55 protein-coding genes and 3 tRNA genes (2 of these 58 running past the window's edge) are annotated in these 57671 nt (G+C 33.6%); 24 read left to right on the forward strand and 34 right to left on the reverse strand.

Annotated features, from left to right (window positions below; all coding sequences use genetic code 11):
- On the reverse strand, positions 1-211 hold the beginning of the coding sequence (locus tag QLQ96_RS06535) for a nuclear transport factor 2 family protein (protein WP_482495672.1). 278 nt of this gene lie to the left of the window's left edge; only the first 211 of its 489 coding nucleotides appear in the window; its start codon is at positions 209-211; its stop codon lies beyond the left edge, outside the window.
- Positions 212-389: 178 nt separating this feature from the next.
- On the opposite strand from QLQ96_RS06535, the gene QLQ96_RS06540 reads away from it, so the two are divergent.
- Positions 390-1061, forward strand: a complete 672-nt coding sequence (locus tag QLQ96_RS06540; RefSeq protein WP_482495673.1) for a hypothetical protein — start codon at positions 390-392, stop codon at positions 1059-1061.
- Positions 1062-1218: 157 nt separating this feature from the next.
- Here QLQ96_RS06540 and QLQ96_RS06545 read toward each other — a convergent pair whose 3' ends face one another.
- On the reverse strand, positions 1219-1533 hold the full coding sequence (locus tag QLQ96_RS06545; RefSeq protein ID WP_482495675.1) for an HPF/RaiA family ribosome-associated protein: 315 nt from the start codon (positions 1531-1533) through the stop codon (positions 1219-1221).
- Between the two features lie 342 nt (positions 1534-1875).
- Here QLQ96_RS06545 and QLQ96_RS06550 point away from each other — a divergent pair, with 342 nt between their 5' ends.
- The gene (locus tag QLQ96_RS06550; RefSeq protein WP_482495677.1) at positions 1876-2106 is read left to right on the forward strand and encodes a hypothetical protein; all 231 of its coding nucleotides are present in this window, start codon (positions 1876-1878) and stop codon (positions 2104-2106) included.
- Between the two features lie 198 nt (positions 2107-2304).
- Entirely contained in the window at positions 2305-3027 is a 723-nt protein-coding gene (locus QLQ96_RS06555) for a PmeII family type II restriction endonuclease (protein WP_482495679.1), read from the forward strand.
- Here QLQ96_RS06555 and dcm read toward each other — a convergent pair.
- Complete coding sequence (gene dcm / locus QLQ96_RS06560; protein ID WP_482495681.1) at positions 3017-4249, reverse strand: DNA (cytosine-5-)-methyltransferase; 1233 nt, start codon at positions 4247-4249, stop codon at positions 3017-3019. The two genes, QLQ96_RS06555 and dcm, sit on opposite strands and share 11 nt — an antisense overlap.
- A gap of 186 nt (positions 4250-4435) precedes the next feature.
- Positions 4436-6907, reverse strand: coding sequence for an AsmA family protein (locus QLQ96_RS06565; protein ID WP_482495683.1), 2472 nt, complete (start codon positions 6905-6907; stop codon positions 4436-4438).
- A 231-nt stretch (positions 6908-7138) separates the two neighbouring features.
- Here QLQ96_RS06565 and trxA point away from each other — a divergent pair, with 231 nt between their 5' ends.
- The 10 genes from trxA to QLQ96_RS06615 all read left to right on the forward strand — a co-directional run bounded on the left by trxA (position 7139) and on the right by QLQ96_RS06615 (position 18368).
- Positions 7139-7456 carry a thioredoxin gene (gene trxA / locus QLQ96_RS06570; RefSeq protein ID WP_008466289.1) on the forward strand — a complete coding sequence of 106 codons (318 nt, stop codon included), beginning with the start codon at positions 7139-7141 and terminating at the stop codon, positions 7454-7456.
- 174 nt (positions 7457-7630) lie between these two features.
- On the forward strand, positions 7631-10219 hold the full coding sequence (locus QLQ96_RS06575) for a M1 family metallopeptidase (protein WP_482495685.1): 2589 nt from the start codon (positions 7631-7633) through the stop codon (positions 10217-10219).
- Positions 10216-11142 carry a DUF58 domain-containing protein gene (locus QLQ96_RS06580; RefSeq protein WP_482495687.1) on the forward strand — a complete coding sequence of 309 codons (927 nt, stop codon included), beginning with the start codon at positions 10216-10218 and terminating at the stop codon, positions 11140-11142. Before QLQ96_RS06575 ends, QLQ96_RS06580 begins: the two co-directional genes overlap by 4 nt.
- 86 nt (positions 11143-11228) lie before the next feature.
- Positions 11229-11302: transfer RNA gene (locus QLQ96_RS06585), tRNA-Asp, on the forward strand.
- Between the two features lie 479 nt (positions 11303-11781).
- A tRNA-Asp gene (locus tag QLQ96_RS06590) sits at positions 11782-11855 on the forward strand.
- 240 nt (positions 11856-12095) lie between these two features.
- On the forward strand, positions 12096-12920 hold the full coding sequence (locus QLQ96_RS06595) for a helix-turn-helix transcriptional regulator (protein WP_482495689.1): 825 nt from the start codon (positions 12096-12098) through the stop codon (positions 12918-12920).
- A 426-nt stretch (positions 12921-13346) separates the two neighbouring features.
- On the forward strand, positions 13347-14639 hold the full coding sequence (locus tag QLQ96_RS06600; protein WP_482495691.1) for a TolC family protein: 1293 nt from the start codon (positions 13347-13349) through the stop codon (positions 14637-14639).
- Positions 14640-14708: 69 nt separating this feature from the next.
- Entirely contained in the window at positions 14709-15761 is a 1053-nt protein-coding gene (locus tag QLQ96_RS06605; protein ID WP_482495693.1) for an HlyD family secretion protein, read from the forward strand.
- Between the two features lies 1 nt (position 15762).
- Positions 15763-17346, forward strand: a complete 1584-nt coding sequence (locus tag QLQ96_RS06610; RefSeq protein WP_482495695.1) for an MFS transporter — start codon at positions 15763-15765, stop codon at positions 17344-17346.
- Between the two features lie 356 nt (positions 17347-17702).
- A complete protein-coding gene (locus QLQ96_RS06615) occupies positions 17703-18368 on the forward strand; it encodes an HAD family hydrolase (protein WP_482495697.1) in 666 nt (221 codons plus the stop codon).
- A 203-nt stretch (positions 18369-18571) separates the two neighbouring features.
- On the opposite strand, the gene QLQ96_RS06620 is transcribed toward QLQ96_RS06615, so the two are convergent.
- The 3 genes from QLQ96_RS06620 to QLQ96_RS06630 form a co-directional block, all read right to left on the reverse strand.
- Positions 18572-19363 carry a hypothetical protein gene (locus QLQ96_RS06620; protein WP_482495699.1) on the reverse strand — a complete coding sequence of 264 codons (792 nt, stop codon included), beginning with the start codon at positions 19361-19363 and terminating at the stop codon, positions 18572-18574.
- A 158-nt stretch (positions 19364-19521) separates the two neighbouring features.
- Positions 19522-19884, reverse strand: coding sequence for a hypothetical protein (locus QLQ96_RS06625; protein ID WP_482495700.1), 363 nt, complete (start codon positions 19882-19884; stop codon positions 19522-19524).
- Between the two features lie 4 nt (positions 19885-19888).
- Positions 19889-20119 carry a helix-turn-helix domain-containing protein gene (locus tag QLQ96_RS06630; protein ID WP_482495702.1) on the reverse strand — a complete coding sequence of 77 codons (231 nt, stop codon included), beginning with the start codon at positions 20117-20119 and terminating at the stop codon, positions 19889-19891.
- An 85-nt stretch (positions 20120-20204) separates the two neighbouring features.
- Between QLQ96_RS06630 and QLQ96_RS06635 the strand changes: the two genes are divergently transcribed.
- Positions 20205-20438 (forward strand): hypothetical protein, encoded by a 234-nt coding sequence (locus QLQ96_RS06635; RefSeq protein ID WP_482495704.1) that lies wholly within the window; start codon positions 20205-20207, stop codon positions 20436-20438.
- 241 nt (positions 20439-20679) lie between these two features.
- Here QLQ96_RS06635 and QLQ96_RS06640 read toward each other — a convergent pair whose 3' ends face one another.
- Together QLQ96_RS06640 and QLQ96_RS06645 are read right to left on the reverse strand one after the other, a co-directional pair.
- A complete protein-coding gene (locus tag QLQ96_RS06640; RefSeq protein WP_482495706.1) occupies positions 20680-21525 on the reverse strand; it encodes a hypothetical protein in 846 nt (281 codons plus the stop codon).
- Positions 21526-21700: 175 nt separating this feature from the next.
- Positions 21701-21785: transfer RNA gene (locus QLQ96_RS06645), tRNA-Leu, on the reverse strand.
- 109 nt (positions 21786-21894) lie between these two features.
- Between QLQ96_RS06645 and QLQ96_RS06650 the strand changes: the two genes are divergently transcribed.
- Both QLQ96_RS06650 and QLQ96_RS06655 read left to right on the forward strand, forming a co-directional pair.
- A complete protein-coding gene (locus tag QLQ96_RS06650; protein ID WP_482495707.1) occupies positions 21895-23283 on the forward strand; it encodes a dipeptidase in 1389 nt (462 codons plus the stop codon).
- 210 nt (positions 23284-23493) lie between these two features.
- Positions 23494-24456, forward strand: coding sequence for a DUF6624 domain-containing protein (locus QLQ96_RS06655; protein ID WP_482495709.1), 963 nt, complete (start codon positions 23494-23496; stop codon positions 24454-24456).
- A 142-nt stretch (positions 24457-24598) separates the two neighbouring features.
- Here QLQ96_RS06655 and QLQ96_RS06660 read toward each other — a convergent pair whose 3' ends face one another.
- Entirely contained in the window at positions 24599-25963 is a 1365-nt protein-coding gene (locus QLQ96_RS06660) for a saccharopine dehydrogenase family protein (RefSeq protein ID WP_482495711.1), read from the reverse strand.
- Between the two features lie 186 nt (positions 25964-26149).
- Between QLQ96_RS06660 and QLQ96_RS06665 the strand changes: the two genes are divergently transcribed.
- Positions 26150-26536, forward strand: a complete 387-nt coding sequence (locus tag QLQ96_RS06665; RefSeq protein ID WP_482495712.1) for a DUF423 domain-containing protein — start codon at positions 26150-26152, stop codon at positions 26534-26536.
- 300 nt (positions 26537-26836) lie between these two features.
- The gene (pckA, locus tag QLQ96_RS06670) at positions 26837-28441 is read left to right on the forward strand and encodes a phosphoenolpyruvate carboxykinase (ATP) (protein ID WP_482495714.1); all 1605 of its coding nucleotides are present in this window, start codon (positions 26837-26839) and stop codon (positions 28439-28441) included.
- Positions 28442-28555: 114 nt separating this feature from the next.
- On the opposite strand, the gene QLQ96_RS06675 is transcribed toward pckA, so the two are convergent.
- Both QLQ96_RS06675 and QLQ96_RS06680 read right to left on the reverse strand, forming a co-directional pair.
- Positions 28556-29623, reverse strand: coding sequence for a phytase (locus QLQ96_RS06675; RefSeq protein ID WP_482495715.1), 1068 nt, complete (start codon positions 29621-29623; stop codon positions 28556-28558).
- Between the two features lie 74 nt (positions 29624-29697).
- Entirely contained in the window at positions 29698-32508 is a 2811-nt protein-coding gene (locus tag QLQ96_RS06680) for a TonB-dependent receptor (RefSeq protein ID WP_482495717.1), read from the reverse strand.
- Positions 32509-32743: 235 nt separating this feature from the next.
- On the opposite strand from QLQ96_RS06680, the gene QLQ96_RS06685 reads away from it, so the two are divergent.
- A complete protein-coding gene (locus QLQ96_RS06685; protein WP_482495719.1) occupies positions 32744-33844 on the forward strand; it encodes a DUF4407 domain-containing protein in 1101 nt (366 codons plus the stop codon).
- A gap of 142 nt (positions 33845-33986) precedes the next feature.
- Here QLQ96_RS06685 and QLQ96_RS06690 read toward each other — a convergent pair whose 3' ends face one another.
- From QLQ96_RS06690 to ruvC, 8 genes are all read right to left on the reverse strand, one after another.
- Positions 33987-34709, reverse strand: coding sequence for a PH domain-containing protein (locus QLQ96_RS06690; RefSeq protein WP_482495721.1), 723 nt, complete (start codon positions 34707-34709; stop codon positions 33987-33989).
- 70 nt (positions 34710-34779) lie between these two features.
- Positions 34780-35151, reverse strand: a complete 372-nt coding sequence (locus QLQ96_RS06695; RefSeq protein ID WP_482495722.1) for an MmcQ/YjbR family DNA-binding protein — start codon at positions 35149-35151, stop codon at positions 34780-34782.
- A gap of 6 nt (positions 35152-35157) precedes the next feature.
- Positions 35158-35508, reverse strand: coding sequence for a DUF4260 domain-containing protein (locus QLQ96_RS06700; RefSeq protein ID WP_482495724.1), 351 nt, complete (start codon positions 35506-35508; stop codon positions 35158-35160).
- Positions 35505-35906, reverse strand: coding sequence for a GNAT family N-acetyltransferase (locus tag QLQ96_RS06705; RefSeq protein WP_482495726.1), 402 nt, complete (start codon positions 35904-35906; stop codon positions 35505-35507). The genes QLQ96_RS06700 and QLQ96_RS06705 overlap by 4 nt, the downstream gene beginning before the upstream one ends.
- A gap of 157 nt (positions 35907-36063) precedes the next feature.
- Positions 36064-36843, reverse strand: coding sequence for a cyclase family protein (locus tag QLQ96_RS06710; RefSeq protein ID WP_482495728.1), 780 nt, complete (start codon positions 36841-36843; stop codon positions 36064-36066).
- A gap of 13 nt (positions 36844-36856) precedes the next feature.
- Positions 36857-37468 (reverse strand): SMI1/KNR4 family protein, encoded by a 612-nt coding sequence (locus QLQ96_RS06715; RefSeq protein WP_482495730.1) that lies wholly within the window; start codon positions 37466-37468, stop codon positions 36857-36859.
- Positions 37469-37484: 16 nt separating this feature from the next.
- Positions 37485-38624 carry a radical SAM family heme chaperone HemW gene (hemW, locus tag QLQ96_RS06720; protein ID WP_482495732.1) on the reverse strand — a complete coding sequence of 380 codons (1140 nt, stop codon included), beginning with the start codon at positions 38622-38624 and terminating at the stop codon, positions 37485-37487.
- 82 nt (positions 38625-38706) lie between these two features.
- Positions 38707-39261, reverse strand: a complete 555-nt coding sequence (gene ruvC / locus QLQ96_RS06725) for a crossover junction endodeoxyribonuclease RuvC (RefSeq protein WP_482495734.1) — start codon at positions 39259-39261, stop codon at positions 38707-38709.
- 99 nt (positions 39262-39360) lie between these two features.
- Here ruvC and QLQ96_RS06730 point away from each other — a divergent pair, with 99 nt between their 5' ends.
- Positions 39361-40305 (forward strand): hypothetical protein, encoded by a 945-nt coding sequence (locus tag QLQ96_RS06730; protein WP_482495736.1) that lies wholly within the window; start codon positions 39361-39363, stop codon positions 40303-40305.
- Positions 40302-41405, forward strand: coding sequence for a glycosyltransferase family 2 protein (locus tag QLQ96_RS06735; RefSeq protein WP_482495738.1), 1104 nt, complete (start codon positions 40302-40304; stop codon positions 41403-41405). The genes QLQ96_RS06730 and QLQ96_RS06735 overlap by 4 nt, the downstream gene beginning before the upstream one ends.
- Positions 41406-41511: 106 nt before the next feature.
- Here QLQ96_RS06735 and QLQ96_RS06740 read toward each other — a convergent pair whose 3' ends face one another.
- Positions 41512-41997, reverse strand: coding sequence for a hypothetical protein (locus QLQ96_RS06740; RefSeq protein ID WP_482495739.1), 486 nt, complete (start codon positions 41995-41997; stop codon positions 41512-41514).
- A 155-nt stretch (positions 41998-42152) separates the two neighbouring features.
- On the opposite strand from QLQ96_RS06740, the gene QLQ96_RS06745 reads away from it, so the two are divergent.
- Both QLQ96_RS06745 and QLQ96_RS06750 read left to right on the forward strand, forming a co-directional pair.
- Positions 42153-42653 (forward strand): DUF456 domain-containing protein, encoded by a 501-nt coding sequence (locus QLQ96_RS06745; RefSeq protein WP_482495740.1) that lies wholly within the window; start codon positions 42153-42155, stop codon positions 42651-42653.
- A gap of 274 nt (positions 42654-42927) precedes the next feature.
- On the forward strand, positions 42928-43530 hold the full coding sequence (locus QLQ96_RS06750) for a DUF937 domain-containing protein (protein ID WP_482495742.1): 603 nt from the start codon (positions 42928-42930) through the stop codon (positions 43528-43530).
- A gap of 62 nt (positions 43531-43592) precedes the next feature.
- Here QLQ96_RS06750 and QLQ96_RS06755 read toward each other — a convergent pair whose 3' ends face one another.
- From QLQ96_RS06755 to QLQ96_RS06770, 4 genes are all read right to left on the reverse strand, one after another.
- Positions 43593-44501, reverse strand: coding sequence for a pseudouridine synthase (locus tag QLQ96_RS06755; protein WP_482495744.1), 909 nt, complete (start codon positions 44499-44501; stop codon positions 43593-43595).
- A 143-nt stretch (positions 44502-44644) separates the two neighbouring features.
- Entirely contained in the window at positions 44645-45601 is a 957-nt protein-coding gene (locus tag QLQ96_RS06760; RefSeq protein WP_482495745.1) for a geranylgeranylglycerol-phosphate geranylgeranyltransferase, read from the reverse strand.
- 222 nt (positions 45602-45823) lie between these two features.
- A complete protein-coding gene (locus QLQ96_RS06765) occupies positions 45824-46762 on the reverse strand; it encodes a mevalonate kinase family protein (protein ID WP_482495747.1) in 939 nt (312 codons plus the stop codon).
- Positions 46763-46847: 85 nt separating this feature from the next.
- Positions 46848-47948 (reverse strand): diphosphomevalonate decarboxylase, encoded by a 1101-nt coding sequence (locus tag QLQ96_RS06770; protein ID WP_482495749.1) that lies wholly within the window; start codon positions 47946-47948, stop codon positions 46848-46850.
- A 165-nt stretch (positions 47949-48113) separates the two neighbouring features.
- On the opposite strand from QLQ96_RS06770, the gene QLQ96_RS06775 reads away from it, so the two are divergent.
- On the forward strand, positions 48114-48590 hold the full coding sequence (locus QLQ96_RS06775; RefSeq protein ID WP_482495751.1) for a TspO/MBR family protein: 477 nt from the start codon (positions 48114-48116) through the stop codon (positions 48588-48590).
- Positions 48591-48631: 41 nt separating this feature from the next.
- Here the strand turns inward: QLQ96_RS06775 and QLQ96_RS06780 are convergent, their stop codons facing one another.
- The 9 genes from QLQ96_RS06780 to QLQ96_RS06820 form a co-directional block, all read right to left on the reverse strand.
- Positions 48632-49351 (reverse strand): hypothetical protein, encoded by a 720-nt coding sequence (locus QLQ96_RS06780; protein WP_482495752.1) that lies wholly within the window; start codon positions 49349-49351, stop codon positions 48632-48634.
- A 9-nt stretch (positions 49352-49360) separates the two neighbouring features.
- Complete coding sequence (locus QLQ96_RS06785; RefSeq protein ID WP_482495754.1) at positions 49361-50077, reverse strand: hypothetical protein; 717 nt, start codon at positions 50075-50077, stop codon at positions 49361-49363.
- 102 nt (positions 50078-50179) lie between these two features.
- The gene (locus QLQ96_RS06790) at positions 50180-50827 is read right to left on the reverse strand and encodes an HAD family hydrolase (protein ID WP_482495755.1); all 648 of its coding nucleotides are present in this window, start codon (positions 50825-50827) and stop codon (positions 50180-50182) included.
- A 6-nt stretch (positions 50828-50833) separates the two neighbouring features.
- On the reverse strand, positions 50834-52042 hold the full coding sequence (locus QLQ96_RS06795) for a BaiN/RdsA family NAD(P)/FAD-dependent oxidoreductase (protein ID WP_482495757.1): 1209 nt from the start codon (positions 52040-52042) through the stop codon (positions 50834-50836).
- Positions 52043-52119: 77 nt separating this feature from the next.
- Positions 52120-52797: a glycerophosphodiester phosphodiesterase gene (locus QLQ96_RS06800; RefSeq protein ID WP_482495758.1), complete on the reverse strand. Its 678-nt coding sequence runs from the start codon at positions 52795-52797 to the stop codon at positions 52120-52122.
- Positions 52798-52992: 195 nt separating this feature from the next.
- Positions 52993-54660 carry an alpha-amylase family glycosyl hydrolase gene (locus tag QLQ96_RS06805; RefSeq protein WP_482495760.1) on the reverse strand — a complete coding sequence of 556 codons (1668 nt, stop codon included), beginning with the start codon at positions 54658-54660 and terminating at the stop codon, positions 52993-52995.
- A 220-nt stretch (positions 54661-54880) separates the two neighbouring features.
- Complete coding sequence (locus QLQ96_RS06810) at positions 54881-56743, reverse strand: glycoside hydrolase family 13 protein (RefSeq protein ID WP_482495762.1); 1863 nt, start codon at positions 56741-56743, stop codon at positions 54881-54883.
- Positions 56744-56773: 30 nt separating this feature from the next.
- Entirely contained in the window at positions 56774-57487 is a 714-nt protein-coding gene (locus QLQ96_RS06815; RefSeq protein WP_482495764.1) for a carboxylesterase family protein, read from the reverse strand.
- 111 nt (positions 57488-57598) lie between these two features.
- On the reverse strand, positions 57599-57671 hold the end of the coding sequence (locus QLQ96_RS06820) for a glycoside hydrolase family 97 protein (RefSeq protein WP_482495766.1). Its footprint extends 2042 nt past the window's final position; only the last 73 of its 2115 coding nucleotides appear in the window; the start codon falls outside the window, past its right edge; the stop codon is at positions 57599-57601.

Here is a 57671-nt window from a genome sequence, read left to right on the forward strand (position 1 = left end):
CCCAAACTGCGAATTCTTTTTTAGTCCAATTTTCTGTAGCATCAGTTCCGATATAAATCGCATCAGAATTTAATACACTAAAATAAGCGTCAAATTTTACCTCAGCAGCAGCTTTATGCCAAGCATCTAAAGTTTGATTGATTTTGTTTTTGTCTGTTTGTGCATTCGCAAAAGAAGCAACGAATAAAAGAAGTAAAAGTGTTTTTTTCATGAGTATTATTATTTGACTTTAAAGGTATAATTTTTTTTGAACCATATAAGTTATTTAAGGAAATGGAAGTTTTCAAAATAATTAAAGATTTTGCGTTTAATTATCATTAACATTACTCATGTCATTTAATCTCTCAAAAAACCACTATATTTGATTCTCAATAAAAATACCCCCAGTCATGAAGGCAAAATTACTTATAAGTTCATTCGCTGTAACTTCTCTATTGTTCGTTTCCTGTAAAAAGGAATTAGAACCGCAAGCAAGTACAGCAACTTCCGAATTAGTAAGGTTAGGACTTGCAAAAGATACAACTAAAGCTGCTGTTGCCGCTGCGCCAGTAGCACAAAATGCTGCAACAAACCCAAATACAGTTTTAAGCGATACAAAAGGAATTAATCCTGCGCACGGACAACCGGGTCACCGTTGCGATATTGCGGTTGGCGCGCCTTTAAATTCGGCACCTCAACAGCAAGGTCAAGTTACGGCACAAGCAGGGCAAACTGTAAAGATGAGCCAGCCTCAGGTAGTGACTACGACAACAACCCAACAACCAGTTAAAGTGGCTAAAGGAATGAACCCGCCACACGGACAGCCAGGTCATAGATGTGATATTCCAGTTGGAGCGCCATTAAATTCGCCTGCTGCAAAAACAACTGCTGCGACTACAAATACAGCACAAACCGGAACGGTTACACAGAACTTTACGGTAACTCCTCCGCCATCAAATGCAGTTCCAGCATTGTTGAGTACAGAAAGTAACGAAACTGCGGTTGCTGACGGTATGAATCCGCCACACGGAAAACCAGGTCACCGTTGCGATATTGCAGTTGGAGCTCCGTTGCCAAAATAGTTTATAAACCATATAAATGATATAAGTTCATTTTAGAATTAATCTCAAAAATAAAAAGCCGCAAAGTATAACTACTTTGCGGCTTCGCTTTTTTAGGAGTAACATTAAGTAAAGATCTTAAATTTAATTATATCACTTATATGGTTAAAAAAATATATTAATGTTCTTTTATTTTTTCGAAAGTGCTGGTCAACGATTTTTTGACTTTGGCTAATGCTCCGCTGAAAGCTTTTTCAAGAGTATCGGCATGTTCTGTTACGGTTATGGGTTGTAATTTTACGGGACGAACTTCGATTACACATTTCTTATCATGCAAGCTGAATTTTTCGCCGTTTTCATCTCCAAAATGGATTTCTACACGGGTAATTTTATCTTCAAAACGTGTTAAAGTTTTTTCTATTTCTCCAGAAAAATAACTTTCTAATCTTGCGCTTCCTTCAATGTTTTTGTCTGTATTGATTTGTACTTTCATAACGGATAAAATTTAATGATTCATTCTCAAACTTATCCATTTTAAAGATAAAAGACAAGTGAGTTAAGGAAATATTATGAAATTTTAAAAGAATTATTTTTTCAATTTTGTAATTTCGATTTAGAGAAAATATACTTACAGTATTTAATTTTATAAATAAAGAAAAAACTTACAATTTGTTTTTGTTTTTTATATATTTGGAGTTCTAAACTTTCAGACTATGAAAAAATCAAAACTTCTGCCCGTGAGGTATGCTGGCGGTATTGGAAACAACCGCAACGCTCTGAAAGGCGTAGAGCAGCTAACCCAAGCGGGTTTTATATTCTCTAAACTTTCAGACTTATGAGTACAAACACTTTTTCCAAAGAAACCGAATTGAGGTTAACTGAATTCTTCAACAATTCAATTGATTCCAAAAGTATGGCGAAAACCATTAGACAGGTAAATTATACCCTTGCGCTAAATGTCCTAAAAAATGAAACCATACAACCCGAAAACATCAATCTCGAAGATAGTTTCTATTGGCTGAATAAATTAGCAGAGATTTTGGATCCTTATTTGGAGGTTGAGTAGAAATTAGAAATGAGAAAGCCACTTGGATGAGTGGCTTTTTTGAAATTAATTTGAATATTATCTGAGGTGTTGAATTAATAATAAACCTTCTTTTTATTTTAAGAGAGTATTTATAAATCGAAAATAATACCAATAAATAAGTTCGTTTAATTTAGATTATTAAAATTGTTTATTTTAGCAATCTAAAAATATTAAAAAATGCAAGAAATAACCGAACAAGAATTATTGATTAAAATTGTTAAATATTTCGAGAATAATATTTTTGAAAATCATATTAATGCATCTTTAAAGATACATTCAAAGCTAAAAAATTATAACATAAATCCAATAGTTGTAAAGTATTTATCAAAAGTTTTAGAAAATAATTATACTCCTGAAGGTGTTGCCAAGGCATTATATTATCCTAGAGTTTTAGGGACTTCAATAAATACTTCATTTGGGACAAACATTCAAAAAATGTTTATTAAGCTTAATCTAGCAGATGGATCTGCAATCAAAGGAATTGACATCGAGTTTTTTGATAAGATTGATGGGAGAAAAAAATGGTGTCAATTAAAATCTGGACCAAATACTATAAATTCAGAAGATGTGAATCCTTTAATTGCAAAGTTTACTAACACTATAAGACTAGCAAGAACTAATGATGCTTTAATAGGTAGTAATAATAATGATTTTATTGTTGGTGTCTTATATGGAGAGCAGCTACAATTAAGTATGCATTATAAAAAAATAGATGAAATACATCCAGTTATTATTGGTCGAGAATTTTGGCAAAGAATAACTGGTTTTCCAAATTTTTATGATGGTTTAGTAATTTCTTTACATGAAATTATAAATCATTTAGATACTAAAGAATTTATAACTAAAGGATGTGAAGATCTAGCGAATGATATAAGAAAATCTAATTTGTTTAATTTTTAAATTTGTAATATCTATTCAAAAAATCTATTATAGAATACCCAACTTCTTTACCTAAGTTAACAGGAACTGCATTTCCAATTTGTTTGTACTGTTGAGCAAGGGAACCTTCAAATTTCCAATCATCTGGAAATGTTTGAATTCTAGCATATTCTCGAACAGTAAAAGGTCTCGTTTCTTCTGGATGGCATCTTTCTGTTTGTTTTTGTGCAGGACTACAAGTTAAGGTGAGACAAGGCTCATCCCAACCAATTCTTCTAGCAATTCCTGTTTTTCCTCCGCCAAGATAAAAACTTCCACCCATAAAATCTTTTTGGATATCTAAAGGTAGATCTCTCCAATATCCTTTTTGTGGAACAAGTTTTAAGACGTCAATTTTAGATTGAGGATATTTTGAACCTCCTGAATGAGGAACATCACAATCAAACAAATCACTTTTTTTAAGAGCGTCTTCTAGGTTGTATATTTTTTTATATGGCTTTGGATATTCATATTTTAGATCAATGTCTTTTCTGATTCCAACTAAAATCAATCTTTCTCTTTTCTGAGGAACATTGAAATTAATTGCTTTTAAGACTTGTACAGGTACAACATTATAACCAATTTCATCTAAAATAGAAATCATTCCTTGTAATGTTTTTCCATTATCATGACTTAACAATCCGCGTACGTTTTCTCCAATGCAAATTGGAGGATTGACTTCTTTTACAGCTCTTGCAAATTCATAAAATAATGTTCCTCGAGCATCCGCTAAGCCTAATTTTTTTCCTGCGTAACTAAATGCTTGACATGGAAAACCACCAGTTACAACATCAACTTTATTATGAAATTCTAAAAAACTATAATCTCTTATGTCTCCTTCTAAAACATTCCATTTTGGTCTATTAGTTCTTAATGTTTCACAAGCCCATTTATCAACTTCATTTAAAGCTACACATTTTAAACCTGCTTTTTCCATTCCTACTGCAAGTCCACCTGCACCAGCAAAGAGCTCAAGTACAGTGTAATCATTATTTGGTTTTACGTAGTTTGAAACAGATTCTTGTATGTCATCATCTATAAAACTTGAAAATAAATCGTTGATTTCAGATCGTTTGTACATTCTATAATTGCTCATAGGCTCACGTACAGCATTCAATCTTCCTTCATTATCCCAACGTCTTAAAGTCTCTTTACTCTTTCCTAATAATTCTGATGCTTCAGACAATGAAATATATTCATTCATAACCAAGTTGTTTAACGTTATACAATGGTTACAAAAATAAATGAAAAAAATCCATATTCAAGAATGTTTATTGTTATAAATTGGAACAAAAAGCTTTTGATTTTTTAAGTGGCTAAATATCATTTAAATATGAAGAAACTGATTACATATATTTTTTAGTTTTTTCAAAATATCTATTTAATGAAATCAACCTTTCTCCTTCTTTCCCCACTTAACCTTCATCTTCCCTTCATTATCATAAGCAATCAAATGCAGGACAATACCGCGTTCTCGAACGGCTTTTCGTTCTTCTTTGGTGGCGAGTTTGGCGTCGTTTTTAGAATTTCTTAGCGGAACTGTAAGTGCGAGATTGGTACCTCGGCCGAAAGAATAAATGCCTTCTGCATCCATGTTAAGAACGCTTGAACTTATTGTTAGTTTGTGGACATCGATTTGTTCGCCGCGAAGATTAAGCGAACCCGATAAATCGCTGAAAGTAATATTCTCTACATCACGAAGCGGAAAAGCAAATTTACCGACTTTCATAATAGGTTCGAAGTTGAGTAATGCGCCTTGGTTGACATTAAAATCAAGTTTTCCTTTCATCGAATTCACAATCAAATCGCCTTTGCTGCTCATTAAACCTGTAACGTTGGCATTGCTGGTTAATCGGCCGCGAATGTTTTTCGGACTAAAAGATTTGATTCCGAAGTTGTTGAAAGATCTTAAAAAGCTCGCAATATCAACTTTGTTTACCTGAGCGTTTGAAGTAAAAACATAATGGTTTCCGCTTGGCTGAACAGAACCGCTAAAATTGATGCTTCCGCCAGAAGTCTGTACGGTTCCGTTTTTGAGCAGAATTTTAGAATTCAGCATTTGCAGTGTTGCTTTTGTATGGGTTGCAGTAAGCGCGCCGTAAGTGATTTTGTCGGCTTTTAGATTAATGATCGCTGTACATTTTTCGGTAACAGATTTTAGCTGATTAGTAAAATTGACATTCTGCTTCGCTGCTTTTTTTGTTACTGTTTTTTGCTGTGGAGAATTTTTTAAAACGCCTAAAAACTGTTTCACATCAATATTAGGACAATAAATATTCCAGTTTACGACCATTTTTTCGGGGGCGTTGTAGTACAGATTTAGGAAATTATCAATTTTTCCGTCAATGCGGATAATGTTGTTTTTGTGTTTGTAAGCAATTTTTTTGATGTAAAGCGCTTCTTGTGTAAAAGACAATTGAACGGCTGTATTTTCGGCACGAATATTTTTTGGAATATAATCGAAAGTTGCGTTGTCAATATCAACTTCGCCAGTAAAACGCGGTTTATTGATGTACAAATCGACAATATCAAACTGAAATTTCAAATTAGCTTTGGCATGGCCGCTTTCAAAATGAAGGGTTTTTTCATTCATCATTCCGTTCAATTTCGAAATATCAAAATCAGAATTTACAATTCCTGTCGCAATTGGTTTTTCTAGATCATTAATAACAGCTTGAGCAATATTTAAAGGAATGTTTTCATATTCGGCTTTAAAATTGGTCAAAATAATAGCAGAATTTGGATCACTGGATTCCTTTTGTGGTTTAAAAGTGTTGGTAAAAATTCCTTTGAAAGAACAATTGGTAAACAAACCATCCGGAATACTCAGTTCGTTGTTTCTTACATCTGCCTGAACCACAATTTTAGGATCGCCTTCTACATTTAAATCGCCTTTGATATCGCAGTTTACTTTTATCGGTTTTTTGATGCCAAATTTATTCAGCTTCGAACTGATATTTCCAGACAATAAATTAGATGCATTTTGCCATAAAATATCAGTCCCGATATTGATTCCGAAAAGCGAATTGTTTTTTCCGATATTAAAGAAAGCGACAATATCAAAAGCATCAGAACCAATTTTGAGGTTTTGGGTGTTAATGTCAATTTTTTGTTTGGCTTCAGAATATGAAATATCAAATTTACCTTCTAGCACTTTTTCTTTGGCGAAACTTCCGTGAACGGTATTAAAAGCAAGGCTGTTAATTTTCGTTTTCAAAAACAAATTAGTGCTCCAGTTGCCATCATCATAATCGACTTTTGACTCTAAACTGGCCACATCAAAATCAAATAATTTATGTCCTAAATGATTGTCGATAATCACATGAACTTTGCTTAAGCTTACTTGATCGATTGTAGTTTCAGGTTTCTCTTTATCGGTTTTAGGTTTTTTCTTTTTAGGCTTGAAAATGTTGGAATTGGAATAACCATCTGCGGCTTTGTAAATGTAAATATCAGCGTCGTTGATTAAGATTTTATGAATATTTATTTCGTGATGCAATAAACTCCAAATATTTAAGCGCGCTTCAATCTCTTTGGCTCTCAGTAAAGTATGTTTGTGGCTTTCCCATTTATTGTCTTTTATTTCGACGTCATTCAGAGCTAGAGTAAAGTAGGGGAAACCCGTTAGAAACTTATAATGAAAATCGTTAATATGGAATTTACCATTTATATTTTCGTTGATTTTGGTATTGACTTTTGCAATTATTTCAGTTTTATGTTGGTTGAAATATATGGACAAACCTCCGCAGGCAAGTAAAAGAATGGCAACTAAGCCAAGAATAAAATATCCGAAACGTTTGGCGTATTTTTTAAAGGAATCAGATTGCAGAAAGGATTTTGTTTTATGTAAAGTTTCTTTCATGTTAAACATGTTTTTGGACTTACTAAGATACTAAAAAAATGCTAAAACTTTTATTGGTTTGATTTTCAGATAAATAAATTGTAAATTTAACCCTATACAGTGTATAATTATTGACAATACATTTATAATGAAAACTAATTTAGTAATGGTGTTTGATTTATTTTAAATTTTTAAATTTGTACTGTAGTTTGAAAGTTAAATATTCAGACATAATTTTAATCTTAATATATTATGGCATTAGCAATAACAGATGCTACTTTTGATGAAGTAGTTTTAAAATCAGATAAACCAGTAATGGTAGATTTTTGGGCAGCATGGTGTGGTCCTTGTAGAATGGTTGGTCCAATCATTGACCAATTAAGCGAAGAGTATGCTGGTAAAGTAGTTGTTGGTAAAGTAGATGTAGATGCTAACCAAGAATTTGCTGCAAAATATGGTGTGCGTAACATACCAACTGTTTTGGTGTTTCAAAATGGTGAAGTAGTAGGAAAACAAGTAGGAGTAGCTCCGAAACAAGCCTACGCAGATAGTTTAGATGCTTTATTGTAATCTTAGATTGCAATTTATATAAAGAAGGTTTGACGAAAGTCAAGCCTTTTTTATTTGTGTTCGCCACGACCCGAGCGATAGCGAACCGGCGAAGCAATTCACGAATTTGCTTTAAATAATTCGTGAATTCGTGGCGGAATTTTTATTTTTAGCAAATCTTATATTCCTTTAAAAATGAAAATTTTCTACCCCTTACTTGCTTTTTTTACGATGATTACGATTGGATTTTCGCAATCCAAAACAAAAGGAAATCTTATTGTAGAAAATGGTGTTTCAGAGCAACTGGCTCAATTTAGAAAGCATCAGATTTCAGGCCTCAGATATGAACTTCTATTTGAAATTCCGTATAAGAAAAGTGAAGATATTGTTTCTGAGGTAAATGTTAACTTGTCTTTATCAGATTTGAGTGAGCCATTATATTTAGATTTTAAAGAAAAAACTCAAAACATAAAAACAATTGAAGCCAACGGGAAAAACATTGTAATAGTTCATGAAAAAGGACACATTTTAATTCCTGTGGAGAATTTGATTTTAGGAAAAAATAAAATCAAAATTTCGTTTATCGCTGGAAATTTATCTTTAAACAGAAATGATGATTTTCTATACACTTTATTAGTTCCAGATCGTGCCAGCACTTTGTTTCCGTGTTTTGATCAGCCGGATTTAAAAGCAACTTATAGACTGGCGCTTCAGGTTCCTGTTGAATGGACCGTTCTTTCTGCTGCCCGAATTTTTGGACTATATGAAATAGTGATTGATAATGTTTCTTATATGAGTTATGGCTTTGATGAATCGGATAAAATGAGTACTTATTTGTTTTCTTTCGTAGCTGGAAAATTTAAAACTACTAAACAGGAATTGGGATTTAGTGAAATGAATTTTTTGTATCGCGAGAATGATGAGAAAAAAATACAAAACAGTACCGATACTATTTTTAAATTGCACAAACAATCTGTAGATTTCCTTAGAGAATATACTAATTATAATTTTCCTTTTCAAAAATTAGATATCGCCGCAATTCCAGCTTTTCAATATGGCGGAATGGAACATGTTGGTGCAATTCAATACAGAGAATCGACTTTGTTTTTGGATAACAGTGCAACCGACAGCGAAAAATTAAACCGAGCAAAATTGATCGCGCACGAAACCTCACACATGTGGTTTGGCGATTTAGTCACAATGAAATGGTTTGATGATGTTTGGATGAAAGAGGTTTTTGCGAACTTCATGGCAGATAAAATTATGAATCCGATTTTTCCGAAAGTCAATCATAATCTGCAATTTTTTACGGCGCATTATCCTAGCGCTTACGCGGAAGACCGATCTTTGGGGACACATCCGATACGACAGCATTTGGCAAATTTGAAAGATGCTGGTTCGCTTTATGGGGCTATGATTTACAACAAAGCACCAATTATGATGCGTCAGTTAGAAGCTTCGATGGGGAAGGAAGCCTTTCAAAAAGGAATTCAAAAATACATTGAAAAATATGCCAATGATAATGCCGATTGGAATAATTTGGTAGAAATCCTCGATGCCGAAACGCCTTTGGATATGAAGAAATGGAGCGAAGTTTGGGTGAATAAATCGGGAAGAGCGATTTTTTCAGATAAAATCGAATATGACGCTCAAAACAAAATCAAAAAGTTTGAAATAACACAGCAAGCGGAAGATAAATCGAATAATGTTTGGCCTCAGATTTTTCAAATTGGTTTAGTTTATGCCAATGAAGTAAAAGTATTGACGGCAAATATTACAGATAAAAATTTGGTTTTAAAAGAGGCTATCGGACTTGAAAAACCGCTCACAATTATTTACAATTACAATGGTTTTGGATACGGAGTTTTTCCGCTTGACGGGAATAATTTAAATGATATCGCAAGTTTAAAAGATGAGGTGGCGAGAGCTTCGGCGTACAGTAATCTTTATGAAAATACTTTAATTGGAAATATTGCTCCAGAAAAAGCTTATGAATGCTTTTTAAAGGGAATTCAAACCGAAGAAAATGAATTGGTTTTGCGAATTGTTTCTAATAATCTGAACACGATTTATTGGAGATTTTTCACCGAAAAACAGCAAAATAAAGTTCAAAAACAGCTTGTAGGGATTCTGTACGAACGTTTGCAAGCTAATTTGTCTTCGAATATTAAAAAGACTCTGTTTGGTTTATTCAGTTCGGTTGCTTATTCTGAGTCGGGAAAAGCGAGTTTATATAAAGTTTGGAATAGAGAAATTTCGATTTCTGGTTTAAAATTAAACGAAGACGATTATACCAATATGGCAATGAATCTGGCTATTTTCAAACATCAAAAAGCAGATGAAATTTTAGAAAAGACTAGAAATTCAATTTCAAATCCAGACAAAAAGAAACGTTTTGAATATCTTCTGCCATCGCTATCAAAAGACGAATCGGTTCGAAATGCTTTTATAGAATCTTTAAAAGACGATGCCAATCGTGAGAAAGAATCTTGGGTTTCGGTTGGTTTGGCCAATGTAAATCATCCGCTTCATCAGGAAAGTGCTCAGAAATATATTAGATTTTCACTAGATTTGGTAGACGAAATCCAGCGCACGGGAGATATTTTCTTTCCAAAAGATTGGTTGGATAATACCGTTGGAAAATATTCGTCGAAATATGCTTTTGATGAAGTACAGCGATTCTTAAAAGAAAACCCTAATTTTAGTCCGATCTTGAAACGTAAGTTGTTTCAGGCGACAGATTTGCTTTATAAAGCACAAAATATTAAAAAAGAAACCGAATGAAAATTGAATCGGAAATAGAGAAAGTCTCGAGTTTTCAGCATCTAGAAATGCTGGCAAATCAGGTTGTGGAAGGTTTTATATCTGGAATGCACAAGAGTCCGTTTCATGGATTTTCAGCCGAATTTGCTGAACATAAAGTCTATAACCCAGGCGAAAGCACGAAACATATCGATTGGAAATTGTTTGCCAAAACTGATCGTTTGTACACGAAACGTTTTGAGGAAGAAACCAATTTACGCTGTCATTTGATTGTAGATAATTCGTCGTCAATGCATTATCCTGAGTTGAAATCGAATCAGCCTTTTTATGAAAAGAAGATTGGTTTTGCAGTTTTGGCTTCGGCCGTTTTGATGAATATTTTAAAGAAACAGCGCGATGCGGTTGGTTTAAGCGTTTTCTCCGATCATTACGAATATTACGCACCAGAAAAAGGAAGCGACCGCCATCACAGAATGCTGTTGAATAAATTGGAACAATTATTAGAACAGCCAAAAGCAAAGAAAACAACGGATACAATTACGTATCTGCATCAAATCGCAGAGAAAATGCACCGCCGTTCGATGATTATTTTGTTTACGGATATGTTTCAAACCGAAGATGATGAGAAATTATTCAACGCTTTACAACATTTGAAACACAATAAACACAAAGTAGTTTTGTTTCATGTGGTTGACAATCAAACCGAAATGAAGTTTGATTTTGATAACACGCCAAGAAAGTTCATTGATTTAGAATCGGGAGAAGAGGTTTCTATTTTCGCAGACAATGTAAAAGAAGAATATGAAAAAAGGGTAGAAGCGTACTTTAAAAACTTGGCTTTGACTTGTGCGAAAAACCAAATTAAGTACGTTCCGGTAAATGTTGGCGATAATTTTGAAAAAATATTGACTACTTATTTGGTTGAAAAACAAAACTTTGGATAATATTTTAAACTTTTTTTTAATTTTTTTTATAAAAACGCTTGCAGAAATGAAATTCTGTACTATCTTTGCAACCGCAATAACGCAGAGGTTTGGTAGTTCAGTTGGTTAGAATACATGCCTGTCACGCATGGGGTCGCGGGTTCGAGTCCCGTCCAGACCGCAATATTGGGGAAAGCCTTTCGTAACAGAAAGGCTTTTTTGCCCAAATACGGTATCTAAGATTAGTTGTGTTGTTTTGCTACGACTTTGTAACTCGTAGCTGGTTTAGTAGTTAGACCAATGAAAAGCTTTCCACTTTTGTGGATGGCTTTTTTGATTTAAGACTATTTGGTTTTGCAATTATTTAACCGCAAAGCACGCGAAGATTTACGCAAAGTCCGCAAAGTTTTTTTAAGCTTTGCGGACTTTTTTGTTTTAATTCATTTGAAAACATTGATTATTTAATTAATTTTTCTTTGCGAACTTTGCCTAGATATTAGCGCCCTTTGTGGTTAAACAAAAGAAAATTCCTGCTTTTTGGATAAAACATGGATTTTTAAAATATTGGATTTTAGGTTATTAAAAAATTATTAAATTTTTATTCTTAAAAACACTTGTAGAAACAAAATTCTGTTGTATTTTTGCACCACAATAACGCAGGGTTTGGTAGTTCAGTTGGTTAGAATACATGCCTGTCACGCATGGGGTCGCGGGTTCGAGTCCCGTCCAGACCGCCTAAGTTTGTAAAATGCCTCTCATTATGAGAGGCATTTTTTTTATGTAAACTTTGTGGGATTTAACCGCAAAGTTCGCAAAGGTTTTTTTAGCGAGATTTATAAAAGTTCGCAAAGCTTTATCATATAGCTTTGCGAACTTTGCGTTTATAAGCGTGATCTTGGAAAAAATCCTTGCGTGCTTTGCGGTTAATCTTTTAAGTCAAGTTTTGGAATTTATTTCTTTCCTATCTTTATATTATGGAACAATCAACATTCAAAGTAGACAAATATTATCTCAATAAAGTAGATGCCGATAAAAAAAGCATCTATTGTCATCATGATATAATGGGCGAATTGTTGGTTCCAACACACAAACACAACAAAGCGCAAATGTTATACGCGGAGGGTGATGTAGTTTTTGTAACAACTGAAACGAAATCCTATTTTTTGCCTGCGAGACATTTTATCTGGATTCCCGCTGGATTAGAGCATAGCATCGAACCGAAGTCGGAACATGTGATGATGCGAAATTTGTATTTTCCAGTTGAAAAAGATGAAGATGAATTCTACAAAAGCGAGGGCATTTATCCGGTGAATAATTTATTGCTCCAAATGATGATGTTTACCAATCAATGGAATGGGGATTTGAAAAAAAATACCCCGAATTTCGTGATTGCAAAAGCTATAAAAGCGATTCTTCCTCAAATATGTACTAATAATTTGCCTTTAGAACTTCCTCAGCCTAAAGATAAACGATTGGGGAAAATTCTTCGACATATCGAAAATAATTTGGGAGAAACGATTCTTTTTGCTGATGTGGCGCATGAATTTGGTTTTAGCGAACGCTCTTTGTATCGCTTGTTTCAAAAAGATCTCAAAATGTCTTTTATTCAATATTATACCATTCGAAGAATCCTTAAAGCGATCGAACTTTTGTTAGAAAGAAAGCTTTCGGTGAAAGAGGTAGCTCTGGAAGTTGGTTATAATAGTGTTCCGACTTTTAGCAACACTTTTTTCAATATTTTAGGTCAACGTCCTTCGGATTATCTTAATGGAAAAGAAATTCTAGAGCGAGGTAAATAGTTGTTGTTTCACGCAGATTTAAAGGGATTTAAGGAGATGTTGCAGATTTTCTTTTATTCTGGCTAAAAATTTTATCTCGCAGATTCCGCAGATTTTGGAGATTTTTTTAAATACTTTATAATCTGCACAATCTGCGGAATCTGCGAGAGCAAAAAATAAAAATCTGCGTCCTCTGCTAAAATCCCTTTAAATCTTCGTGAAATAATTTCAATTTTTAACCATTTGTTTTTCAGTATTTTAATATAACGTTTTCGGAAAATGGAATTTTAACATTTGTCCGAAATGAATATGTTATTGACTTTTTAGAATCATCCGCCAAGGAAAAAATGAAGGAACTTTGCAGCATAAAATATTCAAATATTCATGTTCCTTACAAAAACAAACTCTAAAGAAGATTGTTTTCCCAGAAGCTTATTGATTTTACTAATGGTGTTAGTATTCAATAGTTTACAAGCTCAGGAAGTTCATACGGTTTCTTTACAAGAAGCGATGAAACTGGCGAAGGAAAACAACAAAAAAGTCCTTAAATCTCAACTGGAGATTACGCTCGCTGAGCAAAACATCAAAGAAAGAAAAGAACTTAGATTACCAGATGTACAACTTAACGGAATGTACTCTAGAATTACCAACATTACAGAATTTAAAGGTGATGGTTTCTTAAATGGAAAAGAAGTTACGAAAGCAATTCCTGAAATCTACGAGGTAAATTCAACTTTTAAAATGCCAATTTACGTTGGAAACAAGATTAATAACGCGATTAAAATTGCGAATCAGGAAAGCGAAATTGCAAAAATAAAATCGGAAAAAACAGAAAATGATATTGAGCTGCAAGTTGTGGCCAATTATCTGGCGATTTACAAAATGATGGAACTTCAAAAAATATTTGAAGAAAATATCAAAGAAGAAAAAAACCGATTAAAAGAAGTGCAATCGCTTCAGAAACACGGAACGATAACCAAAAATGAGGTGATACGCGCCGAATTACAGCTCTCAGATCGTGAGTTGAATGCGCTTACAAACTCCAAAAACATTCAAATAGCGCTTCACGATCTGAAGACTTTAATTCAGATTTCGGAAAACGAAGAAATTACAATTGACACAACTGCAAGTCTAGACGAAATGAACGGCGTAGATCCGTATGATTTTTATCTGAGCAAAGCCATGCAGAATGAAGAAATGCGAATGGCGAGCCAAGAATTAGACATCAGTAAAACTGAATTGAAATTGGTAAAAGGGAATTATCTGCCAACTGTAGATTTCTTCGGGAATTATGGTTTTTATTATCCAAACTACAAATTCTTTCCACCAAATCCGTATTTGTACACTTTAGGTCAAGTGGGTATCGAGGCGCGTTTTGATCTTTCGGCTTTGTATAAAAACAAAACGAAAGTGGCAAAAGCAAATACTAAAATCGATGCGCAGAAAATGCAGAATGAAATCATAAAAGATGAAATTCAGGATCAGTTGTACAAAGAGCACACGCAATATCAGGAAATCCTTGAGAAGTTTGTTGTGGTTGACAAAGCTTTGGATTTAGCTGAAGAAAACTACAGAATCGTAAAGCTGAAATACTTAAATCAATTGGTTTTAATTACCGAAATGGTTGATGCTGATAATGCTTTGCTTCAGGCGAAATACAACAAAATTGCTACTCATTTGGATGCTGTTTTGAAACATTATGAGATTATGCATACGGCTGGGATTATGCCTCAGAGCTAATTGTTTAGACTTTATAGAAGAAAGAAGCAAGAGAAAAGACTTAAAAAAAACTAAGATAAAGAGATAAAGATGGTTAAGATAAAAAATGAAACTAAAAGAAATAAGACGTTTCATATACTGATAACAATTATTGCGTGTACGCTGGTTATAAGCGGGGTTATTTTGGGAATTTGGTTTTATGTTTTTAACCGAAATCACGAAGAAACCAATGACGCTCAGGTAGAACAATACGTAACGCCAATTATGTCGAGAATTACGGGTTATGTGCAGGAAGTTCGTTTTGATGAAAACCAGTTTGTGCATAAAGGGGATACTTTGGTAGTGATTGATAACAGAGAATATAAATCGAAATTGAATGTGGCTCTTGCCGATGTTCAAAACGCAGAACAAAACAACGTTGTGGCTCAGAAAAATGCAGTTAACACAGCAAGTGCAACGGCAATTAACGAATCGCAATTGGAAGCGGCTAAAGCGAATCTTTGGAAAACCAAATTAGAATACGAAAGATATAAAGCTTTGGTAAGTGAAGAAGCGGCAACTTCTCAACAATTAGAAAAGGTTAAAGCAGATTACGAATCGGCACAAGCGCATTTTTCGGAAATGAAAAACAGAATTCATTCGGCTACTTTGAGTACTTCTGTTGCTGAGGCGAATGTTCCGACAACGCAAACCAATATTGCTTCTAAACAAGCTGTTGCAGATAATGCGGCATTATTTCTTTCGTACACGGTAATCACAGCACCTTATGACGGTTGGGTTGGAAAAAGAACTTTACAGCCAGGACAAATGGTAAAAGAAGGGCAGTCTTTGCTTTCTATCGTAAGTAAAGAAAAATGGATTACAGCGAACTTTAAAGAAACACAATTGCAATATTTAACGGTTGGGCAAGAAGTTGAAATTAAAGCTGATGCAATAAACGACAAAACTTTTGTGGGAACAATTGCTTCGTTATCGCCTGCGAGTGGTGCGAGATTTTCGTTGCTTCCTCCAGATAATGCGACTGGAAACTTCGTGAAAATTGAACAAAGAATTCCAGTTAGAATTCAGTTAAAAGAACAAGACAAACAAACCGATTTTTTAAGAGCAGGAATGAACATTACGGTTGTTGCTGCGCACAAATAAAATGGAAGATAAAAGTATATTTAAATCATGGGTTCCAAAATGGGCGATCATTATTATTTTGTTCGTTTGTTTGTTGCATTCCATGATTTTATTGGGAGTTTACACGTCAAACGTAACGTATGCGGCGAGTTTTCTGGACATTGAGCCAGAAGATTTGCAGTTTGCGATGTGTGTTACGTACGGAACATTACTCGCGACTATTTTAATCGAAAGCCGATTCTCGAGTTTTTTTCCTGCGAAAAATTATCTGATGGCGGTTTATTCCCTTATCGGAATTACGATTGTTGCATCGGCTTATATTACCAATTTTTCGGTCTTTTTAGTGATGAGAATTGCCGAAGGAATCCTAATGGCACTTCCTGTAATTACGATCAGACAATTGCTCATTGAACAGTTTAATTCTAAAAATGCCATAATTATTGGATTCTCATTTTATTATGGTTCACTGTTGTTGTCAACGCCGTTTATAATGAATATTGCCGTGTGGTTTCTCGATCATTACGACTGGAAATACATGTTGTATGTTTCAGGCGGACTGCAGGTTTTGAACGTCTTTTTAATCTTAGTTACTTTCAGAGGGCACCGAATTACGAAGAAGATTCCGTTGTATCAAATCGACTGGATGAGTTATTTTTTGGTTTTAATTTCGATTCTTTGCGGTGCCTACTTTTTTGTTTACGCGGAAAAAAAATATTGGTTTCAATCTTCAGAAATGGTTTTAGTGTTGATGATTTCGCTCATCACAGGCGGATTGTTCATCTTTAAAGAGCGTTTGGTAAAAAGACCAAGTTTCAATTTTGAAGTTATAAAATACGCCAATCTGCGAATAGGATTTTTATTGTTTTTCCTTTTCTATATCAGCAGAGCAACGTTGAGTCTTTGTCATTCTGCGATGTTTTCCATTTGGAATTGGGATCCATCGCGTGTGGCGGGCGTGCAGTACATAAACGGATTAGGAAACGTAATCGGACTTATTTTAGCCGCTTTTTTCTTGATGAAATCTGTTTCAACTAAAATTATTTTCATGATTGGTTTTACGCTTATTGCTATTTTCCACTTCTGGTTTACGTTTCTTTTTGTGCCAGATGTTGCGCTGAGCGATATTATCATTCCCTATATTTTGCAAGGAATCGGTGTGGGGTTTTTATTTGTTCCGCTCATCTTATTTACCACATCATCGGTTCCAGCAAATATGGCGGTTTCTTCTGGAATTGTTGGAGTTTCGGGACGTTTTTGGGGAAGTACAATTGGTTTTTGCGTAATGCAGAATGCGATGGTTTTCTTGAATAAAAAACACTTTTTGAAGTTAAGCCAATTTGTAACAGGTGAAAATCCAGAAGCTCAAAACATAATTGCTTCAACAACGCAAAGTTTTATTGCCAAAGGATATTCTGCAGATAATGCTAATGTTTTGGCGATGAAAAAGCTTTTCGGGACAATTTCTAAACAATCGACTTTATTGGCCGATATGGAGATTTATACGATTGTGGGTTACGGTTTAGTGGTTTTGATAATTCTAATTGCGTGCAATCAACATTTGAAACAAACGATGACTTTGGTGAAAAGTAAAATTTGGATAGGGTAAATTTTTGTTTCAAGTTTAATGTTTCAAGTTTTTTGCAAATCTTTGGCGATTAGTCTCGCAAAGTCGCAGAGACACAAAGTTTTTGTTTTTTGCCACAGATTAATAAGATTAAAAGGATTTTGTTTCACGCAGATTTGGCAGATTTAAGTAGATTTATTTTTAAGATTTTTAATAAATAATCTGCGCCTATCTGCTTAAATCTTTTTTAAATCTGCGTGAAACAAAATTTTGCGTCTCTGCAACTTTGCGAGATTCTAAACAAAATCCTGCGAGAAATAAGACTTTATTAACTTACTTAAAGATTAGAAACAATATAAATGCTCGTATCTTGCACCCGTTTAAAAACAAATAAAATTATGAGCCAGCAATGTGTAATTTTTGATATGGACGGCGTGATTTGCCACACCAATCCGCATCATGTAGTCGCTTTTGAAAAGTTTTTCGATAAATATAAAATTCCGTACACCAATGAAGAATTTGAAGAACATATGTACGGAAAACACAATAGTTATATCATGACCCATTTCTTCAAGCGCCCGATTCAGGGTGAAGAATTGATAAAGCTTGAAGATGAAAAAGAAGGAATGTTTCGTGAGATTTATAAAGACAAAGTCGAAACGATTCCGCATTACATGCAGTTTTTAGAAGAACTAAAATCTCGCGGATTCAAAACAGCAGTTGCAACATCGGCTCCGCGCGCCAATTTAGATTTGATTGCCAATTTCTTGAAACTCGACCAAAAAATGGATTCGATGATGTCAAGCGAAGACGTTACGTTTCATAAACCAAATCCAGAAGTATATTTAAAATCGGCGGAGCGTGTTGGCGTTTCTCCGTCTGATTGTGTGGTTTTCGAAGATTCTTTTTCGGGCGTTACAGCAGGATTAAATGCCGGAATGAAAGTCGTGGGTGTTTTAAGCACGCATACAAAAGAGCAACTTCCTCCATGCGATTTTTATATCAATGATTATAGCGAAGTGAATGTGGATAAGATTTTAGAATTATTAAATTCCAATAAATAAATTCAAAATTCCAAAAAATGATATATTGAACCTTTGTCAAAGTTTTAAACTTTGACAAAGGTTTTTTAGTTTCAAGCTTCTTGTACAGATGTGCGTTTTTTACGCAGATTTTACAGATCACAGCAGATTTTTTTTAGATTATAAAAATAAATAATCTGCATGTATCTGCTTAAATCTTTTAAATCTGCGTGAAATAAAAATATTTAATACTTCTCCTCCAAAAAAGCAATCCAGCCTTTCTCAAATTCTTTAGTCGATACGTTTAATGTTTTTTCGATATTGCCGAAAGAAGCGATTAATTTGGGTAAAATATCTTTGCCCCATTTTTGAGTAAGATATTCGATTATCGTGTAGCCAATATTGTAGATTTGATTGCTTTTATTTAGCTCTTCTAAAGTCAGGTTTTTGCTTTTAGCATACTTTACGCTTAATCTATTTACTTCTTTTGCCTCAAACATACTGATCGATTCCCAAAGCCAGCGCGGATATTCTGCACCGAATTTTTTATCAAATTCCCTTTCAAAAGTACGTCTATCTTGCGTGATAATAGAGTCTTTGGCTTTGTGGATTAAGATGTTTAACTGAACGCAATGCGTAAATTCATGCAGCGCCGTTTTTAGCGGATCGTCGGGGAAAATCGAATTAAACCAATTCGTCCAAATAAAATGAAATTCGTTTGGACCACGACTTGTGCCTTTTGTATTTTCTTCTAAACCAGTCGCGGCGTTAAATTTGTATTGCGAACCGTAAATAAAAACCTTTATCAAATCGTGCGGTGCATCTTTTAGATTTTCTCTAATTTTAGAATAATTCTCTTCTAAATGTTTGCTGGCTTTTTCGGCCTCGCTTTTGTAAATTCCAGTATAGGAAACAATAAAATGTTCCGATTTTATAGTTCGAGTTTCTTGTTTAACGGTATAGTTTCGAATTGTTCTTACGAAGTAAAAAACCGCAATAATTCCTAAAAGGAAGACTAATAATCTGTATTTTTTCATGTGTTCTAAATGATTTTAGAGATTTAAAAAATGAATAAAATAAGGAGAATTAGGTTTTTGGTATTTTAAAAATAAGAATATTTGAAGATTAAACACAAGATAATTAAAGAAATTTCTGAAATATTTTTGATTGAAAGGAAATCGCTTTAGCCGAAGTTCTAATTGAAATTCATTCCATTACAATTAAATTGGAAATTTAGTATGGTATCTTTTTTAAAAACACTTAAAGTTGATTCCTTTTCCTTTTTTCTGATTGTGTCTCCTATTTCAATTTCTTTATAATGTTCGCAAAGCCATCTGTTTTCTTCATCATAAATTGTGTCTTTATTAGAGTTTAGACTTTTTCCTATGATGTAGAAATTATGTTTTGAGAACGGTACAGGTGTTTCTTTTACAACGATATTGAAACTTCCTTTTCGATAAATTGATGCTAATTTTTCACAATCAACTTTTTCGCAGGAAATGAAAATAAGAAGAATAAAAAATAAAACTTTTGAATTTATAGAATAGTTGTTTTTCATTCGTTTATTTCAAAGAAAAATCTAACAATTCTTTAGGTTCAATATCTAAAGCATTGGCGATTTTTACAAGAGTTTTTACAGAAGTATTGATTTTAGCAGTTTCTATTCTTGCTATTTGAGACTTAGTCACGCCAGAATCATCAGCTAAACCTTGTTGCGATAAGTCTTTCCTTTCGCGTAATTGTCTAATGTGAATACCAAGATGTATGATATAATTTTCTTCTGAAATGTTCATATTTCAAAAATGGAAATATTTATTTCGCTTTCGATAGCATGCGTGCCTATAAATTATTATATTTGCCTGAAATAAAAATAAGATAATGGCTACAGAATGTATTTCAAACGAGCTTGAAACCAGACTAAAAGACTTTTTTACTGAAGTAATTGATGTAAAAGATATGGCTAAGTCCATTAGACGAGTCAATTACGCGCTTTCGTTACGTGCAATGCGCGGATATGAAACCACACAATCTGAACTCGAGAATATTGATGATAATTTTTATTGGCTCAATAGATTAGCAGAAGTTCTCGATCCTTATTTAAATATTGATTAAAAAAATTCTATTTTATAAAAGTTCATTTCGACGAAAGGAGAAGCCAGACAGCAAAACCGACAAAAACCTACATTGATTTCCGCAATTTTCATAGTTTGACAACTCGTTGGTGATGCTGGTAAATCTCCTTTCGTCAAGGTGAGTCGTGAAGATTCCACACATTTTGTCATTTTGACATAAGGAGAAATCTTCGCGAGTAACTCCTTAAGTGTACAACAATTCTTGTTTGTAAGAATATGTGTTAAATTGTTTCGGTTGATTTAAAATGCATTAATATTTCGTAATGTTCATCTTCCTGCACAGGATAAATTATATATTGGAATTCATCTACTCTTTTTGCCTTTGGAGTAATATATTTAATGAAATCATCAAAAGCTACTTTTGCTATTGCTTCATTTTTTTTTATCAAAAAGATATAATCGGCTTTAGGTAATAGAACTTTAAAATTCGCTGGAAATATCGTTAGCTTTTTTTCTCCTTCATCGGGAAAATCCATTACTTTAACAGAAGGAAATTCAATATCATCTTCATAATCTTCTAAATGTTGAATTTTTCTAATTTCCTCAATTAATTTGTCATTAAACATTTCTGGGGAATCAGTATTCTTAGAAAGTGTGTCGATTATGTAATCGCCAGCATAATAGTGTCTCACACACCCCATAAAAGTTAGTGCTCCACCTGCTTCTTTTTGCACTTGAATAAAAGATTCTATTGATAAATGCTTTACGCTTTCAATCCATTTTTCGTTATAATTTGTTTCAAATTCGTCAAGAGAAATTTTATCATCAAATTCAGGTTCTATTGATGAATTGTTAATTTCTCCCAATGCTAAAGAAATTTTAACTGCTAATCTCCAATCGTCTTTGGTTGCTCCAACATTAATTTCAACATCATATTTATCAGGATTTGTTGTAATGGCAACTCCTCTTGAAGATAGTTTAGGCAGATAAAATTTTGAGTATCCATTTAAAGATTCTTGAGAATTTATACCAAATGAAATTTTAGTTTCGCTGGGCAGGTGTTTATTTTCTAGTAATTGATTATACGTAATCGTTTGTTTGTTTTTGATGTAAATATGGAAGCTCATTTTAATAAGATGTAAAATAATTATTGTGCTTTAGCTAAAGAATCAAATGTAAAAAAAACTTAGATAGAATAAAAAGGGGTTTGGTTGATTTAAGATTTTGTAAAAGAATAAGTAGGTTAAATCAATATGTACCAAAAACAAAAAAGCTTCTGAAAAAATATTCAGAAGCTTTTTTTGGTGCGGATAATAGGACTCGAACCTACACGCCTTGCGGCACCAGATCCTAAGTCTGGCATGTCTACCAATTTCACCATATCCGCGGAATTGTGGGTGCAAAGATAGGCATACTTTTGAATTATCAAAGCATTTTTTGAAAATTTTTTTTAATTCTCTTTTTTGTACTTTTGGTTTTCTATAAAAATTATTTAAATGGAAAATATTAAGTCCTACGTTCAACAACATAAAGATCGGTTTATCAACGAATTGATCGAATTATTAAAGATTCCGTCGGTTTCTGCCGACACTGCATATTCTCAAGATGTTATTGACACAGCAGAGGCTGTAAAAGAAAGTTTATCAAAAGCAGGGTGCGATTATGTCGAAACTTGCGACACTCCAGGTTACCCAATTATTTACGGAGAAAAAATAATAGACCCAAATCTTCCAACGGTTTTAGTTTACGGACACTACGACGTTCAACCGCCAGATCCTCTAGAATTATGGACTTCACCACCATTTGAACCGGTTATTAAAACTACAGATATTCACCCAGAAGGAGCAATTTTTGCACGTGGAGCGTGTGATGACAAAGGTCAGATGTACATGCACGTAAAGGCGCTTGAATTAATGGTGCAAAGCAATACGTTGCCTTGTAACGTAAAATTCATGATCGAAGGAGAAGAAGAAGTAGGTTCTGCAAGTTTGGCTTGGTTCGTAGAACGCAATCAGGAAAAACTGAAGAACGATGTTATTTTGATTTCAGATACAGGAATGATTTCTAACCAACAACCGTCTATTACGACTGGTTTAAGAGGTTTGAGTTATGTTGAAGTTGAAGTTACTGGTCCAAACCGCGATTTGCATTCTGGTTTATATGGAGGAGCTGTAGCAAACCCAATTAATATTCTAGCAAAAATGATTGCTTCTCTTCATGACGAAAACAATCACATTACAATTCCAGGATTCTACGATAAAGTTCAGGAATTATCTGCAGAAGAAAGAGCTGAAATGGCAAAAGCGCCTTTTAGTTTAGAAAAATATAAAAACGCTTTAAACATTGCTGATGTTTATGGTGAAAAAGGATATGTAACCAACGAAAGAAACTCAATCCGTCCGACATTAGACGTAAACGGAATTTGGGGCGGTTACACAGGAGAAGGTGCTAAAACGGTTATTGCGAGTAAAGCTTTCGCTAAAATCTCAATGCGTTTGGTTCCAAATCAAGATTGGGAAGAAATTACAGAACTTTTCACGAAACACTTCACAAGTATTGCTCCAGCTGGAGTTACAGTAAAAGTAACGCCTCATCACGGTGGTCAAGGTTATGTGACGCCAATTGACAGCATCGGATATCAGGCTGCTAACAAAGCATATACAGAAACTTTTGGAGTTCCTGCAATTCCTGTTCGTTCAGGAGGAAGTATTCCGATTGTGGCTTTATTCGAAAAAGAATTAAAAAGCAAAACCATCTTAATGGGCTTCGGATTAGACAGCGATGCAATTCACTCTCCAAACGAACATTTCGGAATTTTTAATTACTTGAAAGGTATAGAGACTATTCCGTTGTTTTACAAGTATTTTGTGGAATTAAGCAAATAAAGGTTTTTGTCAAAAAGGAACTCAATTTCTTTAAAATATAAAATCCGTTCAGAAATGAGCGGATTTTTTTATTTCTAATTTTAGACATTAAAAATATAAGAAAAAACTTGTTTGTTTGGGATTTAATTCTACATTTATTGAGCAATATTTATAGCTATACAATAATCCCGTGATTGGAGACAAAATGCTAACTAACCAATTGTTAACCTTATGAAAAAATTAATTGCATTCTTTTTTATTGTGGCCAGCTTCACTTTCGCGGAAGCGCAAACCTATAAAGATTGGGTTCGTAAAGCAGACTCTTGTTATGCGAAACAAAACTATAAATTGTCTGTTAATTATTACAATAAAGCTTTTAAAATAGAAAAGAAATCTTCAATAGACTTCTACAATGCTGGCTGTTCTGCTTCTAGAGCAAAAGAAAACAAAAAAGCTTTCAAATGGCTGAATCTCGCTATTGATAACGGTTACCAAAACATTTCTCATATTCAAATAGATAGAGATTTGAAATCTTTGCATTCGGAAAAAGAGTGGACAAAAACAATTGAAAAACTACAGAAGAAATTGGATGTTATCGGAGCAAATTATGATAAAGTTTTGGAAAAAGAACTAGCCGTTATTTACACTGAAGATCAAGAAATTCGAGGTGAATTTTTAAATGTTTATAAAGCTCCTAAACCTGATAAAAAGAAAATTGACAGCATTGGTAAAATTATGAATCGAAAAGACAGTATTAACCTCATTAAGGTGATGAAGATACTGGATGAAAGAGGCTGGCTTGGGAAAAATGTTGTCGGTGAACAGGGAAATAAAACGTTGTTTTTGGTTATTCAGCATTCTGATTTAGAATACCAGCAAAAGTATTTGCCCATGATGCGAGAGGCAGTTAAAAATGGGAATGCTAATGGAGCAAATTTGGCGTACTTAGAAGATAGAGTGGCTTTGAGAGAGGGAAGAAGGCAAATTTATGGCAGCCAGAGTGCGAAGAATAAAAAAACAAATAAAATGTACATATCGCCTATGATAGACCCAGATAATGTAGATAAAAGACGTGCAGAGGTTGGACTAGGAACTATGGCAGAATACGCGGCAAAAATGAATATTGAGTGGAATTTGGAAGAGTACAAAAAAGAACTTCCAGAAACAGAAAAACTCGAAAATATTACAAAATAAGAAATGCAACTTTTCAAATTGGGTTTAAGTGTTTGCTGTGTTTTTGAATCTTAAAACAAAAAAATCCGCTTCTGATGAAGGAAGCGGATAAAATTAAAAACTAATTAAAAAAAAATTCTAAAAATAAACATGCAGATCCAGACTAAAACAAGTCGGGATTGTATCCAAAATAAGGTACTTTTTGTTCGTTAAAAATGACCCCATATTCTTCTAACTCTTTCAAAATGGGTTCGTAAACTTCTTTTTTAATAGGGAGCTGAACACCTGGAGTTGTAATTTTTCCATTTAAAATCAATAATGTCGCGATCGCAACCGGAAGTCCGACTGTTTTTGCCATTGCAGTATACGTTTGGTCATCGCCAATGCAAACCATTTTAGAATCGATTTGCATTTTCTCGCCATTCAATTCATAACCAAATTTGTGATACATGACAATCATGTCTTTGTCATCTGGTTCTAAAGCCCAACCTTCAGATAATATTTTTTCTAAAATCTGAGCTGGAGTAGCATTGGGAAGATTTACTTTTTTATTTGGGTTAAATAAATCCAGTTCCAAAAGTTTATCCCACATAATATCGTCTTGATCAATTTTTAAGATCAAACGAGTTTTAATTTCAACAGAATCTGTCGGATGATAAGGAAGAAAAGAGTTGATAAACTGACGATAACTCATATTTTCTGACCCCTCTAAAATATAACTATCATCAGTCATTCCGAGCTGAACAAACATGTTCCAAGCTCTCGAAAAACCAACCCTTCTAATTGTTCCTCTATATAATGTCAATACATCGTCTAATCCATAAACCGAACGGTACTTAAGCGAATCGCGGTTAGAATAAGCCTCAAATTTTCCGTAGCCCTCAACTTCTAGAAATTCGGTTCTTCTAAACAACGCACTGTACGGAATGTATTTATAAGTGCCTTCCTGAATAAATTTGGCAGCGCCTCCTTGTCCCGCTAAAACTACGTTTCTTGGTGCCCAAGTAAATTTGTAATTCCATAAATTATTATCCGATTCTGGAGCGACTAAACCGCCACAGAAAGATTCAAACAAAAGCATTTTTCCGCCTTTCGATCTGATTTCATCAATAACTTTCATGGCACTCATATGATCTATTCCTGGATCAAGGCCAATTTCGTTCATGAAAATCAGATTGCTTTTGATGGCTTCATCGTTTAAAGCTTGCATCGCGTCGCTTATGTAAGATGCAGTAACGAGATTCTTTTTGAATTCTAGACAGTCTTTAGCGATTTCGATATGCAGATGCGCAGGAAGCATTGAAATAACTATCGAAGCATTTGCAATCGCTTTTCTTCTTTCATCGGCATTAAAAATATCTAAGGCAAGCGGAGTTGCATTTGGATGACCCTGTGTCTTCGCTTTCGCAAGTTGTAATGAAAGATCAGCTACCGTTAAATGCAGTTGTTCTTCATTAGATTTTGATAATAAATATCGAATCAAAGACGATGCAGATCTTCCTGCTCCAATTATTAAAACGTTTCTCATGTCTCAAATATTTAACACAAATATATTTAAATGTTATAAATATAACAATCGAAATTAAATTAAATTGAATTTATTTTTTGGATTCCAGTAAAAAACAATTTGATTTAGTTCTAAATAATCCAGAAAGTAAGACGGTTTTTCGGTTCGTTTAAAGTATTTTTGTTTCAAATTTCAAAAGAAATAATTATGAAAAGAAGAATCGTTCTAACGGGAGCTTTTATTGGTATGTTAGCTATTATTTTGGGTGCTTTTGGGGCTCATTTGTTGAAAAAATATCTTTCAGTTGATCAATTAATCAGTTTTGAAGTTGGTGTTCGTTACCAAATGTATCACGCTCTTTTTCTTCTATTTTTATCTACGCAAAAAGACATCGCAGAAAAAACTTTAAAAACGATCTATAATTTAGTTGTTGCAGGTGTTGTTCTTTTTAGCGGTTCAATCTATTTAATGGCAACAAAAGACTATACTTTATTTGAATCTAAAATTATCGTATTCGCAACTCCAGTGGGTGGTTTTCTATTAATTATTGCTTGGACGCTATTATTCTTTACGATTTTGAGGAGAAAATCATAAAATCCCGAAAAAAAAATTCTGTCTAAGAATTAATCTTTAATTTTGTCACATAAATAACATATAGACTTATTTGTGTGACTTTTTTGTATTTTCTATTGTTAAACAAAAATAATATAACAAAATCACGCATTAGGTTGTAATTAGACAAATTAGAAGCGATTATTTTTTTCTTTTTGTAATTTTTAAAGTGAAATTTCTCTTTTTTCATATAAATAAGAGTGAAATTTAAGTATTTTAAAAGAAATAAGAATTAATCTGTAATTTTGCTTTAAACAAAAAATCACACACAACTAAAAATTTATGGACACTAATACAGTTTTCGCGCAATCGATTTCGTTAAAAGAATTAGGAATTGAAAATGCAAAAGTTCGTTATCAACTATCTGCAGATGAATTACATGCGATTACTTTGCAGTCAGGACAAGGTGTTGAGAATTCTACTGGAGCGTTAGCAATTAATACAGGTGAATTTACAGGTCGTTCTCCACAAGATCGTTTTATCGTAAAAGATGATATTACTAAAGATCAAGTTTGGTGGGGAAATGTAAATATCCCGTTTGAACCACAAGCTTTTGAAAAGCTTTATAATAAGGTAACAGCATTTTTATCAGACAAAGAAGTTTTTGTTCGCGATTCTTATGTGTGTTCTGATCCAAATTATAGATTGAATGTTCGTGTTGTAACAGAAACAGCTTGGTCAAACTTGTTCTGCTATAATATGTTCTTGCGTCCAGAAGATTCAGAATTGGCAAATTTTACTCCAGAATGGACAGTAGTTTGTGCTCCAAGTTTTATGGCAGATCCTGCTGTTGACGGAACAAGACAGTCTAATTTTGCTATTTTAGATTTTACTAAAAAAATTGCTTTAATTGGAGGAACAGGTTATACAGGAGAAATGAAAAAAGGAATTTTTTCTGCTTTGAACTTTATTCTTCCAGTTTTCAAAAAAACACTTCCAATGCACTGTAGCGCCAATGTTGGTGAGGCAGGGGATACGGCTATTTTCTTCGGTTTGTCTGGTACAGGAAAAACAACTTTATCTGCAGATCCAGAACGTAAATTAATCGGAGATGATGAGCACGGATGGACAAACGAAAACACAGTTTTCAACTTTGAAGGCGGTTGCTATGCTAAAGTAATCAACTTGACAGAAGAAAATGAACCAGACATTTTTAGAGCAATCAAAAAAGGAGCGCTTTTAGAAAATGTGGTTTTCAAAGCAGGAACAAACGAAGTAGATTTTGATGATGTTTCGATTACACAAAATACTCGTGTAAGTTACCCTATTACGCATATTGACAATGTACAGCCAGGTTTGGTTGGGCATGATCCTAAAAATATATTTTTCTTAACGGCCGATTCTTTCGGGATTTTGCCTCCAATTTCAAAATTGACTCCAGGTCAGGCCGCTTACCATTTTATTTCTGGATATACTGCAAAAGTTGCTGGTACAGAAGCTGGTGTAACTGAGCCTCAGCCAAATTTCTCTGCTTGTTTTGGTGCTCCATTCATGCCTTTACATCCAACGCGTTACGCAGAAATGTTGAGCAAAAAAATGAAAGATGCTGGAGTAAAAGTTTGGTTAATCAACACAGGATGGACTGGTGGACCTTACGGAATTGGAAGCCGTATGAAACTGAAATATACTCGTGCTATGATTACCGCTGCATTAAAAGGAGAATTGGATAATGTAGAATACGTAAATCATAAAGTATTTGGAATTGCAAAACCTCAATCTTGTCCAAATGTTCCAGAGGAAATTTTAAATCCTAGAAATACTTGGGAAGACAAAGATTTATACGATAAAAAAGCATTAGAATTAGCAAATAAATTCAAAGCTAATTTTGCGAAATTTGAAGAGTTTGCCAATGCTGAAATCTTAGCAGGAGCGCCAATTACAGAATAAAAGGAATGAATTAATTCAAATAAAAAAAGCTGTTCAGAAATGAACAGCTTTTTTGTTTGGTTTCCAATCGCAGTAAAAAAAATAAACACTGAACACTGTCTGCGACTGAAAACCTCAAAAAAAATTACTTTTCGCTTCGTCAATTCGTTTTTGAATCAAATCCCAAGCGTAATAATGGAACGTCATTCCGTTGCTCATCGCTACAAAAAGTCCGTTTTTATAAGCTCCGCCTAAATTTACGCTAGTTACATCTGCACCATCACATTCAATTGTAGAAGTTGGAACTTCTGCTAACAAAGGATGATTGTTTGGGTTACCTTTTGCGCCTTCTCTTGGGTAAACCATAAAAGTATTTGCCTGTTGGTTTGAGACTAAAATATATCCTGTAGAATCTGTTTTTTTGTAAATAGCGATTCCTTCATGATCTGCTTTGAAATCTTTTTGACCGAAGAAAGCCAATTCTTTATTATCATTTAAAGTTGGATCTGCTTTGTATTTTCTAATTCCAGCTTGCTCGTCGCAATAGTAAACAAAACCTAATTCGTTATCGACTGCAATAGCTTCAATTTCTTTTTTACCGCTGTAAGTTCCGAATTTGCGAACTACTTTTGCAACAGCAAATTTTCCGTTTCCAGAAAGTTCATACTGCCATAAATAACTTCCAGTTGGTCCCGTTTTTCTTCCAACAATTGCAAAAATTTTCCCGTCAGATGGGCGAGTGTATAAAGAAACTCCCATCGGATCGCGTTGTGCTTCTCCTTCAAAAACAGGAATTCCGCCATTGTCGATTGGTTCTAAATCAGGTAAACTGAAGATTCTGATTTTATTTTCTTCACGTTCTGTTGTAACGGCAACGTCTACTTTTTTTCCGTCAATAATCAATCCGTAAGCGATATCAACATTGTTTGGACGTTTTAAAGTAATTGATTTTTTAAGGATTTTTCCATTCAAATCAAAAGCATATAAACCACCGTCTGTGTCTTTATCTGTTCCAACAATAATACTTTTTGAAGGATCTGTTGGATTTATCCAGATTGAAGGATCGTCTGTATCGTGAGGCAAAGCTTCTGTAACTGCTGTCGGTTTTACAGCATTTGGTTGAACTGGAGCTAATTTTTCGTCTTTACAAGCTGTAAATGAAACAGCTAAAAGTAAAAGAGCAACTAAAGATTTATTTTTCATTGTTATATTATATTTTAATGCAATTAGACAGAGCGTTAAACTCTGTCTAATTTAAGTATTTTTAAAATTGCAGATTACAAGTCTAATTTCAATCCTAAATTGTAACGAGCTTGGTAATATTCAGCTTGTTTAGTGTGAGCTTCAATTCCTTGGTAGTAACGTAACGGTTGGTTTGTTATGTTATTAGCTTCGGCAAACAAGCGCAATTTTGGAGTGATTTTGTAAGCAGCATTAGCATCTAAGAAAAATTGTTTGTCGTAGAAACTATCTTTGTAAGACTCAGAACCTAATTCATCTAAGTAATCAGATGTAAAGTTTGTAGAGATTCTTGCAGAGAAACGTTTGTTTTCCCAAGATAAAGATCCATTAAACATGTGTGGTGCAGTACCTGGAAGGCTAATGTTGTTTCTTTCGTTTCCATCCTCATCAGCAATACCTTTTGCTTTAGATTTCGTGTAAGTATAGTTTAAGTATACAGCAAAACCTTTCAAGAATTTACCAGGTAAGAAATCTAACTGACGTTGTAAAGCAACTTCAAATCCGTATACATCTACATTGTCTCCGTTTCTTGACTGTAAGAAAGACCAGTTTTCTCCTGCTGGAATTGGGTTTACTTGATTTGGGAAATCTGCAGCAAATTTCGCATCAGTATATTGATTATCGCTGTAGTTGTAAATAAAATCATTTAATCTTTTGTAGAAAACACCTCCAGAGATCAAACCAACAGATTTGAAATAGTTTTCTGCCATGAAATCATAGTTGTATGCGTATGTTGCTTTAAGACCTGGATTTCCAGCTGTAATTTCTTTATCAGCAGCAATGTTGTTTACATAAGGCGCAAGTGCGTAGTAGTTTGGTCTAGCCAAAGCTGTTGTAGCAGCAGCTCTTAAAACTAAATCTTTTGTTGCGTTGTATTGGAATGAAATACTTGGCAATGCATTTGTGTATGAGTTTGTATTGTTGATTTTGCTTTCTAATTCTTCTTCATCCAATACACGGTTTCCTGTATAATCAATATGAGTATTCTCAACACGAACCCCCATTACCATTGAAAGTTTGTCATTAAAATCCTGATCCCATCTTACGTAAGCAGCAGAAATTCTTTCTTTAGCGTTGTAGTTAACAGCTAAATATTCAGCTGGATCTGTTTCTTTTTCAAATAAAGTAGAGTTGTTTAAATCTAAACCTCCTAAATAAGCTGCAGAAGCAAAAGTTCCTGCTACATATTTACTTCCTGGATTAAAATCTTTTCCATCAAAATAAGATGTTGGAACTTGTGATAATAATTCCATATCATCGTTGATTGGTGAATAAGAATAGAAATTATTGTTTCTTTCTTTTTCTTTTAAACGAAGTCTAAGACCCGTTCTCAATCTTCCTTTTTCTCCGGCAATTACAGAGAATGGAAAACGGATGTTTACTTTTGCTCCAAATTCGCTTTCGCTAGTTTCGTCTGTGTTTTCAGTAACAGAATTAAATTTAAATTCGTCTGTAGATTCTCCAGCAGTTGTTAATAATGGGAATCTTGGATCAGATAAATCTTGGAACATCTCTAAACCTTTTTGACGGTATTCGATATAACGCTCACCTGGACGATATTCTCTAGCTTTTGCATAGTTTGCAGACCAGTCTAAATCTAAAGTAGAGTTGATTAAGTGTTCTCCACGAAGAGAGTAGTTTTGAACTCTTTGGTCTTCTAATCTTCTGTTTTTGTTTCTGCTGTTGTCTAAACCACCTTTTGTCTGACGTTTTACACGACCTTCAAATCCTGTGATAGTTTCACCATCATAAATAGCTTCGATATCATCATAAGTAGTTCTGAAACGATTTTCTCTATCATCTCTCCAGTTGTAGATAGCGTTAGCGAAAATAGTATTGTTATCGTTGAATTTATAATCTAAAGCAATAGATCCACTACGACGAATACGTTGTACATCATATTTTCTGATTTCTGCCGCTTGTAAATAATCATTTCCAAATTCATCTCTTACCCATTCGTTTTCGATGTTATCAGAGCCGTAATCAACATTGTTGTAAGATCCACTCACTACAACTCCTAATTTGTTGTCAATAAAACGATTACCGTAAACGAAACCAGCAGTGTAAGAAGCGTGGTCACGAATTGGCAAATAACCTCCAGCAAGAGTTGCAGAAATTCTTTCTCCGTTTGGAGTTGCTCTTGTAATTAAGTTTACAGAACCTCCAATCGCATCAGCATCCATGTCTGGCGTAAGCGTTTTGTTTACTTCGATTGTAGAAATCATATCAGATGGAATTAAGTCCATTTGTACGTTTCTATTGTCTCCTTCAGCAGATGGAATACGATCACCATTTAAAGTAACTGAGTTCAAAGATGGAGCTAAACCTCTAATAATAATGTTACGAGCTTCACCCTGATCATTTTGCATTGTGATACCAGGAACACGTTTTAAAGCGTCTCCAACGTTAGCATCAGGAAAACGACCCATTTGATCTGAAGAAATTACGTTTCCAATGTTTTTGTTGTTTTTCTGCTGGTTCAGCGCTTTTGCCTGACCTTTTAAGATGTCTCCAACAACTACTTCTTTCAATTCATTTTCAGAAGCTTTAAGAGCGAAGTCAATTACGTTGTTTCTTCCTTGCTCTACTTTTATTTCTTGAGTTGAAGTAGTATATCCAATATATTTTACTTCAACTTTGTAAGTTCCTTCGTTAATATTCAATAATTCGAAACGACCGTTATAATCGGAAACAGTGTATTTTTTCTCGCCTACAATTTGAACCATAGCTCCAGGAAGAGGCAGTTTGTCATCGGCATCTAATATCTTTCCAGAGATAATAGCTTTCTGAGCAAAACCTGTAAAGGCGAATAAAAAGAATGCTGTTAATAAATAAAATTTTTTCATTGTGTGTGTTTAGTTTGATTTCGGTTGCGAAACTAAAGCCCTTATATTACTAGAGCCTTGAAAAAAAATTAACATAACGTTATGATTGCCCATTGGTATTCAAAATCTATTAATGTTTAAATAACATATGAGAGGCAAATAATTGATTCACAATCAAAAAGAAATAATAATTTGACCGTATTTAAAAATTTGGCGTTAAATTTGCCGTATCAATCACAATCAAAAATCATCAATCATGTTAAAACAATTTTTTATCCTATGTTCAGGAGCCGATCGCGACATCCTGAAAGACTGCTCAGAAGGCGAACAAACCAAATATGTTGGTATTGGAGCCACTGTATTCTTCACAGCAGTTATGGCCTTCTTGGCGAGTGCTTATGCGCTTTTTACTGTTTTCGATTCTATTTATCCCGCCTTGATTTTTGGATTTGTATGGAGTTTACTTATTTTTAATCTAGACCGATTTATCGTTTCGACCATTAAAAAAAGAGACCGTTTTATGGACGAATTTCTTCAAGCGACTCCACGTATCGCATTGGCAGTCATTATTGCAATTGTAATTTCGAAGCCTTTAGAAATTAAAATTTTCGAAAAAGAAATCAATACCGTTTTATTGAAAGAGAAAAACGAAATGGAATTGGCCAATAAAAAACAAGTTGGAAACTATTTCAAATCGGATTTAGATAAGAATAAAGCTGAAATTGCGGCGCTAAAAGCTGATATTGTAAAGAAAGAGAAAGAAGTAAACGATTTATATTCTGTTTATATTACTGAAGCCGAAGGAACTACAGGAACCAAGAAATTAGGAAAAGGTCCAGTTTACAAAGAAAAACGCGAAAAACACGATGCAGCGCTTAAAGAATTTGCAACTTTAAAGATAACAAATGAAGCTAAGATCGCCGAGAAAGAAAAAGCTGGAAAGCAATTGCAAGCCGATTTAGACAAAAAAGTTTCGCAGACACAACCCATCATTGAAGGTTTCGACGGATTAATGGCGCGTATCAATGCATTAAACAAACTGCCTTGGTTGCCATCATTTTTTATAATGCTGTTGTTTTTAGCAATTGAAACCTCTCCAATTATTGCCAAATTATTAGCACCAAAAGGAGAATTCGATTTCAAGCAAGAAGAAGCCGAAACAGCCATGAAAGCAACGCTGACTCAAAATAAATACAAACGTGAGCTGCTAGTAAAAACAAGCTCCGAAATGCACGATAGAGTTTATGCCGATATTGCGGGAGACAGAGGATTATTCGAATTGCAGAAAAAAAATGCAAAAGAACTGCTGGAATTACAATCGCATAAATTTGTAGAGAAGCAGAAAGCGACTTTATAAGTTCAAAGTTTTAAAGTCAAAAGTCATAAAGTCGAAGCAGAGACTAAAAAAGAAAGTCCGAAATAGAAATTCTATTTCGGACTTTTTTATTTATAAAGAGAAGAAAGCTTTAAGACTTTCGACTTTGGACTTTAAGACTTATTTACATGTAGCTCAATATCTCTTTTTTATAAGCATCATATTCTCCTTGCATGATTAAACCATTATCAAGAAGTTTTTTATAATTCTGTAATTTATCGAAAAGTTCTTCTTTAGTTAAATCACTGAATTTACGGTCGCCAGCCGGTTGAGTTGGTTGAACAGGTTGAGTAGGAAGCGGTTCAAAAGTTTCTGTAACTGCAGGAGCAGCTGGTAAAATTTCAGCAAAATTTGTAACTTCTTCAGCTTCTACTTCTTCGATTTCCTCTTCAACTTCTGGTTCAATTTCTTCAACAAAAGTTTCCTGAATTGGAGCTGCAGTCTGAACTGGATTTTTTAATAAATCTAATTGTTCTTTAGCATACGTATACATTTTTCTAGCCTGAATTTTCGGAATATAATCTATAGAAAGAATCAGGTCTGTATTAGTGCTAAATGAAAATTCAGAACCTAAAATGTTTTCTTTTACAAATGCGCTTGTAACATCATCCCAAGTATAATCTGTAAAATTCATTGAAAGGCCTAAGTTTTTAGGCGTGCAAATAATGATACGTTTATTTGTTAATACAATACTATCTGGAAAAACAGTGATTGCAGGTTTTTTTTGTACGGCGATATAACCAACTTCTTCACCTTTCATCAATAAATCATTAAGTTTCGAAGTTATTTTTTCGATCGCTTTAGGATCTTGTTCTTCGTTCAGAAATTTTTTAAATTGTTCTTTCATTGTTTATTAGTTGCTAGTTTCAAAGCGGCTGAGCTGCTAAGTGTTTTTTCTTACGATGCAAATGTAATGCCTAATTTTCTAATTGCGTTATTTCATTTTGAATTTTCTTTGTCAAACTTTTAAAGACTAATTCGTACGAATGATCTATGAGTTCTTTCACGAATTTATCAGGCAAATTTCCGTTTAAAGCCACGGTATTCCAGTGTACTTTACTCATATGAAAACCAGGTTGTATTTCGTCATATTCTGCTCTGAGTTCCTGTGCGCGTTCTGGATCGCATTTTAAATTTGCCGATTGCTCATTTTTTTCCCATTGAGAGAGAGACGACAATGCAAACATTTTTCCGCCGACTTTGAAAACTAAAGTATCTTCATCAAAAGGAAAATGCTCGCTTACTCCTTTTTTAGAAAGACAATATTCGTAAAACGTTTCTAAATTCATAATTGTTTATTTACCGATTTCACCTAAATGTGTGTATTTAAAACCCTCTTTATATTTCAGTCCGTAACCAAAAATACGATCCATTGCAGAGTGTGAAAATAAAATAATTCCGGCTAATTGCACAATTTCGATACTTAAATAACAGCCAATGCCATAAATTAAAAGTGCAATTCCTTTATGGTGAAAGATATTATAAAGAAGCGCTCCAACTTTGTTTCCAAAAGCATAACCAATCATCGATAAATCAGGAGCTAATATTAGAGCCAGAAACCACCACCATTGGTAATTTAAATGGTTGAATAAAAAGATGCCGAGAAGAAATAAAGCGACTTCTTCGAGTTGTAGAACTGTTTTCATTTGATAATTTTTTCCATCATTTTTTCAGGATGATTTAGTTTTGTAAATCCGAATTTCTCGTATAAAAAGTGAGCGTCAGTTGTTGCCAATCGCCATATTTTAACTTCTTGAAGTTGAGGTTCGTTCATCATTGCTTCAATTAAAATAGATGAATACCCTTTTCCGCGATGTTCTTCTGTAATAAAAACGTCCATTAAATAAGCAAAAACTACATAATCAGTTATCACTCGTGCAAAGCCGACTTGTTTGCCACCCAAATAAATTCCAAAACAAACTGAAGCATCAATCGTGCGCTGAACTTCATCCATTGTTCGTCCCGCGGCCCAATAAATGTCTTTTAAAAAGTTTTGGATGAATGGAACGTCGAGTTTTGTTTTATCTGTAGAGACTGTTATCATTATCGGTTTTTTTTAGCCACAAATTGCACAAATTTTCACAAATTTATTTTTAATATTTTGCCACAGATTAATTGATTTTCACAGATTAAATCATTTTAATCCTTTAATCTGCGGCAATAAATAATTTGCGGAAATTTGTGCAATTTGTGGTTAATTTTTAAATTTTATATAATACTGGTTTTGATGGACTCGCATCATTTTCAAACGAAGCAGTTTGAAGATTTAGAATATAATTTCCATCTTCAACTTCGTCTGTAACATAAATCATTTCTGTAATTGTGGCATTTAATCTCGCATCTGAATTTAAGTTTAAAGTGTCTTTTACATTCCAAAACGCTTTGTGAGCCAATAATTTACCTTCGTCGTGTTCTTTGTCTACACTTGGCAAATCAATCAATAAATGTTGAATTTCGCTTTCGCGGATAAAAATCGCAGCTTCTTCACTTAAATACGGCGGATTGGTATTCGAATATTTTCTTGATTTTTTATCCAGCTCATTTGGAAGTGTTCTGATGATCAAAGCTTCGTTTGTCACACTGAGCGAAGTCGAAGTGCTCAACGCATTTTCAATTTGCTCTTTCGTAATCACAAAATCATCCCCAATTTTTTCAGGTTCAACCGTAATCAATTTTGCAGTAAAGAAAAACTGTTTCAACGATTGATTAATGCTATAAAAATCATTCGTTATATGTCCCAAACATTCCGTATGTGTTCCATGCCCATGCGGATTGAAGAAAATATTATTAAAATTTGTAGATGATTTTCCCTCAGAAACTTTACCAATCCAATCTCCAAAAACGACAGGTTCAATTGAAGGTTTTTCAATATACCAAGCAATCGGATTTTCATCTGTATTCGTTAAAGGAATCGAGATATCAATGGGTTTTGATAAGTCTATTTCGAAAATTTCACCATTGTGTTTTATTGTGGAAAACATATTTGAATACTTTTTAATGATTATCAAAGATTGAGCACCATTCAGAATAATAATTCCCTGCCCAATTTTTCATGTTTTTAAAATACCACTTTGCAGCATTTTCAGTAAGATTAAAACCATTTTCGTCATCTATTATAGATTCCTCTTCAAAGTTCGTTAGAGCATGGTGAATTGCGGCACTGCAAAGAAGAAATTGACCAATAGAGTCAGCTATTGTTTCGCCATAATCCCAGCTGCCAGCTCCATGCATTAGTTTTTGTATTCCGTTCTCTGGATGATTTAAATCTATTATAATTGGATCTGCACCTTCATCAGCAAGAATAAAAAAGCTTTCATTCCAATCATCAATTTTTATGTTTTTTACTGGGTTGAAATTATAACCGTCTTGTTTAAACTTTAGATTATCAACTCTATAAAGGCATATTGGATTGCCTACTGTTGTGAAATAAAAATTGTTTAATGAGGCAAAATTAGTGATGTATTCTTTCAAAGAATCTGGAATTGCAACTCCAAACTCATTTTCTAATCTTTCAACATGATTTTGGTTTTTTGATTCCCCAAATGAAAATTCTTCATCTGTGTTCCAAAATTTTTTTATTTCTAAAATGGCTGTTTCTAAATTCATTCTTTTAAGATTTGTTTTACGAATTTAAATAAAACAAATCACTAGCAATTCCATCCGTTAAAAATTTTCCTTTTGGAGTTGGTTTTAAGATGTTGTTTTCAATTGAAAGCAAATCATCATTTAAGAATTTTTGAGATTGTTTTTGAAGATAGTTCAAATATTCCAAACCAAATTCTTTTTCAATTCTTTCTAAAGAAACGCCCCAAATCGTTCTTAGCCCCGTCATAATATATTCATTATAGCGATCAGAAATAGTTAAAATTTCAGTTTCAATAGGAAGTTCGTTGTTCTGAATTGCTTTTATATAAAGCGAATTATTAGCAATATTCCAACCTCTTTTTTCGCCGTCATAACTATGCGCAGAAGGACCGATTCCGATGTATTTTTTTCCCAACCAATATGCCGAATTGTTTTTAGAAAAATAATTCTCCTTTCCAAAATTCGATAATTCGTAATGAATAAAACCGTTATTTTGAAGCATTTCAACCAAAATCATAAAATGGTTTGAAGCCGCTTCATCTTGAGGTTCAGCGATTTTTCCAGTTTGAATTAATTTGCTCAAAGCCGTTTTTGGTTCAACCGTCAAAGCATAACTTGATATATGCGGAATACCAAAATCTAAAGCCGTTTGAATATTCTGTCTCCACATTTCGTCGCTCATTCCTGGAATTCCGTAAATCAAATCCAACGAAATGTTGTCGAAATATTTAGTCGCTTCTTCCAGACATTTTTTGGCTTCCGCCGAATTATGTGCGCGATTCATCATCTTCAAATCATCTTCATAAAAAGACTGAATTCCAATGCTTAAACGATTTATCGGACTTTTAGATAATTCTAAAATTCGCTCAGCTGATAAATCATCTGGATTGGCCTCTAATGTAATTTCGGGATTCTCAACGACTTTATAATTCTTGTAAACTTCAGAAATCAGAAAGTTAATTTCTTCATTACTAAGAACAGAAGGCGTCCCTCCACCAAAATATATTGTTTCAATGATATTGTCATCCTGAGAGGAGTCGAAGGGTTTGCGCATGCCAATTTCTTTAGCCAAAGCCAAAACCATATCGTCTTTCTTTTTCATCGAAGTCGAAAAATGAAAGTCGCAGTAATGACAAGCTTGTTTGCAAAAAGGTATGTGAATGTAGATTCCGCTCATTTTTAAATTAGATAATGTGTCAATTTGATAATTAGATAATTCTTATAGATAACGAGTAGAATTATCTAATTGTCTAATTTTCTCATTTGCGAATTTTGTCTTCATTTTGTTTCACAAAAGCATCCCAGCCAGAATAATTCTTTCCTGCAACGACTTTTCCCGAATTAAAATGATGGCAAACCGCAGCTGCCAAACCGTCTGTTGAATCGAGGTTTTTAGGCAGTTCTTTTAAACCTAAAAGCTGTTGCAGCATCTTGGCAACTTGTTCTTTGCTGGCATTTCCGTTTCCGGTAATCGCCATTTTAATCTTTTTAGGTTCGTATTCCGTAATCGGAATTCCTCTTGAAAGTCCCGCTGCCATTGCAACTCCCTGCGCACGACCTAATTTCAACATCGATTGAACGTTTTTACCGAAGAAAGGCGCTTCAATCGCAATTTCGTCAGGACAATGCGTTTCGATTAATTCGATAGTTCTTTCAAAAATAATTCTTAGTTTTTGGTAATGATTGTCGTATTTGGAAAGCTGCAATTCGTTCAATTGCAGAAATTCCATTTTTTTATTGATTACTTTAATCAATCCGAAACCCATAATTGTCGTTCCAGGGTCAATACCTAATATGATGCGTTCTTGTGTCAAGAGATTTTTTGTTTCAAGTTTTTTTGTTTCAAGTTTCAAGTTTGAAAATTGACATATTTTCTAATTCTCAAATTGCCACATTTGCATTACTTTTGCGGCATGATTTCAATTCCACACAAAGCTAAGCAATTCCTTGTTCTTCTAGTCAAACTTTTGATTGTAGGTGGCGCATTTTATTTTATTTACAATCAGCTAGCAAATAACGACAAACTAGATTGGAAGAAGTTCATTATTTTGTTCCAAAAAAATCAATCGGTTTTAGGGATTGGATTTATTTTGCTTTTGAGTGTTTTGAACCGCTATTTTGAGATTTTAAAATGGCAGAATTTGGCGCAGGTCATTCATAAAATATCAGTTTATGAAGCTACAAAACAGGTTTTAGCAGCTCTAACAGCTGGAATATTTACACCAAATGGAGTAGGAGAGTACGCAGGAAAAGCGTTGTATTATCCAAAATCAGAAGCCAAAAGAGTGGTTTTCTTAAACTTAATTTGCAACGGAATCCAAATGATTTTAACCATCATTTTTGGAATTTTCGGATTGCTTTATTTCAACGCTCAATTTAATGTAATTACAGGAAAAACAGTTCTTATTCTCTTTGGCGGATTTGTATTGCTTCTGATAATTTTATTCTCCATTAAAAAGATAAAAGTCAAAGGATATTCGATTGAAAAACTGATTCATAAAATCAATGAAATTCCAAAAACGGTTCATCAAAGAAATATCTTTTTAGGAATCTGCCGTTACTTGGTTTTTTCGCATCAATACTATTTTTTGTTTTTAGGTTTTGATGTTGATTTGCCTTATTTAACTTTAATGGCAGCAATAACTTCAGTTTACTTTTTGGCTTCTTCGTTGCCAACATTTCAGTTTTTAGATTTTGCTGTAAAAGGAAGCGTAGCCATTTATTTCTTTGGTATTCTTGGTGTAAACGAGTGGATTGTTATTTTTATTAGCACTTTAATGTGGTTTTTAAACGTAGTTCTTCCAGTGGTTTTAGGAAGTTATTTTGTGCTCAATTTTAAAACTAAAACCACAGAATGATTTTCGGATTATTCTTCATATTAGCCATTTATATCGTTAGTATTGCTTTGCTTATTTATGGTTTTTTCAAAGTAAAAAGATCTCAAAAAACCGATTTAGAGCCCAAAATTAGCTTTACCATAATAGTTCCGTTTCGAAACGAAAAAGAAAATCTTCCAATACTTTTAGAGAGTTTTTCTGCTTTAAATTATCCAAAAGATTTGTTTCATGTTATTTTGGTTGATGATAGTTCAGATGAAAAGTTTCAGGTTTCAGATTTCAGATTTCAAGTTTCCCAAATAGGCAATATTCGGGTTTCAAATTCTCCCAAAAAAGATGCCATTACAACCGCAATACAACATGTAAAAACTGATTGGGTTATTACTACAGATGCCGATTGTATTGTTCCAGAAAACTGGCTTTTGACTTTTGATAATTATATTCAGCAAAACAAAGTTTCGATGCTTGCGGGCGCTGTAACATATAACTGCGAAAATTCTTTTTTAGATCATTTTCAGCAATTAGATCTAACAAGTCTACAAGGCGCAACGATTGGAAGTTTTGGTTTGAATAAAGGATTTATGTGTAATGGAGCCAATTTTGCTTACACGAAATCATTGTTTGAAAGTTTAAACGGTTTTGAAGGAAATGACAAAATTGCGAGCGGAGATGATGTGTTTTTACTTCAAAAAGCAATTGAAAAATCCCCAAAAGAGGTTCATTATTTAAAAGCTCATGGAGCTATTGTAACTACGAAACCAACAGAAAATTGGAAAGCATTGTTTCATCAAAGAGTGCGATGGGCAGCCAAAACCAGTTCGTATAAAAGTATTTTTGGTAAATTCTTGGGTTTAATTGTTTTCTTCGGAAATCTGAGTTTTGTAATTGGATTTTTCTTTCTGCTTTTCGGAATTTGGTCGTATCCAATTTTTGTTATTTTTGCTTTTTCGAAGTTTGCAATTGATTTTGTTTTGCTTTCAATTACCAATCAATTTTTGACGAAAAGTAGAATTAAAAGCCTTTTGCTGAGTAGTTTATTATATCCGTTTTTTAGCTCGACTGTGGCTTTTTACAGTTTGTTTGGTTCTTACGAATGGAAAGGCCGTGAGTTTAAAAAATAACTTCTTCTGAAAATGAGTGCCCTAGCCCTGATGGGAGCGGCATCCTTTTGTGGTGGGGTTCACCACAAAAGATACAGCGGACAGCAGGAAACAGCTCCTAATGAAATTACTTTTCTTCTTTTGCTTTTATAATAACAGGCAGAATAAATTGTGTTTTTACCGGAACTCCTCGTTTTATGGCCGGATTTACTTTCGGGAAATCAACGAGACGTGCGTGCAGAATGCTGTCAACTTTTATGGTGTCATAAACTACAGAATCTTTCGGAAACTGAGGTTCAAATTTCATCGTAGAGTTTGGAAAAACGGTTACTTTTACTTCTATAGTATCCAATCCTGGATATAAAATCGATAAAGTATCAATGTTGAGTTTTTCTTGAATAAGGTTCGACATTACTTCAAAAAAGCATTGCTGGCGAAGTTTTTTATCGCCAATTTTATCGCAATCTGGAACAGACGGATATTCGTCGACTTCTTTCCAATTGATTGATTTTAATTCTTTCTGAAGCAACTCTTTTTCAGACGGAACCTGCTTCTCAAAATATTGACAAGAATGAAGAATTACGCATATAAAAAGAAGAAAAAACTGCCTCAAGATTTGGATGTTGAATGATGAACAAAAATACGATTTACTTTTTTTAGAATCTTTCGATTACTTTTGAATCTTTAACTTTGCAAGAATACATTTTGGGGATTTGTATAGCAAAGAATAAAAATAGTAATTTGTAAGAACAAATTTATCAAAAAAATATGGATTTATTACTGCTCATTCTTGGTTTTGTATGTATGATTGTTGGCATTTTTGGAAGTTTTCTTCCTGTTCTTCCAGGATTATCCAGCTCATGGGTCGGATTGCTTTTGCTGTATTTGACCAAAGCGGTCGAAAATAATTACTGGATTTTAGGAATCACTTTTGTTTTAATGGTCATCATTACTATATTGGATTATATTATTCCATCTAAAGGGACTAAAAAATTTGGAGGAAGCTCTTATGGAGTCTGGGGAACTAACATTGGTTTGGTTGTCGGAATCTTTGCTCCAATTCCGTTTGGGGTCATAATCGGCCCGTTTTTAGGAGCTTTTATAGGAGAATTAATGTTTGACTCTCAAGATCACAAGAGAGCTTTAAAAGCAGCCACTGGTTCGCTATTGGGTTTTCTTGCTTCAAGTTTTGTTAACTTTATGTTTACAGTGGTTTATTTGGGCATTTTTTTAAGTGTTGCATGGAAATATCGAAACATTTTATTTTAATTCTATAACATTTTCGACTTTCTTGCGTTGTTTGAGAAAATAAATATCAAACTTTTCTTAACTTTTTTTCTTTTGTGTTTGAGTACGAAATGGTTGAGTTTACTAGTGTTAAGACGTTTTTTATGTTAACGGCGCGTTATTAAGTAAGTAAATTTTTAACTTAATTTTTGGAAATGTTAAAATATTTTATATTTTTATCTCGATAAACGATAAAAAGCCTCATTTTATCGATTATTTTAAATAAGTATAAATAATCATTTTTTAAGTTATGAGTATGACCCCAAACCTACAAATTGAACTTAGACGCTTTATTTCTTCTAATGTTGTCTCCAAGTTAAACAAGTTTTATTTTGAGAATGATGCACTTTTGATAAAGGGAATAGATGTCTCGATTGGCACAATTTTAATGGGACTCTACAACAAAGCCGAAGAATCTGATTTTTACTCTGAAATTGTTTCATTAATCCAAGAAGATTCCACTTTTTTCCAAGAAGTAGATTTTAATGCAGGCAGAATTTTATCAGTCGACGACTGTTACCGCTTAGAGGGAAATGTTTTACTTAAAGAGCTGTTCTCAAACAAAAAAGGCAGAATTTCAGAAATGGTTTCAAACGAAGTGGGTATAAAAAGCGAAACCGCCAGAGAAATACTTAACTTTTCAGCATTACTTGTAATGTCTTATTTAAGATATAATCTTCAATTAATAGAAAGTTTAAAACTCCTTTTAGAAGATCAAAAAAGAGATATTTTAAACAGCATTCCTCCTGGAATCAAAATCATCCTAGGTTTTTCATCTTACGAAACTGTAGAAGACAAAAACCAATCTATTGGAAGATCTATTTTTACCCTTTTCGGACATAATTTCTTTAGTTTCTAAAATAAAAAAATCCCATTTTCTAAGAAAACAGGATTCATTTATAATTTAGATTTGAAAAGCAATTAAGTGTTTTTCAAATTGATAACTTCTTGATCGGTCAAAAAGCGCCAATTTCCACGAGGGAGATTCTTTTTGGTCAGTCCAGCAAACGAAACACGGTCAATACGCAATACATTATATTCGAAAGATTCAAAAATAGCACGCACCACTTTTACGTTAGAAGTACGCAATTTAAGGCCAACTTCACTTTTTGGTTCATTATCAATGTAGCTCACTTCTTCAACAAAAACGCGGTGTCCGTCAAGAACTAAGCCTTTGCTGATTTTTTCTAAATCTTCAAACTTCAAGTTCTTGTCTAAAGAAACCTGATAAATTTTAGAAGATTTCTGATTCGGCAATGTAAACTTACGAATCATATCGGTGTCGTTTGTAAACAATAACAAACCAGTTGTATTCTTGTCCATTCTTCCAATAGCAGCAATTGGTGCATTTGTAGCACCACGAACAAGCTCTAGAACGTTACGGTATTCCTGCCCTTCGTCAAAAGCAGTTGTAAAGTTTTTCGGTTTATTCAATAAAATATATTCTTTCTTTCCAGGTGTCAGAGTAACACCATCAAAGTTTACAACGTCATTCAATTTTACCAAATATCCCATTTCGGTAACTACTGTACCGTTAACTTTTACATTTCCTGACTGAATGTAAATGTCAGCATCACGACGCGAACAAACACCAGAATTAGAGATGTATTTGTTCAGACGAATTTCATCTGAAGCTTTTTGTCTCTTTGCCGGCTGATTTTGTTTTCTAAGTTTTTCGGCTGCAGCTTCCTGTGCTGCTTTAACTTCAGGTTTTACTTTTTTAGGCCCTTGCGCGCGCTTAGCCATAGGAGGTTTTGGCTTGCTAGAGTTTGGTCTTGAGCTATTTGGTCTAGATCCGCCTCTTTTATTATTGCCTTCCTTGTTGTTCATAGAATCATTAATTTGTGCAAAGATAGTTTTTTCCTGCTAATAAATCTTAAGTTCTATGTTCTTAGATTAATAGCAGTGATTTTTAAATAGTTTAGAAGCATCATAATTGGCTTCTTTTAAATATTTCGTAGAAATAAAAAGACTTAATAATTAGAAATCAATTCCCTTCCGTGCCACAAAACACTAGGATTGATCAGAACAATGCAAAAAACGCCAGAAACAATGAGGAATTTTAGAACATTATGAAGTTTTAAAAATTGCTCTTTAGAATTCGATTTCCATAAGTAAATCAGGAAAAAAAGTAAAATTCCGAAACAGATATAAAAATAGATATCCATATAACCAACGTCGTGAATATTCACTAAAACATATACAGGTACAATCGTCAAAATAGTCAAAGCGGTTATGATTTGTTTAGAAATCTTTTCTCCATACAAGACCGGAATCGTTCTATAATCGGTTACTAAATCGCCTTTTAGGTTTTCCAAATCTTTGATCATTTCGCGAATCAGCAAAAGCAAAAACAAGAAAACAGCATGTGCCGAAATCACCACAAAATGACTCATATGATTTTCTATTTCTTCAAACGAAACCTTGTTATAGAAGTAAAGTAAAATGGCAAAAAACGGAGTTACAGCAAGCAATGCCGACATTAGATTTCCGATAATCGGGTATTTTTTAATTTTATGAGAATAAAACCAAATCATGAAAATATAAACGGAAAAGAACAAAAAAGCTCTCCAAGAAACAATTCCTGCCATTAAAACGGCTAGAAAATTCAAACTGAAATAAACATTTAGCTTTGTTTTCTGACTGACTAAACGATCCAACATCGATTTGTTGGGCCTATTGATTAAGTCTTTCTGACTGTCGTAAAAATTATTGATAATATAACCTGAAGCAATTGTAATAGCCGAAGCAAAAACAATCAAAAACAAATAGAAATCTAGCAAGATATCAAGCGCCCTAATTTCTGGCGCAAGTATAAAAATTGCCGATAAATATTGCGCTAAAACAATAATTGGAATGTTATAACCTCGAACCACAGAGAACAGACTAACAATTTTCATCATTAAAAGTTTTTGCTGTCTGCTTAACATATACAATAGTTTGTGTGGGATTAGATTGTGGAAGTTAAAAAGATATTTTGATTTTAGAGATTTAGAATTCGTTTTTTAACAATTCTTTAGACCCGCAAACACAAATCAAAAAGGATTTTGCGGGTTCGAAACATTTTAGATATTTCCTAAAAAAATACTTTTCATCAATTTTTATTCTGAAATAATTTGATGAAAAGCATTTAGTTATTTTTATAAAAGGGATTAGAACTGATAAACAACTTCTAATTTATAATCTTTTAAAGAAGCTTTAGCACGTTCTAAATCTTCGGTGAAACCAAGAATATAACCGCCTCCGCCAGAACCGCAAAGTTTTAGGTAATAATCGTTGGTGTCAATTCCGTGTTGCCAGATTGCATGAAATTGCTCTGGAATCATTGGTTTAAAGTGATTTAAAACTACTTTAGAAAGCTTTTTAGTATTGGTAAACAAAGACTTCATGTCGCCATGCAAGAAATTGTCAACGCAAGCATCAGTGTATTTTACAAATTGGTTTTTCAACATTGCACGGAAACCTTTGTCTTTTAGGTTTTCCATGAAAATGCTTACCATCGGAGCCGTTTCGCCCACAATTCCTGAATCTAACAAAAAGACAGCGCCTTTTCCGTCAAAACTTTGAGTCGGAATTCCAGTCGCTTCAATATTATCTTTAGAATTAATCAAGATCGGAATGCTCAAATAGCTGTTTAACGGATCTAAACCAGAACTTTTTCCGTGGAAAAAGCTCTCCATTTGAGAAAATATATTTTTTAATTGTAATAATTTTTCGCGAGTCAGATTCTCTAAAACAGTGATTTTGTTTGTAGCATATTTATCATAAATTGCTGCAACAAGTGCTCCGCTGCTTCCAACGCCGTATCCTTGCGGAATGCTAGAATCGAAATACATTCCAGTTTCGACATCATTTTTTAAAGTTTCTAAATCGAAAGTAACCAATTCTGGCTGCTGTGTATGAAGAACTTCAAGGTAAGAAGCAAAACTTCTTAAGCTTTTGTTAGATGAGATTGCTTCTTCAGTAGGCTCTTCGCTTTTCTTCAAAGCGCCATTGTAAAAATTATAAGGAATAGAAAGTCCTTTAGAGTCGCGAATAATTCCGTATTCTCCAAAGAGTAATATTTTTGAGTAAAATAAGGGTCCTTTCATAATTTATTTAATGTCTTAATCTTTATTTATTCGGGGCTGAAATAATATTTTTTGAATCTAAAATTTTAACTAAAGATACGCAAAATTACAATGCAATTGCGCCTTCTCCAATTTTGTCGCAAATGTACTGACCATTCTGACAAAAAACAACTAATTCACTCTGAATAAATTGTAATACTTTTTCGCTAACGTTTTCAGGATAAAGGACATGAACATTTGCTCCGGCATCTAGCGTAAAACATACTGGAATCTTAGTTTCATTTCTAAATTTCCAGATTGTATTTATGATTTGTAGCGTATTTGGTTTCATCAAAATATAATACGGCATCGAAGTCATCATCATAGCGTGCAATGTCAACGCTTCACTTTCTACAACTTTGATGAATTCGTCTATATTTCCGTTTTCGAAAATGGCAATTAATTTGTCCAAGTTTTCATGGGCTTGCGCAAAACGTCTTTCTGCATACGGATGATTGTGCATTAAATCATGTCCAACCGTACTAGAAACTTGTTTTTCGCCTTTATCAACCAATAAAATGGTATCTTGGTAATTCTTGAAATTTTCGTGAATTGTATATGGAAATTCAACACCAAATAAATCGGTGCTTCCTTCAATATTAGCCTGATTTCCCCAAACTACAACATTTCCTTTTACGCTTCGACAAGCACTTCCTGAACCTAAACGAGCTAGAAATGAAGCTTTTTGATAGAAATAAGCATCTGTCATTTCTGGGTTTAGTTTTCTTTCTAAACTCATAAAATTGATTGCTAAAGCAGCCATTCCTGAAGCCGAAGAAGCGATTCCTGAACTGTGAGGAAAAGTATTTTGAGTATCAATTGTAAAATGATACTCTTTCAAAAACGGCAGATAAACTTCAACTCTTTCTAAAAACTTCTGAATCTTTGGTTTAAAGTCTTCTTTTGGTTTTCCTTCAAAAAGCAAATCAAAAGAAAAATTATTTGTCACACTGAGCGAAGTCGAAGTGCTTCTTTTTTCAAAAGTCAATTTCGTAATCGTTTTACAATTGTTAAGTGTAAAACTTACAGAAGGATTTGCTGGAATCTGGTTGTCTTTTTTTCCCCAGTATTTCACTAATGCAATGTTACTTGGAGCGCTCCATTCAAAGTTTCCGTTTTCGATTGTTGAAGTATATGGTTTTGGTATAAAATCAGCTGCTGAATACATGAATTATAAAATTTTGGCAAAGATAGTTTTTTCACCCTGAAAGGGATAATTTTTTCACCATATAAGTCATATAAGAAATTATAAGAAGGCTTTACTAAAATGAACTTATATGACTTATATGGTTTAATTTTCTTTTGACTATTTTTGAATTTAAAATTTGATAAAATGAATAAGTTCGTAAAAATCGCTATAGCTTTAGTAATCTGTTTAACAGTAGGATATTCTGCAAGTTTGGTTACAAGACCAAGCATTGAGACTTGGTATGTAACTTTAGAAAAGCCAGTTTTTAATCCGCCGAATTGGATTTTTATGCCAGTTTGGACAATGTTGTACATTTTTATGGCAGTTGCTGCAGCATTAGTTTGGGATAGAATAAAAGAAAATACAGAAGAAGTAAAAAAAGCATTGCTTTTCTTCATTATCCAATTAATTCTAAATGCGATTTGGTCTTATTTATTCTTTGGTTTGAAAAATCCAATGTTGGCCTTAATTGAAATTGCACTTTTATGGCTGATGATTTACGAAACCTATTTAAAATTCGTCAAAATCAATAAAGTTTCGGGTTATTTATTAATTCCGTATTTAGCTTGGGTTGGATTTGCAGCGGTTTTAAATGCTAGTATTTGGTGGTTGAACAAGTAGTTTTCAGGTTTGAAGTTTTAAAATGAAATTCTTTTAGCTTACTAAAGCTTCTTAAATTCTTCATTTTTAGTATACAAAAAGTCTAACAATTCCAAATCGGTTGATTTTTCTAAAAGTGTTTTAGATTTTGGATCGGCATTGCAAAAATTTAAGAAAATTTCTTTTTCTTCGGGTTTTATTTTTAAAATTTTGATAAAAAAATCTGGAGGACAAGAAGCAATGACAAGTTTCTTGAAACGGTCGTCACGAGGCTCAATTTTTTTCTTTGGTTTATCGAAAATAGGGTAACTGAAATTTACTGCATTTTTAATTGTACCGTCATAAACCATCACTTTTGAAGTGACTTCGTCAAATTGCTTTCGAACTATAATCTTGTTTATTTCTTCCTTATTTTTAGCGATTTTTTTAATTTCAGTTTTATTAAAAACAGATCTAGAAACTATAACATTTTCCAATTCTTCAGCTTTTTGATTCATTTCAACAATGAGGTGGTTTTTTTCCAGATCTTTTAAAGTTAGTTTCAATCTTGTAAATAAATAATCCTTTGAAAAAAACAATAAACTATCTTGCTCTTTTGCTAAAATTGAAAATTCACCAAATTCGTTTGTTCTCGTACTTGTTTGAGCCGTTTTATTAATGACTTCTATCTTTTCCAACGGAATATTTTGAGAAAAAACTTTTCCGTGAAGCAATTTTTCGGTTTGAGAGATACTAAACTGATAAGTAAAAAAGGAAATAGTAGTAAGTAATTTTGCTTTCATTTACGGATTTTAGTTTTTAATTCCTGAATTCAATTTTTTAAACTCTTCATTTTTAGTGTGCAAAAAGTCCATTGTATAAAGTAAGTTTTTCTGTTGCACAAGAATTTGAGCTTTGGGATCGGCATTGCAAAACTGCAAGAACAAATCTTTGTCTTCAGGTTGTAATTTCAAATTATTTGTAAAGAAATCTGATGGAACTGTGGCTTCGGCTAATTTTTTAAAGTCTAATTCTTTTGGTTTGATTTTTTCCTTTTTATCTTTTTTTATAAACAAACTGAAAATAGCCATTAAATCCATTCCGTTTGTGATAGTTCCATCATAAACACCAGTAGATAATGGTTTTGCAGATACAATGGTCGAATTTACATCAGCCGCTTTGACCTTCGGAAATTGTATATTAGTAATTAAAACTTCTTCCAGCTCTTCAGGTTTTAGAATCATATTTACAATAATATTGTTTTGATCGATATTATCCTGAGAAATTTTTAGCCTTTTGAAAAAGTAATCTTTAGAGAAAAAAAGCAGACTGTCTTTTGGACGAACTAGAATAGAAAATTCTCCCAATTCGTTTGTTCTTGTACTGGTTTTGGCCGTTTTATTTATTACTTCAACTTTAATAAGCGGAGTATTTTGTGAAAGAACTTTTCCGTTTAATAATTTCTCGTTTTGAGAAACGCTGATTTGATAAGTGAAAATAGAAATTGTAGTAAGTAATTTTACTCTCATATAAGATTAATTAGTTGAGAGTAAAATTATTAGAATTGTCTTAATGAAAACTTACTGAATCTGTAAATTCTTGTTAAATACCAATTGATGTGAAAGTGAAAATTATAGTAGCTCAATTAATTCTGAAGCTGTATTGACAACCAATTTTGCACCACTTTTTTTCAATTCTTCTTCGGTTCTGTAGCCCCAAGTAACTCCAACGGGAAACATATTTGCGTTTACAGCCGTTTGCATATCGATATCAGAATCTCCAACAAAAAGTATTTCTTCGGGTTTTAAATTCCATTTTTTACCAATTTCTAAGGCCTCAAACGGATTTGGTTTTTTAAGTGCTTCGGTGCTTAAACCAACTGCTGTATCAAAATGATTTGGAAATATTTCGGAAGCTATTTTCTTCGTCAATTCGTCTGCTTTGTTTGAGAAAACCGCCATTTTGATGTTTTGTGAAGTCAGGTTTTCCAGCAGTTCAACTATTCCGTCATAAGGTTTTGTTTTCAACGTGCAGATTTCACGATATTCATTAATCATACATTCAAAACAAATTTCAATCTGTTCGTCTGAATCGTTTGTTGAAGGAAGTGCTTTGCTGACTAGATTTCGTAATCCGCTTCCAATAAAATATTGATAAGTTTCGTAAGTATGAGTTGGGAAATTTAGACCTTGAAGCACTTTGTTCATCGCATCTGAAATGTCTTCTAATGAATTGACTAATGTTCCGTCTAAATCAAAAATAATTCCTTTAAATTTCATTTTATATTAAATATTTTGAGCTAAAATAAATCCGCTTGTCCAGGCATTTTGAAAATTAAAACCTCCTGTGATGGCATCGATATTGACAATTTCTCCAGCAAAATAAAGGTTTTCGTGAATTTTGCTTTCCATTGTCTTGAAGTTGACTTCTTTTAAATCGATTCCGCCAGCCGTTACAAATTCTTCTTTAAAAGTACTTTTTCCGTTGACTTTAAATTCGGATTTTGTTAATTGTGAAGTTAGGTTTTGCAGTTGGTTTTTAGACAAATCTGCCCATTTCGTTTCAGAATCAATTCCTGAAGCTAAAACCAAACTTTCCCACAAACGATTCGGAAAATCAAACGGAGATTTCTTTGAAACGGCTTTTTTCGCGTGTTCTTGTTTTAAGTCTTTTAAGGTTTTTTCAGCATCTTCAAAATCAACATCATTCAACCAATTGACAAAAATCGTAAACTGATAATTTTTATCGTGTAGAATGCGTGCTCCCCAAGCTGAAAGTTTCAAAATTGCAGGTCCGCTCATTCCCCAATGCGTAATTAATAAAGGTCCTGTCGATTCTAATTTAGTGTCTTTTACATTTACGGTAACTTGTGCAGCAACGCCTGGTAATTCTTTAATTCGAGGATCTTTGATGTTGAAAGTAAATAGGGAAGGGACAGGGCTAACAACGGCGTGACCGTGTTCCTGAAGCATTTCCCAGATTTTCGGGTTGCTACCTGTTGCCATTACTAATTTTTCTGTAGCAAAGTTGTCCGATTGCGTATCAATTTTCCAATGATTTTCTTTTTTGAAAATCGACTGAACGCTTTGACCAGTCAGTACTTTTATGCCTAATTTTTCGGTTGCTTTTAGAAAACAATCGATTATAGTTTGTGACGAATTCGAAACAGGAAACATTCTTCCATCGTCTTCGATTTTTAATTCGACACCGTGTTTTTCAAACCATTCAATTGTATCTCCTGAACAGAATTGGTGAAACGGTCCGCGAAGTTCTTTTTCACCACGAGGATAAAATTTCACTAATTCGTTAGGTTCAAAACAAGCGTGTGTCACGTTGCATCGTCCGCCACCAGAAACGCGGACTTTAGAAAGTACTTCTTTTCCTCTTTCTAAAATGGCAATTTTCAGTTTTGGGTTTTTCTCTGCAATATTAATTGCGGTAAAAAAACCTGCAGCACCTCCGCCAACGATTATTATGTCGAAATTTTTAATCATAATTTTTTGCCACGAATTTCACGAATTGGCACTATTTGTGGTAGAAAAACTTTTTTATATGTGGCTATTTTTAAACTTTATATTTTGTCTGGATTATCAGAGATAATTCCGTTTACTTTATAGCTTTTTACTTTTTGAATATCTTCCTCTAAGTTTACTGTCCAAGGAAAAACCAAAAATCCTTTTTCTTGAATTTGCAGAACATTTTCTTCATTCAATAAATTAAAATCAGGATGAATGGCTTTTGCTTTTATCGATTCGGCGAAAGCCAAAGCGGTATCAATATTTTCTTCTGTTAAAACACCAATCGGAATATTTGGATTTAGTTTTTGAACTGCTGTTAAAGCATTCCAATCAAAACTCGAAATGATGAAATGTTTGTAGTTCCAGCCTTTTTTATTAATGTATTCTTCAATTAAAGAAACCACATTTTTTGAAGTATCGGCATTTTTTAATTCTACATTGATGAAGCATTTTTTATTGACTAAATCAAAGACTTCGTTTAGAGTTGGCATTTGGAGTTTGTCTGCGATTAAAAATGACTTTAATTCGGCTAAAGTGTAGCTATTGATTTCACCTTTTCCGTTAGTCATTTTATCGATGGTTTCGTCGTGCATTACGATTATATGTCCGTCAGCGCTTAGGTGAACGTCCAGTTCGATTCCGTCCGAATGTAAATCTAAGGCTTTTTGAAAAGCTTGAAGCGTGTTTTCAGGTTCATATGCTTTTGCACCTCTATGAGCTATTTTTAGCATTTTCTGAGTTTTTTTTCTAACCGCAAAGGTCGCAAAGTTTTACGCAAAGGTCGCAAGGAATTTACTAAAAATTATATCGCCACAGATTAAACGGATTAACACAGATTTAAAAATCCTTTTTAATCCGATTAATCTGTGGCTAAAAAAATATAGCGGGCTTTGCACTTTTTCCTTGCGACCTTTGCGGTTAAGCTTCTAGATTGCTTCGAGTAAAACAATTCCAAATTTGCTGTCAATAATCACTTTTCCATCAACAACTTCTATTTCCTGATTAGAAAAAGCATCACGTAATTTAGTTCCGTTTTCGAAAATAGAATGCACAGAAATTTCCTTACGGCCTTCAGGTAAATCTAGACCAATTAGGACTTTATCTGTAAATGATCCTTTAGAATATGTTCTTGAAAATAAATACGGTTGGCTACTTAACTGTGTATGAACTCCCGCACCAACCGCAGGATGATTTCTTCTAAACTGTCCTAATTTCTGCCAGTGTGAAAGCATGAATTTTGTATCCTCATTGTTTTGAATATCGTCCCAATTCATGTTCGAACGTAAAGTGGCATCGCCTTGAGCTCCTTCAATTACTAAAGAACGATTTGATTCATCTCCATAATAAACTTGTGACATTCCCGGCGAAAGCAATAGTTTTGTTCCTGCTTCAAAGCCTTTGACACGAGTGCCATCAAAAGGCTGACCGTCGTCGTGAGAAGACATATAATTCATAACAGAATAACCTTTTAAATCATTATTTAAATGATTGGAATATTTTGAGAATAACGTTTCATAATCGCTTTGTGCAGCATTCCATTTAAACTCAAAATTGATCATGCTATTGAAGCCATTTTCAAAATAATTAACTTTTCTATCTCCAAAATCATAATCCTGACCACCGCTAATTCTGTAGCCATAAACTTCTGCAATGGTGTAAAACGGATTCTGATCTAAAACCTGCATTGGATGATGTTTTTTCCAGGTTCCAAAAGCGTAATCACATTCTTTTTTGAAATCGGCCCAAACGCCTTCTTCGGTATGTTTTACAGTGTCAGCGCGGTAACCATCAATTCCGAATTCTAGAATATAATCGGTCAGCCATTTTATAATGTAATATTTCGGACTTCTTGGATAACCTGTTCTTTTGAAGAATTCATCTAACGAAGCAACTTCTTTTTCATAACGGCCTTCTTTTTTCCATTTCTCAATTAAAAAGGGAGGGAGTTCTACATTTTGAGAGCTTTCAGTTCTTACATCTGGAAGATTTTCAACCAAAGTACACATTGTAGTATTTTCGAAAGATTTGTAATCGCAGACAACGCCAGTTCGTACCCAGTCAGAAGGCCAAACTGGATCTTCTGGAGTTACGGGACCGGTATGATTGATTACGCCATCCAAAACTATTCTAATTCCTTTTTCGTGTGCTTTTTTAACTAAATTGGCTAAATCTTCTTTTGTTCCGAAGTTCGGATCAAGCGCCGTCCAATCCTTTGCCCAATAACCGTGAAAACCATAACTCAATCCAGTTCCTTCGTCAACACCATCGTGAATTTGCTCGACAATCGGCGTAAGCCAAATGACATTTATTCCTAATTTGTCAAAATAACCATCGTCGATTTTTTTAGTAATTCCGATGATATCACCGCCTTCAAATCCGCGTAATTTCCCCGGAGTTTTGGTTCGGTTGAAATTTAAATCGTTTGATTTGTCGCCGTTGTAAAAGCGATCGACAAGTAAAAAATAAACATTTGCTCCTTCCCAGACGAAAGGTGTTTTCGAAGTATTTTCGTTATTCATTGAAACTGATTTTGAGCCAGAACAACCCGTAATTAAGATTACTAAAGATAAAAAAAGGAAAGTGTATTTTTTCATTATTTAGGATTTTTTTAGACATGAATGATGTTGCAAAAAATAGCCACAGATTAAAGGATTTAAAAGGATTTTTTTCTTTTGCCACGAATTTCACGAATTTTCACAAATTTAAATAGGAGTAAATAATTCGTGGAGATTCGTGAAATTCGTGGCGAACAAAAATCAGTGTTAATCAAATTAATCTGTGGCAAAAAAATATAGCATCCTTTGCGGTTAAGCTTTATTCCAATTCTAAAACCAAAGCTGATTTTGGTTCTAAAGTAATTTCAGAAGTTAAATCGAATGTTTTCCCTGTGATAACATCTTTTCCTGATTTAAAGTTTTTGATGCTTTCTTTGAAACGGTTTGTTTTTACAACTTGCTCTTTTGCATTGTTATTGAAAACTACCATTACCGTTTTAACATCAGTATATCTGAAATATACATACGTATTATTTTCAGGAATATAATGCGTCATTTTTCCGAAATGAACCGCTTCGTTTGTTTTTCTCCAAGTGAATAATTTTGAACTGAAATCAAAAAATGCAGCTTGTTCTGGAGTTCTTCCTTCTTTTGTAAAAGCATTGTTTTTGTCGCCAGCCCATCCGCCTGGGAAATCCTGACGAATATCGGCATCTCCACCCTTACCTTTATCACCGCCCATTCCAATTTCTGAACCGTAATAAATTTGAGGAATTCCGCGAACTGTTGCCAATAAAGTCATTGCTAATTTGTACTTTGGTAAGTCATATTTAAACTTATCATTCATACGATCTGTATCGTGATTTTCGGAAAAAACTAAAATGTTATTAGTATTTGGATACAAGAAATCCATTGCAAAATTGTTGTAGAATTTAATCAATCCGTTGTCCCAGCTTGGTTCGTCTTCGTTGAAAGCAGAAGTGATCTGACTTTGAAGCGTAAAATCCATTACACTTGGAAGATTCGAATTGTAGTTTTCAATTGCTCCAATTTTACTGTCTTTCTGCCAAAAAGCTAAATTCGCCTGATTGTGCATCCAGATTTCCCCCACAATATTAAAATTAGGATATTCAGTTGTAATCGCTTTTGCCCAATTCGCCATCGCAGTTTTATCTGAATAATTATAAGTGTCTACACGGAAACCATCAAGATTAGCATATTCAATCCACCAAATCGCGTTTTGAGTCAAGTATTTCGCAACAAGCGGATTTCTTAAATTTAAATCTGGCATTGAAGGAACAAACCATCCATCAACACAAACTTCCTGATCGATTTTTGAAGCGTGAATATCTGTAATTACTTCACGTCTGTGGTGCGTTTGTGTGTAGTTCTCAAATTGATTAAGCCATGATTTTGTTGGTAAATCTTTAACCATCCAGTGTGTAATTCCCCAGTGATTGGTAACATAATCCATTACCAATTTCATATCTTTTTTATGCATTTCATTAGAAAGTCGAACGTAATCTTCATTCGTTCCGTAACGTGGATCAATTCTGTAAACATCAGATTGTCCGTAAGTGTGGTACGAATGCTGTTTGTCGTTGTCTTCGCATAGAGGCGTGCTCCAGATTGTAGTTGCACCAAGAGCAGAAATATAATCTAAGTTTTTGATGATTCCTTCGATATCTCCACCGTGACGTCCGCTTGGATCTTGACGGTTTGCTTTTTCAGTTAAAGAAGCGTTGCTATCGTTTTTCGGATTTCCGTTAGCGAAACGATCTGGCATGATTAAGTAAATTAAATCAGAGGCATCGTAGCTTTTTCTTTCGGCAGAATTCGTTTTTCTTTCTTTAAGAGTATACTTTTGTTTAAAGGCAACTTTATTATTGTTTTTGAAAGAGAAAACCAATTCAGAAGCTTTTACATCTTTTGTATCAATGGTTACAAAAAGGTAATTTGGATTTTCTGTTTTTTCTACATTTTTAATCGCAACATTGTTTGAAACTGAGGCTTCGTATTGCGAAATATTTTTCCCGTAAAACATAATCTGTAGTTCCGAATTTTTCATTCCTGCATACCAGAAAGGCGGTTCTACTTTTTGGATTTGTGCTTTCGCGGAAGCGGAAAACAACAAAACCAACAGGGCTAATTTATAGATAAGTGATGTTTTTTGGTTTTTCATAGTTTGTATTTTTATGAATGTGTAATAAAATCAAGGTTTGATTTTATTGGATTTCTTCTGTTTGAGCATCCATTTGTAGATTTCAGGTTTTGTTTCATATAAATATTGAATTTCATGACCTTCATTTTCCAAACGGGTAAACTTGAAATTTTTATTGGTTTCACATGATTCCAAAGATTTTTCAATTCTTTCGGTTTCACTAAATGGAATTTTATCATCGGCTGTTCCGTGAAAAGCCCAAACAGGAATTTTACTCAAATTACAGATTCGGACTAAATCGCTATCGTTTACTCCGCCACAGAACGGCATAATGGCAGCAAATTTCTCCGGAAAATCTAAAGCTGTAATAAATGTTCCATAACCTCCCATGCTAACTCCTGTGAGGTAAACTCGGTTTGTATCGATTCTATATTTCGAATTTAATTCGGTATAAAGCGATTCAAACCAATTCTCAGTCGACCAGTATTTATTATCTGGACATTGCGGAGAAGCTATTATAAAATCGAAATCGTGGCCTTTTTCTACTAAATAGGGAAGGCCGTAGATTTTCAGTTTATTCAGATCGTTTCCTTTTTGTGAACCGCCATGCAAATAAATTACAAGCGGATATTTTTTGGTTCCTTTTGTATAATCTTTTGGCAAATACAAAAGATAATCATAAGATGCTTTTGTTTTGGTTTGAGAATAGGCATTAAATCCCAAAAGGGCAAAAAGAAAAATGAAGAAATTAAATTTGAGACTCATGTTAATTTATCTAAAGATGAAGAAAATAGTTACCTCAAATTTAACTTCTTAATTTGATCTGATAGTAAAAAGACAAGTAATCTTGGGGGAAAATTACTTGTCTTTTAAAAATTATTTCGTTTCAATAATGCTGATCGCATAACCTCCTCCAGGAGCAGATAACTGAGATAATTTTGATTTGTTT

The sequence above is a fragment of the Flavobacterium sp. B167r genome, from assembly GCF_056824315.1.

What these genes read in the sequence shown, in the direction of transcription:
- QLQ96_RS06600 (WP_482495691.1), top strand. Translation starts at nt 13,347, where the DNA reads ATGGTGTTAGTATTCAATAGTTTACAAGCTCAGGAAGTTCATACGGTT.
- QLQ96_RS06705 (WP_482495726.1), bottom strand. Translation starts at nt 35,906, where the DNA reads ATGATAACAGTCTCTACAGATAAAACAAAACTCGACGTTCCATTCATC.
- QLQ96_RS06655 (WP_482495709.1), top strand. Translation starts at nt 23,494, where the DNA reads ATGAAAAAATTAATTGCATTCTTTTTTATTGTGGCCAGCTTCACTTTC.
- QLQ96_RS06665 (WP_482495712.1), top strand. Translation starts at nt 26,150, where the DNA reads ATGAAAAGAAGAATCGTTCTAACGGGAGCTTTTATTGGTATGTTAGCT.
- QLQ96_RS06765 (WP_482495747.1), bottom strand. Translation starts at nt 46,762, where the DNA reads ATGAAAGGACCCTTATTTTACTCAAAAATATTACTCTTTGGAGAATAC.
- QLQ96_RS06715 (WP_482495730.1), bottom strand. Translation starts at nt 37,468, where the DNA reads ATGAATTTAGAAACAGCCATTTTAGAAATAAAAAAATTTTGGAACACA.
- QLQ96_RS06635 (WP_482495704.1), top strand. Translation starts at nt 20,205, where the DNA reads ATGGCTACAGAATGTATTTCAAACGAGCTTGAAACCAGACTAAAAGAC.
- QLQ96_RS06695 (WP_482495722.1), bottom strand. Translation starts at nt 35,151, where the DNA reads ATGAATTTAGAAACGTTTTACGAATATTGTCTTTCTAAAAAAGGAGTA.
- QLQ96_RS06770 (WP_482495749.1), bottom strand. Translation starts at nt 47,948, where the DNA reads ATGTATTCAGCAGCTGATTTTATACCAAAACCATATACTTCAACAATC.
- QLQ96_RS06780 (WP_482495752.1), bottom strand. Translation starts at nt 49,351, where the DNA reads ATGAAAGCAAAATTACTTACTACTATTTCCTTTTTTACTTATCAGTTT.
- QLQ96_RS06640 (WP_482495706.1), bottom strand. Translation starts at nt 21,525, where the DNA reads ATGAGCTTCCATATTTACATCAAAAACAAACAAACGATTACGTATAAT.
- QLQ96_RS06700 (WP_482495724.1), bottom strand. Translation starts at nt 35,508, where the DNA reads ATGAAAACAGTTCTACAACTCGAAGAAGTCGCTTTATTTCTTCTCGGC.
- QLQ96_RS06690 (WP_482495721.1), bottom strand. Translation starts at nt 34,709, where the DNA reads ATGAAAGAACAATTTAAAAAATTTCTGAACGAAGAACAAGATCCTAAA.
- pckA (WP_482495714.1), top strand. Translation starts at nt 26,837, where the DNA reads ATGGACACTAATACAGTTTTCGCGCAATCGATTTCGTTAAAAGAATTA.
- QLQ96_RS06620 (WP_482495699.1), bottom strand. Translation starts at nt 19,363, where the DNA reads ATGAAAAAATACAGATTATTAGTCTTCCTTTTAGGAATTATTGCGGTT.
- QLQ96_RS06730 (WP_482495736.1), top strand. Translation starts at nt 39,361, where the DNA reads ATGATTTCAATTCCACACAAAGCTAAGCAATTCCTTGTTCTTCTAGTC.
- QLQ96_RS06625 (WP_482495700.1), bottom strand. Translation starts at nt 19,884, where the DNA reads ATGAAAAACAACTATTCTATAAATTCAAAAGTTTTATTTTTTATTCTT.
- QLQ96_RS06605 (WP_482495693.1), top strand. Translation starts at nt 14,709, where the DNA reads ATGGTTAAGATAAAAAATGAAACTAAAAGAAATAAGACGTTTCATATA.
- hemW (WP_482495732.1), bottom strand. Translation starts at nt 38,624, where the DNA reads ATGAGCGGAATCTACATTCACATACCTTTTTGCAAACAAGCTTGTCAT.
- QLQ96_RS06750 (WP_482495742.1), top strand. Translation starts at nt 42,928, where the DNA reads ATGACCCCAAACCTACAAATTGAACTTAGACGCTTTATTTCTTCTAAT.
- QLQ96_RS06565 (WP_482495683.1), bottom strand. Translation starts at nt 6,907, where the DNA reads ATGAAAGAAACTTTACATAAAACAAAATCCTTTCTGCAATCTGATTCC.
- QLQ96_RS06555 (WP_482495679.1), top strand. Translation starts at nt 2,305, where the DNA reads ATGCAAGAAATAACCGAACAAGAATTATTGATTAAAATTGTTAAATAT.
- QLQ96_RS06710 (WP_482495728.1), bottom strand. Translation starts at nt 36,843, where the DNA reads ATGTTTTCCACAATAAAACACAATGGTGAAATTTTCGAAATAGACTTA.
- QLQ96_RS06575 (WP_482495685.1), top strand. Translation starts at nt 7,631, where the DNA reads ATGAAAATTTTCTACCCCTTACTTGCTTTTTTTACGATGATTACGATT.
- QLQ96_RS06680 (WP_482495717.1), bottom strand. Translation starts at nt 32,508, where the DNA reads ATGAAAAAATTTTATTTATTAACAGCATTCTTTTTATTCGCCTTTACA.
- QLQ96_RS06790 (WP_482495755.1), bottom strand. Translation starts at nt 50,827, where the DNA reads ATGAAATTTAAAGGAATTATTTTTGATTTAGACGGAACATTAGTCAAT.
- QLQ96_RS06755 (WP_482495744.1), bottom strand. Translation starts at nt 44,501, where the DNA reads ATGAACAACAAGGAAGGCAATAATAAAAGAGGCGGATCTAGACCAAAT.
- QLQ96_RS06630 (WP_482495702.1), bottom strand. Translation starts at nt 20,119, where the DNA reads ATGAACATTTCAGAAGAAAATTATATCATACATCTTGGTATTCACATT.
- QLQ96_RS06675 (WP_482495715.1), bottom strand. Translation starts at nt 29,623, where the DNA reads ATGAAAAATAAATCTTTAGTTGCTCTTTTACTTTTAGCTGTTTCATTT.
- QLQ96_RS06760 (WP_482495745.1), bottom strand. Translation starts at nt 45,601, where the DNA reads ATGTTAAGCAGACAGCAAAAACTTTTAATGATGAAAATTGTTAGTCTG.
- QLQ96_RS06580 (WP_482495687.1), top strand. Translation starts at nt 10,216, where the DNA reads ATGAAAATTGAATCGGAAATAGAGAAAGTCTCGAGTTTTCAGCATCTA.
- QLQ96_RS06795 (WP_482495757.1), bottom strand. Translation starts at nt 52,042, where the DNA reads ATGATTAAAAATTTCGACATAATAATCGTTGGCGGAGGTGCTGCAGGT.
- QLQ96_RS06800 (WP_482495758.1), bottom strand. Translation starts at nt 52,797, where the DNA reads ATGCTAAAAATAGCTCATAGAGGTGCAAAAGCATATGAACCTGAAAAC.
- QLQ96_RS06805 (WP_482495760.1), bottom strand. Translation starts at nt 54,660, where the DNA reads ATGAAAAAATACACTTTCCTTTTTTTATCTTTAGTAATCTTAATTACG.
- QLQ96_RS06540 (WP_482495673.1), top strand. Translation starts at nt 390, where the DNA reads ATGAAGGCAAAATTACTTATAAGTTCATTCGCTGTAACTTCTCTATTG.
- QLQ96_RS06810 (WP_482495762.1), bottom strand. Translation starts at nt 56,743, where the DNA reads ATGAAAAACCAAAAAACATCACTTATCTATAAATTAGCCCTGTTGGTT.
- dcm (WP_482495681.1), bottom strand. Translation starts at nt 4,249, where the DNA reads ATGAATGAATATATTTCATTGTCTGAAGCATCAGAATTATTAGGAAAG.
- QLQ96_RS06615 (WP_482495697.1), top strand. Translation starts at nt 17,703, where the DNA reads ATGAGCCAGCAATGTGTAATTTTTGATATGGACGGCGTGATTTGCCAC.
- QLQ96_RS06745 (WP_482495740.1), top strand. Translation starts at nt 42,153, where the DNA reads ATGGATTTATTACTGCTCATTCTTGGTTTTGTATGTATGATTGTTGGC.
- QLQ96_RS06685 (WP_482495719.1), top strand. Translation starts at nt 32,744, where the DNA reads ATGTTAAAACAATTTTTTATCCTATGTTCAGGAGCCGATCGCGACATC.
- trxA (WP_008466289.1), top strand. Translation starts at nt 7,139, where the DNA reads ATGGCATTAGCAATAACAGATGCTACTTTTGATGAAGTAGTTTTAAAA.
- QLQ96_RS06785 (WP_482495754.1), bottom strand. Translation starts at nt 50,077, where the DNA reads ATGAGAGTAAAATTACTTACTACAATTTCTATTTTCACTTATCAAATC.
- QLQ96_RS06775 (WP_482495751.1), top strand. Translation starts at nt 48,114, where the DNA reads ATGAATAAGTTCGTAAAAATCGCTATAGCTTTAGTAATCTGTTTAACA.
- QLQ96_RS06650 (WP_482495707.1), top strand. Translation starts at nt 21,895, where the DNA reads ATGGAAAATATTAAGTCCTACGTTCAACAACATAAAGATCGGTTTATC.
- QLQ96_RS06550 (WP_482495677.1), top strand. Translation starts at nt 1,876, where the DNA reads ATGAGTACAAACACTTTTTCCAAAGAAACCGAATTGAGGTTAACTGAA.
- QLQ96_RS06815 (WP_482495764.1), bottom strand. Translation starts at nt 57,487, where the DNA reads ATGAGTCTCAAATTTAATTTCTTCATTTTTCTTTTTGCCCTTTTGGGA.
- QLQ96_RS06735 (WP_482495738.1), top strand. Translation starts at nt 40,302, where the DNA reads ATGATTTTCGGATTATTCTTCATATTAGCCATTTATATCGTTAGTATT.
- QLQ96_RS06545 (WP_482495675.1), bottom strand. Translation starts at nt 1,533, where the DNA reads ATGAAAGTACAAATCAATACAGACAAAAACATTGAAGGAAGCGCAAGA.
- QLQ96_RS06660 (WP_482495711.1), bottom strand. Translation starts at nt 25,963, where the DNA reads ATGAGAAACGTTTTAATAATTGGAGCAGGAAGATCTGCATCGTCTTTG.
- QLQ96_RS06610 (WP_482495695.1), top strand. Translation starts at nt 15,763, where the DNA reads ATGGAAGATAAAAGTATATTTAAATCATGGGTTCCAAAATGGGCGATC.
- QLQ96_RS06595 (WP_482495689.1), top strand. Translation starts at nt 12,096, where the DNA reads ATGGAACAATCAACATTCAAAGTAGACAAATATTATCTCAATAAAGTA.